Source organism: Pantoea sp. CTOTU50773 (assembly GCF_032082325.1).
GTDB classification, from domain to species: Bacteria; Pseudomonadota; Gammaproteobacteria; order Enterobacterales; family Enterobacteriaceae; genus Pantoea; species Pantoea communis.
On record NZ_DAMDQC010000005.1, the window covers coordinates 1 to 57,671 of the forward strand.

Annotated in this window: 47 protein-coding genes (1 of these 47 running past the window's edge); 17 read left to right on the forward strand and 30 right to left on the reverse strand. The window is 56.7% G+C overall.

All coding sequences use genetic code 11. The features are described from left to right. Positions 1-120: 120 nt before the first annotated feature. Entirely contained in the window at positions 121-1,476 is a 1,356-nt protein-coding gene (locus RT340_RS01410) for a formimidoylglutamate deiminase (protein WP_211728140.1), read from the forward strand. After that, entirely contained in the window at positions 1,473-2,012 is a 540-nt protein-coding gene (locus tag RT340_RS01415; RefSeq protein ID WP_211728139.1) for a HutD family protein, read from the forward strand. Before RT340_RS01410 ends, RT340_RS01415 begins: the two co-directional genes overlap by 4 nt. On the opposite strand, the gene hutC is transcribed toward RT340_RS01415, so the two are convergent. Beyond that, positions 1,996-2,751 (reverse strand): histidine utilization repressor, encoded by a 756-nt coding sequence (gene hutC / locus RT340_RS01420; RefSeq protein ID WP_034820947.1) that lies wholly within the window; start codon positions 2,749-2,751, stop codon positions 1,996-1,998. The genes RT340_RS01415 and hutC overlap by 17 nt on opposite strands. 319 nt (positions 2,752-3,070) lie before the next feature. On the opposite strand from hutC, the gene hutH reads away from it, so the two are divergent. From hutH to RT340_RS01435, 3 genes are all read left to right on the forward strand, one after another. After that, positions 3,071-4,624 carry a histidine ammonia-lyase gene (gene hutH, locus RT340_RS01425; RefSeq protein ID WP_160834672.1) on the forward strand — a complete coding sequence of 518 codons (1,554 nt, stop codon included), beginning with the start codon at positions 3,071-3,073 and terminating at the stop codon, positions 4,622-4,624. Between the two features lie 10 nt (positions 4,625-4,634). Further along, on the forward strand, positions 4,635-6,320 hold the full coding sequence (gene hutU, locus RT340_RS01430) for a urocanate hydratase (protein WP_038647984.1): 1,686 nt from the start codon (positions 4,635-4,637) through the stop codon (positions 6,318-6,320). A gap of 329 nt (positions 6,321-6,649) precedes the next feature. Next, positions 6,650-7,807, forward strand: a complete 1,158-nt coding sequence (locus tag RT340_RS01435) for a M20 aminoacylase family protein (RefSeq protein WP_211728138.1) — start codon at positions 6,650-6,652, stop codon at positions 7,805-7,807. A 289-nt stretch (positions 7,808-8,096) separates the two neighbouring features. Here RT340_RS01435 and ybiB read toward each other — a convergent pair whose 3' ends face one another. The 3 genes from ybiB to RT340_RS01450 all read right to left on the reverse strand — a co-directional run bounded on the left by ybiB (position 8,097) and on the right by RT340_RS01450 (position 12,266). After that, on the reverse strand, positions 8,097-9,065 hold the full coding sequence (gene ybiB, locus RT340_RS01440) for a DNA-binding protein YbiB (protein WP_313373653.1): 969 nt from the start codon (positions 9,063-9,065) through the stop codon (positions 8,097-8,099). Positions 9,066-9,137: 72 nt separating this feature from the next. Next, positions 9,138-11,315, reverse strand: coding sequence for an ATP-dependent DNA helicase DinG (gene dinG / locus RT340_RS01445; RefSeq protein WP_313373655.1), 2,178 nt, complete (start codon positions 11,313-11,315; stop codon positions 9,138-9,140). A 54-nt stretch (positions 11,316-11,369) separates the two neighbouring features. Continuing rightward, the gene (locus tag RT340_RS01450; RefSeq protein WP_160834675.1) at positions 11,370-12,266 is read right to left on the reverse strand and encodes a LysR family transcriptional regulator; all 897 of its coding nucleotides are present in this window, start codon (positions 12,264-12,266) and stop codon (positions 11,370-11,372) included. Positions 12,267-12,390: 124 nt separating this feature from the next. Between RT340_RS01450 and speB the strand changes: the two genes are divergently transcribed. Beyond that, a complete protein-coding gene (gene speB, locus RT340_RS01455) occupies positions 12,391-13,350 on the forward strand; it encodes an agmatinase (protein ID WP_097117310.1) in 960 nt (319 codons plus the stop codon). Next, on the forward strand, positions 13,347-14,432 hold the full coding sequence (locus tag RT340_RS01460; protein WP_313373659.1) for an iron-containing alcohol dehydrogenase family protein: 1,086 nt from the start codon (positions 13,347-13,349) through the stop codon (positions 14,430-14,432). The genes speB and RT340_RS01460 overlap by 4 nt, the downstream gene beginning before the upstream one ends. Positions 14,433-15,333: 901 nt before the next feature. Here RT340_RS01460 and RT340_RS01465 read toward each other — a convergent pair. The 7 genes from RT340_RS01465 to argH are packed head-to-tail and all read right to left on the reverse strand — an operon-like array spanning position 15,334 to position 22,352. Next, a complete protein-coding gene (locus RT340_RS01465) occupies positions 15,334-16,695 on the reverse strand; it encodes an MmgE/PrpD family protein (protein WP_313373661.1) in 1,362 nt (453 codons plus the stop codon). Beyond that, positions 16,679-17,566, reverse strand: coding sequence for a polysaccharide deacetylase (locus tag RT340_RS01470; protein WP_313373663.1), 888 nt, complete (start codon positions 17,564-17,566; stop codon positions 16,679-16,681). Before RT340_RS01470 ends, RT340_RS01465 begins: the two co-directional genes overlap by 17 nt. Beyond that, positions 17,559-18,404, reverse strand: coding sequence for a polysaccharide deacetylase (locus RT340_RS01475; RefSeq protein WP_313373665.1), 846 nt, complete (start codon positions 18,402-18,404; stop codon positions 17,559-17,561). Before RT340_RS01475 ends, RT340_RS01470 begins: the two co-directional genes overlap by 8 nt. A 12-nt stretch (positions 18,405-18,416) precedes the next feature. Next, a complete protein-coding gene (locus tag RT340_RS01480; RefSeq protein ID WP_160832549.1) occupies positions 18,417-19,238 on the reverse strand; it encodes an ABC transporter substrate-binding protein in 822 nt (273 codons plus the stop codon). 19 nt (positions 19,239-19,257) lie between these two features. After that, positions 19,258-20,022, reverse strand: coding sequence for an amino acid ABC transporter ATP-binding protein (locus RT340_RS01485; protein ID WP_034820986.1), 765 nt, complete (start codon positions 20,020-20,022; stop codon positions 19,258-19,260). A 13-nt stretch (positions 20,023-20,035) separates the two neighbouring features. Then, positions 20,036-20,914: an amino acid ABC transporter permease gene (locus RT340_RS01490; protein ID WP_097117320.1), complete on the reverse strand. Its 879-nt coding sequence runs from the start codon at positions 20,912-20,914 to the stop codon at positions 20,036-20,038. Positions 20,915-20,924: 10 nt separating this feature from the next. Continuing rightward, positions 20,925-22,352, reverse strand: a complete 1,428-nt coding sequence (gene argH / locus RT340_RS01495; RefSeq protein WP_211728134.1) for an argininosuccinate lyase — start codon at positions 22,350-22,352, stop codon at positions 20,925-20,927. 157 nt (positions 22,353-22,509) lie between these two features. On the opposite strand from argH, the gene RT340_RS01500 reads away from it, so the two are divergent. Continuing rightward, positions 22,510-23,481: a LysR family transcriptional regulator gene (locus RT340_RS01500; protein ID WP_038648010.1), complete on the forward strand. Its 972-nt coding sequence runs from the start codon at positions 22,510-22,512 to the stop codon at positions 23,479-23,481. Positions 23,482-23,491: 10 nt separating this feature from the next. On the opposite strand, the gene RT340_RS01505 is transcribed toward RT340_RS01500, so the two are convergent. Both RT340_RS01505 and RT340_RS01510 read right to left on the reverse strand, forming a co-directional pair. Then, positions 23,492-24,010 carry a GNAT family N-acetyltransferase gene (locus RT340_RS01505; RefSeq protein ID WP_283216644.1) on the reverse strand — a complete coding sequence of 173 codons (519 nt, stop codon included), beginning with the start codon at positions 24,008-24,010 and terminating at the stop codon, positions 23,492-23,494. Continuing rightward, entirely contained in the window at positions 24,007-24,570 is a 564-nt protein-coding gene (locus RT340_RS01510) for a helix-turn-helix domain-containing protein (RefSeq protein WP_058961578.1), read from the reverse strand. The genes RT340_RS01505 and RT340_RS01510 overlap by 4 nt, the downstream gene beginning before the upstream one ends. Positions 24,571-24,721: 151 nt before the next feature. On the opposite strand from RT340_RS01510, the gene RT340_RS01515 reads away from it, so the two are divergent. After that, on the forward strand, positions 24,722-25,456 hold the full coding sequence (locus tag RT340_RS01515) for a MerR family transcriptional regulator (protein ID WP_313373706.1): 735 nt from the start codon (positions 24,722-24,724) through the stop codon (positions 25,454-25,456). A gap of 170 nt (positions 25,457-25,626) precedes the next feature. Here the strand turns inward: RT340_RS01515 and RT340_RS01525 are convergent, their stop codons facing one another. Genes RT340_RS01525 through RT340_RS01540 form a run of 4 tightly spaced genes read right to left on the reverse strand, consistent with a single transcriptional unit; the run spans position 25,627 to position 29,364 of the window. Further along, on the reverse strand, positions 25,627-26,358 hold the full coding sequence (locus tag RT340_RS01525; protein ID WP_160832554.1) for an ABC transporter permease: 732 nt from the start codon (positions 26,356-26,358) through the stop codon (positions 25,627-25,629). Further along, complete coding sequence (locus RT340_RS01530) at positions 26,358-27,293, reverse strand: ABC transporter ATP-binding protein (protein WP_211728131.1); 936 nt, start codon at positions 27,291-27,293, stop codon at positions 26,358-26,360. The genes RT340_RS01525 and RT340_RS01530 overlap by 1 nt, the downstream gene beginning before the upstream one ends. Further along, a complete protein-coding gene (locus RT340_RS01535; RefSeq protein WP_211728130.1) occupies positions 27,286-28,452 on the reverse strand; it encodes an ABC transporter permease in 1,167 nt (388 codons plus the stop codon). Before RT340_RS01535 ends, RT340_RS01530 begins: the two co-directional genes overlap by 8 nt. A 3-nt stretch (positions 28,453-28,455) precedes the next feature. Continuing rightward, positions 28,456-29,364 carry an ABC transporter substrate-binding protein gene (locus RT340_RS01540; protein WP_211728129.1) on the reverse strand — a complete coding sequence of 303 codons (909 nt, stop codon included), beginning with the start codon at positions 29,362-29,364 and terminating at the stop codon, positions 28,456-28,458. Between the two features lie 217 nt (positions 29,365-29,581). Between RT340_RS01540 and RT340_RS01545 the strand changes: the two genes are divergently transcribed. Beyond that, positions 29,582-31,048: an MFS transporter gene (locus RT340_RS01545; protein WP_097117335.1), complete on the forward strand. Its 1,467-nt coding sequence runs from the start codon at positions 29,582-29,584 to the stop codon at positions 31,046-31,048. Between the two features lie 29 nt (positions 31,049-31,077). On the opposite strand, the gene idi is transcribed toward RT340_RS01545, so the two are convergent. The 4 genes from idi to RT340_RS01565 all read right to left on the reverse strand — a co-directional run bounded on the left by idi (position 31,078) and on the right by RT340_RS01565 (position 35,867). After that, entirely contained in the window at positions 31,078-31,611 is a 534-nt protein-coding gene (idi, locus tag RT340_RS01550) for an isopentenyl-diphosphate Delta-isomerase (protein ID WP_097117336.1), read from the reverse strand. A gap of 344 nt (positions 31,612-31,955) precedes the next feature. Further along, the gene (locus RT340_RS01555; protein WP_166933113.1) at positions 31,956-33,518 is read right to left on the reverse strand and encodes an MFS transporter; all 1,563 of its coding nucleotides are present in this window, start codon (positions 33,516-33,518) and stop codon (positions 31,956-31,958) included. A 104-nt stretch (positions 33,519-33,622) separates the two neighbouring features. Next, complete coding sequence (locus RT340_RS01560; protein WP_211728128.1) at positions 33,623-34,687, reverse strand: Gfo/Idh/MocA family protein; 1,065 nt, start codon at positions 34,685-34,687, stop codon at positions 33,623-33,625. A gap of 10 nt (positions 34,688-34,697) precedes the next feature. Further along, positions 34,698-35,867, reverse strand: coding sequence for a Gfo/Idh/MocA family protein (locus RT340_RS01565; protein ID WP_160832559.1), 1,170 nt, complete (start codon positions 35,865-35,867; stop codon positions 34,698-34,700). Positions 35,868-36,063: 196 nt separating this feature from the next. Here RT340_RS01565 and RT340_RS01570 point away from each other — a divergent pair, with 196 nt between their 5' ends. Next, entirely contained in the window at positions 36,064-37,131 is a 1,068-nt protein-coding gene (locus RT340_RS01570; protein WP_097117345.1) for a LacI family DNA-binding transcriptional regulator, read from the forward strand. 398 nt (positions 37,132-37,529) lie between these two features. Here the strand turns inward: RT340_RS01570 and RT340_RS01575 are convergent, their stop codons facing one another. Then, a complete protein-coding gene (locus RT340_RS01575) occupies positions 37,530-39,425 on the reverse strand; it encodes a methyl-accepting chemotaxis protein (RefSeq protein ID WP_097117347.1) in 1,896 nt (631 codons plus the stop codon). 175 nt (positions 39,426-39,600) lie between these two features. After that, positions 39,601-40,710 (reverse strand): suppressor of fused domain protein, encoded by a 1,110-nt coding sequence (locus tag RT340_RS01580; RefSeq protein ID WP_166933106.1) that lies wholly within the window; start codon positions 40,708-40,710, stop codon positions 39,601-39,603. Between the two features lie 114 nt (positions 40,711-40,824). On the opposite strand from RT340_RS01580, the gene RT340_RS01585 reads away from it, so the two are divergent. After that, positions 40,825-41,229 carry a hypothetical protein gene (locus tag RT340_RS01585; protein WP_249221618.1) on the forward strand — a complete coding sequence of 135 codons (405 nt, stop codon included), beginning with the start codon at positions 40,825-40,827 and terminating at the stop codon, positions 41,227-41,229. A 2-nt stretch (positions 41,230-41,231) separates the two neighbouring features. Here the strand turns inward: RT340_RS01585 and RT340_RS01590 are convergent, their stop codons facing one another. Together RT340_RS01590 and bglX are read right to left on the reverse strand one after the other, a co-directional pair. After that, on the reverse strand, positions 41,232-42,095 hold the full coding sequence (locus RT340_RS01590) for an oxygenase MpaB family protein (protein WP_211728127.1): 864 nt from the start codon (positions 42,093-42,095) through the stop codon (positions 41,232-41,234). 122 nt (positions 42,096-42,217) lie between these two features. Then, positions 42,218-44,515 (reverse strand): beta-glucosidase BglX, encoded by a 2,298-nt coding sequence (gene bglX, locus RT340_RS01595; protein ID WP_313373690.1) that lies wholly within the window; start codon positions 44,513-44,515, stop codon positions 42,218-42,220. A gap of 155 nt (positions 44,516-44,670) precedes the next feature. Here bglX and dld point away from each other — a divergent pair, with 155 nt between their 5' ends. Continuing rightward, positions 44,671-46,380, forward strand: a complete 1,710-nt coding sequence (gene dld, locus RT340_RS01600; RefSeq protein ID WP_211728125.1) for a D-lactate dehydrogenase — start codon at positions 44,671-44,673, stop codon at positions 46,378-46,380. A 35-nt stretch (positions 46,381-46,415) separates the two neighbouring features. Here the strand turns inward: dld and RT340_RS01605 are convergent, their stop codons facing one another. From RT340_RS01605 to RT340_RS01615, 3 genes are all read right to left on the reverse strand, one after another. Continuing rightward, positions 46,416-48,860, reverse strand: a complete 2,445-nt coding sequence (locus RT340_RS01605; RefSeq protein ID WP_211728124.1) for a DUF3772 domain-containing protein — start codon at positions 48,858-48,860, stop codon at positions 46,416-46,418. 226 nt (positions 48,861-49,086) lie between these two features. Next, complete coding sequence (gene pbpG / locus RT340_RS01610; protein WP_034821245.1) at positions 49,087-50,016, reverse strand: D-alanyl-D-alanine endopeptidase; 930 nt, start codon at positions 50,014-50,016, stop codon at positions 49,087-49,089. 189 nt (positions 50,017-50,205) lie between these two features. Then, positions 50,206-50,793, reverse strand: coding sequence for a Yip1 family protein (locus RT340_RS01615; RefSeq protein WP_211728123.1), 588 nt, complete (start codon positions 50,791-50,793; stop codon positions 50,206-50,208). A gap of 168 nt (positions 50,794-50,961) precedes the next feature. Between RT340_RS01615 and RT340_RS01620 the strand changes: the two genes are divergently transcribed. Next, positions 50,962-51,537: a DedA family protein gene (locus tag RT340_RS01620; RefSeq protein WP_034821056.1), complete on the forward strand. Its 576-nt coding sequence runs from the start codon at positions 50,962-50,964 to the stop codon at positions 51,535-51,537. Here RT340_RS01620 and RT340_RS01625 read toward each other — a convergent pair. Beyond that, positions 51,534-52,313 carry an SDR family oxidoreductase gene (locus tag RT340_RS01625; RefSeq protein WP_211728122.1) on the reverse strand — a complete coding sequence of 260 codons (780 nt, stop codon included), beginning with the start codon at positions 52,311-52,313 and terminating at the stop codon, positions 51,534-51,536. The genes RT340_RS01620 and RT340_RS01625 overlap by 4 nt on opposite strands. A 118-nt stretch (positions 52,314-52,431) precedes the next feature. On the opposite strand from RT340_RS01625, the gene RT340_RS01630 reads away from it, so the two are divergent. Beyond that, positions 52,432-54,246, forward strand: coding sequence for a glycoside hydrolase family 15 protein (locus RT340_RS01630; protein ID WP_313373695.1), 1,815 nt, complete (start codon positions 52,432-52,434; stop codon positions 54,244-54,246). 198 nt (positions 54,247-54,444) lie between these two features. Then, entirely contained in the window at positions 54,445-55,527 is a 1,083-nt protein-coding gene (locus RT340_RS01635; protein WP_058961597.1) for a L,D-transpeptidase family protein, read from the forward strand. Positions 55,528-55,697: 170 nt separating this feature from the next. Here the strand turns inward: RT340_RS01635 and RT340_RS01640 are convergent, their stop codons facing one another. Beyond that, on the reverse strand, positions 55,698-56,723 hold the full coding sequence (locus RT340_RS01640; RefSeq protein ID WP_211728120.1) for a transporter: 1,026 nt from the start codon (positions 56,721-56,723) through the stop codon (positions 55,698-55,700). A gap of 165 nt (positions 56,724-56,888) precedes the next feature. Here RT340_RS01640 and RT340_RS01645 point away from each other — a divergent pair, with 165 nt between their 5' ends. Then, positions 56,889-57,671: the 5' end (the start) of an inorganic phosphate transporter gene (locus tag RT340_RS01645; protein ID WP_211728119.1), read on the forward strand. It continues 834 nt past the right edge of the window; 783 of the gene's 1,617 nt are visible here — the first part of the coding sequence; the start codon lies at positions 56,889-56,891; its stop codon lies beyond the right edge, outside the window.

A 57,671-nucleotide genomic window follows, 5' to 3' on the forward strand; every position in this document is an offset into this window, starting at 1 on the left:
AGCCACAGGCTGTCGATCTGCTTCGCTTCTGCCATCCCACTCCCCTTCACGTCTGACGTTTTACAGTGCGTCTCAAAGTATGTATATGTATATACAACTTTCCGCCCTTAAGGATCAACCATGGCCGTTTTTTTTGCCCCACGCGCGCTGCTGGCCGACGGCTGGCATGAAGACGTATTGATTACCACTGACGCATCCGGACAGATTGCTGAACTTACCCCCAGCAGCACACCAGGCAGCGCCACTCGCCTTGCTGGCCCGGTGATCCCCGCTATCGCTAACCTGCATTCGCACGCCTTCCAGCGTGCCATGGCCGGGCTGGCGGAAGTGGCGGGCGATCCGCAGGACAGTTTCTGGACCTGGCGCGATCTGATGTACCGCATGGTGCAGCGCCTGTCGCCGGAGCAGGTCGGCGATATCGCCACCCATCTCTATATCGATATGCTGAAAGGCGGCTATAGCCAGGTGGCGGAATTCCACTACTTGCACCACGATGCGCAGGGCAAACCCTATGCCGATGACGCGATGCTGCTCAACCTGATTGCCGCCGCCGAGACGGCCGGGATCGGTCAGACGCTGCTGCCGGTGCTCTATAGCTACAGCGGATTTGGATCGCAACCGGCCAGCGACGGCCAGCGCCGTTTTATCCAGCAAACGGAGGCTTATCTGCAGCAACAGCAACGCGTTGCGCAATGGAGCGCCAATAAGCCGCTGCTTAATCATGGCATCTGTTTCCACTCGCTGCGCGCGGTGAGTGAAGCTCAGATGCGTGAAGTGCTGGCCGCTGGCGCTGCTGATGTGCCGGTACATATTCATGTGGCCGAGCAGGAAAAAGAGGTCAATGACAGCCTGGCGTGGAGCGGCGAGCGTCCGGTTGCCTGGCTGTATAATCGCTTCGAAGTAGATCAGCGCTGGTGCCTGATTCATGCCACCCATCTGGACGACAGCGAAATCCACCGCATGGCGGCCAGCGGTGCGATTGCCGGACTCTGTCCGACCACCGAAGCCAATCTCGGCGACGGCATCTTCCCGGCGGTAGAATATATTGCCCAGGGTGGACGCTGGGGCATTGGCTCGGACAGCCATGTATCGCTCAGCGCGCAGGAAGAGCTGCGTTGGCTGGAGTACGGTCAGCGCCTGCGCGATCGTCGTCGCAACCGAATCACCCTGCCCCATCAGCCTTCTGTGGGCGATCTGTTGTGGCAGCAGGCGGCACAAGGCGGTGCGCAGGCGTGCGCGATCAACACCGGTGAACTGGCGGTGGGTAAACGCGCCGACTGGCTGGTACTGGAAAACGATGCCTTCCTGAGCAGCGTGAGTTCCGCTTCGCTACTCAATCGCTGGCTGTTTGGTGGTACGCAAAGCCAGATCCGCGATGTGTTTGTCGCCGGTAATCAGGTGATCAGCGAAGGCCATCATCCCGCCGAAGAGGCCTCAGCCGCGCGCTTCGCCCAGGCCATGAGTGCACTGCAATGAGAACGTATTTCGACTACAGCCAGCTGTCCGTCAGCCGCTGGCGCAACGGCGGCGGTGAAACGCGTGAAATCATCAGCTTCCCGCCCGGTGAGACCCAATTTGGCTGGCGCGCCAGTATTGCCACCATCGATGCCGACGGGCCTTTTTCGCCATTCCCCGGTATCGATCGTGTGATTACGCTGCTGAGTGGCGATAGCGTGGTGCTGCGCAGCGAAAGCGTCGAGCACGCGTTGTTGCCGCATCAGCCGTGGGCATTTCCCGGGGAATGGTCGATTGAGGCACAGATCAGCGGCAGCTGTCAGGATTTCAATATCATGACACGCCGCGACAGTTGGCAGGCACAGGTGGAGGTTGTGCAACACGCCGCTACCAGCCAACACGGTGTCGCGTGGGTATTATCCGGCGAATGGCAGAGTACGGACGTCAAACGCATCACGGTTAATCAGGGAATGTGGTGGCTGGATAAAGAGACGCAGCTGGCACCGCGAACCTCGGATGCCAGCCTGCTATTTGTGGCGCTTAGCCGTGTCCTCTGAAACGACCGAGTAACTTATAGCGCGAGCCTGGATAGAGCAGGCGCGCGTAAGTCACAATCTTGTTGTCGCTCCAGGTCTGACGACGAATCAACAAGCAGGGTTCGTGCTCATCCAGCGCCAGATGTTTACGCTGGCGCAAATCGGGCAGTACCGCTTCCACAATATGCTCACCGGCGGTCAACGGCGCCACGCGCATCAAATAGGTGTAGGGCGTCAGTTGATGATAATCCTGACTAAGGTAATCCGGCGCCACCAGCGGGTTGACCAGACGATCTTCAAGTTGCACCGGCATATCGTTTTCGTAATGCACAATCAACGAATGATACAGCGTCTGCCCGGTGGATAAGCCCAACACAGCGGCCTGCTCCGGATCGGCCTTCATCTGCCCAATCGACAAAATTTTGCAGCTGTGGCGATGACCACGCTGGGCAATTTCATCGGCGATGTTATGCACTTCCAGCATCGCGGTGTAACCCTTCATCTCCGCGACAAAGGTGCCGACGCCTTGCATGCGTACCAAAAAACCTTCGCTGGTGAGTTCACGCAGCGCACGGTTAATGGTCATGCGGCTCACGCCCAGTTCGTTAACCAGTTCACTTTCGGACGGTACGCGTTGATTCGCTTTCCAGTGACCTTCCCGGATCTGGCTGACGATCGCCTGTTTCACGCGCTGATAAATCGGTGCTGGCTCATCGCCCATCGCTGCGGCCAGCTGCGCTATTGCCGTTTGCTCCGCCATATCCTGTTCCTTTTCCGAATAATGCCCAAAGTTTACTGTCTCAGCACGTAAATGTATATACATCCAATTGTGCAGACAGCCCGTTAACAGTGCAGCGTTCTCCCTGTTTCGGTGCAATGCAGCTGCGGCTGGATGACACATCCCGCATTGCGGCGCATTTCACAGAATCCAATCAATCTGGCACAGCACTTGCTACTTGTATAGACAAGATTAGACACTTATGCTTCACTCAGCTCATTCAATGGTGCTACCCCATGCCACATCGTAAACCCAGGGCTTACAGGTAGCACCCGATCACTTGTATAGACAGGAGTAGACTATGTCAGGTTCGGTTCAGGAAATTCGCCTCGTTCCCGGTGAAGTGGACCTCGCGACCTTGCGGGCGATTTATCAAAGCAAGGTGAAGCTCACGTTAGCGGATGACGCTCGTGCGGCCATCGATCGCGCGAATGAAACCGTCGATGCCATCGTGGCATCAGGCAAAGTGGTGTACGGCATCAATACCGGCTTCGGCAAACTGGCCCAGACACAGATTCCTGCTGAGCGTCTGGCAGAGTTGCAGCGCAATCTGGTGCTGTCGCACAGCGTGGGTTTGGGCAACTTACTGCCCGATAACGTCACGCGTTTAGTGGTCGCCACTAAAATTATCAGCCTGGCACGTGGTCACTCCGGCGTACGTATCCAGTTAATCGAAGCCCTGCTGGCGCTGTTTAATGCCGGTGTGATGCCGTGTATCCCGGAAAAAGGTTCGGTTGGCGCATCCGGCGATTTAGCACCGCTGGCCCATCTGTCACTGATGTTGCTGGGCGAGGGTCAGGTACGCGTTGACGGAGGACTGATTCCTGCCACCGAAGGGCTGGCACGCGTCGGCCTGCAGCCGATTGTGCTGGGACCGAAGGAGGGTCTGGCACTGCTGAATGGCACCCAGGTTTCCAACGCCCTGGCACTGCGTGGCCTGTTTGAAGCTGAGAACCTGTTCGCCGCAGGGCTGATGGCCGGCGCGCTGTCACTGGAAGCGATCAAAGGCTCGGTAAAACCTTTCGATGCACGTATTCATCAGGCGCGCGGTCAGCACGGGCAAATCGCGGTAGCCGCTGCCGTTTCTTCCTTACTGGAAGGCAGTGAAATCCTCAGCTCACATACCAATTGTGGTCGCGTGCAGGATCCCTACTCGATTCGCTGCGTTCCGCAGGTGATGGGCGCGTGTTTAGACAACCTCAGCCATGCGGCGCGTGTATTGCAAATCGAAGCCAACGCGGCCTCTGATAACCCGCTGGTGTTCAGTGAAAGCGGTGATGTGATTTCGGGCGGTAACTTCCACGCCGAACCTGTGGCATTTGCCGCCGATATCATCGCATTGGCGATTGCCGAAATCGGCGCCATTTCCGAGCGCCGTATGGCGCTGCTGCTGGATACTGGTCTCTCAGGCCTGCCGCCATTCCTGGTGCGCGATGGTGGTGTGAACTCTGGCTTTATGATTGCTCAGGTCACCGCTGCCGCACTGGCTTCTGAAAACAAATCGCTGGCGCATCCGGGTAGCGTGGATAGCCTGCCGACCTCTGCGAACCAGGAAGATCACGTGTCGATGGCCACCTACGCCGCGCGTCGCCTCGGTGATATGTGCTTCAACACCGCTGCCGTGGTCGGCATTGAAGCCATGGCTGCGGCGCAAGGTATCGACTTCCATCGTCCACTGCAAAGCTCGACTGCGCTGGAACAAGAGATGAGTCGCATCCGCGAGAACGTTGCCTTCCTTGATCAAGACCGTTTAATGGCGCCGGATATCGAATCCATGCGTCTGTGGGCCAGCAGTCACGCCTGGCCTGAATCTTTGACTGCGCTGCTGCCAAGCCAGCGTTCACCTTCCCTTTAAGGAATTGATGATGAGCGAAACTTTATCTCAGGCTGTTGCCCGTGAAATCCGTGCGCCGCGCGGTAACGAACTGCATTGTGCGAACTGGTTGATTGAAGCGGCTTACCGCATGATCCAGAACAACCTCGATCCTGATGTGGCCGAGCGCCCGGAAGATCTGGTGGTATACGGCGGCATCGGTAAAGCCGCGCGTAACTGGGAGTGCTTTGAGCAGATTCTGCGTTCACTGCGTGCGTTGCAGCCTGAAGAAACCCTGCTGATCCAGTCTGGTAAACCAGTGGGCGTGTTCCGTACTCATGCCGATGCACCTCGCGTGCTGCTGGCTAACTCTAACCTGGTGCCACACTGGGCTAACTGGGATCATTTCCACGAGCTGGATAAAGCCGGCCTGATGATGTACGGCCAGATGACCGCCGGTTCCTGGATCTACATCGGTGCACAGGGCATCGTGCAGGGCACCTTTGAGACCTTCGCCGAAGCCGGTCGCCAGCATTATGACAGCGATCTGAGCGGTCGCTGGATCCTGACAGCAGGCCTGGGCGGCATGGGCGGCGCACAACCGCTGGCGGGCGTACTGGCCGGTGCCAGCGTGCTGGCGATTGAATGCCAGGAATCCCGCATCGATTTCCGTCTGCGCACCCGTTACGTTGACCATAAAGCGTATACCTTAGACGAAGCGCTGGATCTGATTGAGAAAGCCACCAAAGCGAAGCAGGCAATTTCCGTTGGCCTGCTGGGCAACGCCGCGGAAATCGTGCCGGAGCTGGTGAAGCGCGCCAAAGCGGGTGGGATGAAGCCGGATATCGTCACCGATCAGACTTCTGCACACGATCCAATCAATGGCTATCTGCCAGTGGGTTGGGATCTGGATCGCTGGCAGGCCGAGCGCGTCAGCAATCCTAAAGCGGTTGAAAAAGCCGCTCGCGCGTCAATGGCGGTGCATGTGCAGGCCATGCTCGACTTCCATCATATGGGCGTGCCGACCGTGGATTACGGTAACAACATCCGTCAGGTAGCGTTGGATGAAGGGGTGAAAAACGCCTTTGATTTCCCAGGCTTCGTACCCGCCTATATTCGCCCGCTGTTCTGCGAAGGCAAAGGTCCGTTCCGCTGGGTGGCGCTGTCAGGCGATCCAGAGGATATCTACAAAACCGATGCCAAGCTGAAGGAGCTGTTCCCGGAGCACAAGAACCTGCACCGCTGGCTCGACATGGCGCAGGAACGTATTGCCTTCCAGGGACTGCCAGCGCGCATCTGCTGGCTGGGACTGGGCGAGCGCCATAAAGCCGCACTGGCATTCAACGAAATGGTGCGCAACGGTGAACTGAAAGCGCCTATCGTCATCGGCCGTGACCACCTGGACTGTGGTTCCGTCGCCTCACCAAACCGTGAAACTGAAGCGATGAAAGACGGTTCGGATGCTGTCTCCGACTGGCCGCTGCTGAATGCCCTGCTGAACACCGCAGGCGGCGCGACCTGGGTTAGCCTGCATCACGGCGGCGGCGTTGGCATGGGCTTCTCGCAGCACTCCGGCGTGGTGATTGTCTGCGACGGCACTGCCGAAGCCGACGCGCGTCTTGGCCGCGTATTGTGGAATGACCCGGCAACCGGTGTGATGCGTCACGCGGATGCGGGCTATGAACTGGCGCAGAGCTGCGCGAAAGAACATGGCTTGAACCTGCCGATGCAGAAGTAATTTGTCGTGATAACTGAAGTCGCCCTTAACCGGGCGACCTTAGTTCAGCCGCCAAATTTCCTCGTTACTCTCTACTCTCAACCCGCAACCCTCAACTCTCAACCCTCAAATCCTTAAATCCTTAAATCCTTAAATCCTTAAATCCTTAAATGCAACATGCTGCATGCTGCATGCTGCATGCTGCCGGGTATATTCCATTCCGCTATACCCTATAGCCGAATTATTCCTTTCCACGATAGACGCCGCCCTGCGCTTACCACTACAGTGGAGACATCACGTTACGTGTCAGAGAAATCGCAGCAACTGCTGCTGATGGAGAGCCTTACTTTATGAGCCTGCCTGCCGTCCTGCTGGAAAACGCCCTGAACTGGCGTCGTCAGTTACACCAACATCCTGAACTCGGTTACCAGGAGCAACAAACCAGTGAACTGGTTGCGAATGTGCTCGCTGAAGCAGGGTTACAGGTGTTCCGTAGCCTGGCAGGCACTGGCGTGATTGGCACACTGGAAAACGGCCCAGGCCCGGTGATTGGTTTACGCGCCGATATGGATGCATTGCCGATTACCGAAAAAGGCGCGCCGGAGTGGAAATCTACCCGCTCAGGCGTGATGCACGCCTGCGGTCACGACGGACACACGGCCATTCTGCTCGCGGCGGCCTGCCAACTGGCCGCGACGCGCAACTTCAAAGGCACGGTGCACTTCCTGTTTCAGCCCGCGGAAGAGAATCTTGGCGGTGCGCGGAAAATGGTGGAAGAAGGTTTGTTTACCCGTTTCCCAATGGATGCGGTGTACGCCATGCACAACTGGCCAGGTTTGCCGGTGGGTTCGCTGGCGGTGAATCCAGGTGCGATGATGGCCTCGCTCGATTCCTTTGAAATCAGCCTGAACGGCAAAAGCTGTCATGCGGCGATGCCGGAGAGCGGTGCCGACCCGATGGTGGTGGCAGCAGAGCTGATCATGGCGCTGCAAACCATTCCGTCACGCCGTTTGTCACCGCTGGCGTCAGCGGTGGTGAGCGTGACGCAGATCCACGGTGGTGAGGCGATCAATGTGATTCCCGAGCAGATTGTGCTGCGTGGTACGGTGCGATGTTTGCAGACTGACGTACGTGACCGCGTGCGCAGTCTGATTGAAGATTTTGTCACTACCCTGCCGCGCCCGTTTGGCGTCAGCGGCGAGATTCACTGGTATCCGGGTTATCCCGTCACCGCCAACCATGCCGGTCCAGCGGAACAGGTGCGCGAGGTTGCCCAGCGCGTGTTAGGTGAATCGCAGGTGCACTGGCAGGTGAATCCTTCCATGGCCTCGGAAGATTTCGCCTGTATGCTGGAATCTTGCCCGGGTGCTTACTTCTGGCTCGGTGCCGATGGCGCATCCCCCTCCGCCCCATTGCACAACGCGCATTATGATTTCAATGATGATCTGATACCGATTGGTATCCGCTTCTGGCAGCAACTAGTGGAGAACGTGCTGGTCAAAGCCTGACTGGCAGGATTCGCGGAACCCAGGAATATCAATCGAGGTGGCATGTTGGTTAAAGCCTGACTGGCGGATTTCTAAAACCAGCAATCTCAAGCGGCATTGTATCAGGCAGCAATAGATTCGACGGCGCGACTCAAGCTGAAGGGAATCGGTTACCTGCCCGCTATGCATCCACCCCGCAAACCCCCTCGATGCACGATTGCACGATTGCACGATTGCACGATTGATTTTATATCCTCTCTCGACTGTGCGTTTGACCCGCAACCCAAGGCTGCGGGTATTGATTTACCCGTCAGATCCCAGCTTGCTGCAATCGCGTTTCCGCCTCATCCAGCGTCGCTGACTCTCCGGTGGCCACTAAGCAGCACGCCAGCTGTAAACGCAGCGCCTGCGGCACGGCACGTTCGCCGGCCAGTACCTGTTTGATCCAGTCTGCGGTGTCTTGCGCATTTTTACTTTCTGGCAGTTCCACGCTGATTTCTGGCTGGCGCTCAACCCACACTTCCGCCTCTGCGCCCGCACCGCCAATGTAGTTAATCGCCGGACAGCGTTGTGGGTTGGCATACACTTCACCTTCGGTGCCATTCAGCAGGATGGCGGGTGCATCAATATCCTGGAAGAACTTGCCGACGCGCGGCACATATTCGGGATGGGAAACACTCGCCAGACGCAACGCGGCACGTTCGGTAAACGGTGTCGCCAGCTTCGCCAGCGTATGTGCGCTATTACGCACGCCCAAGCGCCAGCGCAGCGACAGCTGTTTTGACATCGGTGCACACAGGTGATCGATGGTGATAAACGCCAGCTCACCGCTCTCCAGTTTCGCTTGTGCCTGCTGCGCAGTGGTGGCCGGCGCAATATCCAGCGCTGCCAGTACCGCTTCGGTGGTGATGCGGGTTGGATCGTCACTCACACCGTGCAGCAACACCGGAAACCCGAGTTTGCTTAATAGTAAAGCTAACAGCGGCGTGAGATTGCCCTGACGACGTGCGCCGTTGTAGCTGGGGATCACAATTGGCATCGGGCGATTGGCGGGCGGCTGCAACTGCATCATTTGCTGCTGCATAGCGTGGTAAAAACCGCGCATCTCCTCTTCGCCTTCGCCCTTGATACGCAGGGCGATCAGCACACCGCCGAGCTCCAGTTCTGGCACTTCATCCGCCAGCATGGCGCTGTAAAGGGCAACGGCGGTGTCGAAATCGATATCGCGCGCGTGGTTCTTACCGCGCCCAATCTCTTTGATAATTTTATTCAGTTCCATCAGGGCATTCCTGCTTCCAGGGCGCGCCGATAACCGGCTGCCAAAAGGTCATTGATGTGCGTCTGGGCACACCTAAGATTTCTTACTTTTACGCTTCGCTGGTTTGACTGCGGTTTTAACCGCTACTTTTACCACTGGTTTTATGCTGGCTTCGGGCACCGCCGGTTGTTCAATCGGAAACACCGGTAAGGCGGCCAGCAGCCGACTGCCATAAGCTTTATTAAGCAGTCGCCGATCGTATATCACGATCTCCCCGAAGCAGTGATGGCTACGAATCAGACGGCCGACCTGCTGAATCAACGTAAACGAAGCGCTCGGTAGACTCTGCACTTCGAACGGGTAGCGTTTAAGGCTCTTCAACCACTCCCCTTCGGTCAAAATTACCGGACTGTCTACCGGGGGAAAAGCGATTTTATGGATGTGCACCTGCGTCAGCAGATCGCCCTTTAAATCCAGGCCTTCAGCAAAAGACTGCAGTCCAACCAGAATACTGGTTTGCCCCGCTTCGACTCGCTGGCGATGCAGCTCCACTAAGCGCGAACGAGGTTGATCGCCCTGCACCAACATCGATAAGCGTAATGCGCTGACATGGCTGACAAACTGCTGCATCGCGCGCCCGCTGGCAAACAGCACCAGCACGCCTTTGTGCTTCTCTTCTGCCATTTGTTGCAGGAAAAAGCCTGCCATCTCGGCAATGTGCTCCGCTTCATTAGCCATCAGCGGTTCATAGCGCATTTGCGGGATCACCAGCTTGCCCTGATCGACATGATTAAATGGCGAATCCAGCGCCACAAAGCGATCGCCCGCTTTCTCGTTTAGCCCTGACATCTCTTGCAGCCGATTGAAGCTGTTCAGTGAACGCAAGGTCGCCGAGGTCACCACCACATGCGGAATCTTGCGCCACAGCAGTTTCTCCAGCTGATCGCTGACGCGAATCCCGGCGCAGTGGAATAGCAGATGCGCCTGGCCGTCCCGAATTTCACGGGTAATCCATTTCGATACCGGCGCATTAGAGGCTTTCTCCATGGCCGCCAGTCGCCACAGTTTGCTGATCGATTCGAACCAACCAAACTGGCGGTTAAGCTGAATGATTGCCCGATGCAGACGCATGATGTCGGCTTTGCCGGTTTGCTCACCCAACTCATTGAGTAACCCTTCGCTCAACCCGCGCAATGCATCGCTCAGTTTGAACAGCCGTGCGCACATCGTCATCAGTTCTTCCGGCAACTCACCCAGCACAAAACGAAACTCGCCCGGCTGATTGTGCGCGGGTAACAGCGGATTGAGCGCGTCGCACAGGATTTGCAGCAGTTCACGCATCTCATCGCAATGGCCTTTTAACCGCTCAGGGTTGGTCAGCGGTGGCGGCGATTTCGGGCGGAACTGTGCCATGATGGTTTCCACCAGCCGCACAAACAGATCGAGCTGCAAACTGCTCCAGCCGGGAGTGATTTCCGCACTCATCTCCAGCGCGTCACGCGCCACTTCTGGCAGATGATGACCTTCGTCCAGCACCAGCATCAGGTGTTTGGCAGGCGGTAAGACGGATTCATTCTCCATCGCCGCCATCACCAGCGCATGGTTCGCCACCACCACATCCGCCTGTTCTATTTCACGACGTGCAACAAAGAACGGGCATTCACGATACCAGCGACAGTGATGCCCCAGGCAGTTGGCTTTATCGGTGGAAAGGCGCTGCCACAGGCTGTCATCAATTGAGACATCGGAGTGATCGCGCAGGCCGTCCCATTTGTAGCTGCTGAGTTGCTTTTCCAGTTTGGCACAGAACTTCTGCTCTTCTTTCGACCCGGTTAGCGCTTCTTCATCGAGATACAGCAGCAAATCGCCTTGCTGATCTTCCGTCGCAGCCAGCGCCGCGAGATTGCGCGGACAGACATAGCGGCCACGGCCAAATGCGGCAGTGAAGGTGAGATCGGGGATGATTTTTTTCAGCAGCGGCAGGTCTTTGCTGAAGATTTGATCCTGCAGCGCGACGTTGGCGGTGCTGATCACTAACCGTTTCTCCTCGGCGCGGCTTACCGCGATGCCGGGGATCAAATAAGACAAGGTTTTGCCCACGCCGGTGGGGGCCTCAATCGCCAGATGGCGGCCTTCATCACCGGCCAGGCTTTTCGCCACTTCAGCGATCATCTGACGCTGTGGCGCACGGGGGATAAAGTCAGGAACCTGCTGCTGCAGCGCCTTATACCATTGCGCAATCTGGCTTTTTATCGCTGCTGTCAGGGCCATGTTGATTACTGTTTGCTGAATTGGCCTGTATTTTTACACAGTATCGGCGCAGCGTCAGCTTTCACTGCTATTTTTTCGCGCTGGATTCAGAATTTCACGCATCGCGCGGATCAGCGTTTCGCGCGCGCGTCCACGGCGGAAGGCAAACGAAAACGGTGCGCGGAAGTGAAAATGCTGTGGCAACAAGCGGCATAGCGTGCCCTGCTGTTCTCCGCTTTGCGCGTAATGCTCCGGCAAATAGCCGATATATCTCCCGGAGAGGATCAGCGTCAACTGCGCCTCTATACTCTCCACTGAGGCGTTAGTCTGGCGGAAGCCGCGCTTGTTTAACTCCTGCTGATTCCAGTAACGCCGCGTCACCATGCCGGTTTGCTGCACGGTGCGCATATCCGGATCGCCCTGCGCCAGTGGATGGTGCGGACTGCAATACAACCAGTGTTGCTCCTCATAAAGCGGAATGGTGACCAGATTGCTGGCACGCAGTGGAAAGTGCCCGATTGCCAGATCAAGGCGGTCTTCCAGTAACTGCTGCTGCAGTTCATTGGGATCGCGCACGCTGAGATTAAAAAATACCGCCGGAAAACGCTGATTAAAGCGCGCAATCGCCGCCGGCAGATCCAGCGTGCTGTCAGTCACTGTCGCATCCACCACACCCAACGAAAAGGTGCCACCTTGCGCGCTTTTCAGCGTCTCGACCTGCTCCTGCCAACCCGCCAGCGTGGCCAGCATTTCCTGACTGTAGCGATGAAACTGCTCGCCTTTGCTGGTGAGGGTAAAGCCGCCACGTCCGCGCTGGCACAGAATAAACCCCAGCTGCGTTTCCAGCTCACTCATGTAAGCGCTGATGGCGGGGGTGGTCATATTCAGCGCCTGCTGTGCACGCGAGTAGCCCTGATTTTCCACCACGCTGGCAAACACCTGCAGCAGTTTGAGATTAGGTAATGTTTGCACCGCATTTCCTTCAGTGATTACTGACTAAAGTTAACCAATCTATGAAGTGATTATTTACTGTCAAGGATTTTTCCCGCGTCTCCCTCAGGCCATGATAAGACTCACTTAGCCGAAGGAGTTCGTGATGACCGATTTTCCTCAGCCGCAGGGTGGCAACGAGATGCCCCGTTTCGCTGGCCGTGGCACCATGATGCGTTTGCCCGCTGCCGAATCCCCTGCCGATCTTGATGTGGCGTTTGTAGGCATTCCGCTGGATATCGGTACGTCGCAGCGCAGCGGCACGCGCTACGGTCCACGTGCCATTCGCGCCGATTCGGTAATGATTCGCCCGTACAACATGGCGACCGGCGCGGCCCCTTTTGATTCGTTGCGCGTCGGCGATCTCGGCGATGTGCCGATCAATACCTACAGTCTGCTGAAGTCGGTCGACATCATCGAAAACTATTATACCGAGCTGAATAATTGGCCGATTATTCCGTTAACGCTCGGTGGCGATCACACGCTGACACTGCCGATTTTGCGCGCGCTGGCGAAGAAGCATGGGCCAATGGGCCTGATCCATATTGACGCGCATACCGATACCAACGATGAGATGTTTGGCGAGAAGATTGCCCACGGCACCACGTTCCGCCGCGCGGTGGAAGAAGGCCTGCTTGACTGCCAGCGCGTGGTGCAGATTGGTCAGCGTGCTCAAGGCTACGCCGCCGATGATTTCCAGTGGGGCGTCGATCAGGGCTTCCATCTGGTGCCTGCCGAACAGTGCTGGTATCGCTCCATGGCCCCATTAATGGCTGAGGTGCGTGCACGCATCGGCGACGGTCCGGTGTATCTCAGCTATGACATCGACAGTTTCGATCCTGCATGGGCACCCGGCACCGGTACACCGGAAGTGGGTGGTTTGACCTCGATGCAGGGGCTGGAGATTGTGCGCGGCTGTCGCGGACTCAATCTGGTCGGTGGCGATCTGGTCGAGGTGTCACCGCCGTACGATATCAGCGGCATGACCTCCCAGCTGGCGGCCAATATCCTTTATGAGATGCTGTGCGTATTGCCCGGCGTCCGTTACACAGAGAAGAAAGCATGACACAACAGAATTTGGTGTTTCCGGCGCGCGTGCTGCGCGGTGCGGGTGTGATCAATCAACTGGGCGAGATTTGTGCGGGGCTGGGCAAACGCGCCCTGCTGATCGGCGGCCACCAGGCACTGCAGTCAGTGGATGCGCAGGTGCGCGCTCAACTGCTGACAGCCAACGTGACGCTGCTGGCGCAGGAGTGGTCTGGTGGTGAGACTTCAATCAATCAGATTAACCGTCTGGCGGCGATCGCTACTGAACTGCAAGCTGACGTGATTATCGGTGTCGGCGGCGGTAAATCGCTGGATACCGTAAAAGCCGTGGGCGCGCAGTTGGGCTTGCCGTTTATCACCATCCCGACCATTGCCGCCACCTGTTCGGCAGTGACGCCATTGACCATTCGCTACGACGATAACGGCAATTTCTTCGATATTTTCCCGCTGCCACAGGCACCGGCGGCAGTGATCATCGACAGTGAGTTGCTGGCTAAAGCCCCTGCTCGCTGGCTGGCTGCTGGTCTGGGCGACACCCTGGCAAAATGGTATGAGTTCCGCGTGGTGAGCGTCCGCCATCCGGCGCGCGAAGGCAATGCATTGTCATCGCTGGCACATAGCCAGATTTGCTATGACGTGATCGCGGAACACGGCCCGGCAGCTTATGCAGCAGTGCTGCGCGGTGAGAGCAGTGCCTCTTTGGATCAGGTGCTGGATGCCATCTTTACCTGGGCGGGATTGACCTCGCTGATGAGCAACGGCGCCCACGCAGCGGCTTCACATGCGATTTATGAAGGTTTTACCTTCTGCGATAAGACGCGTGAGTTTGGTCATGGCCTGTTGGTGGGCTTTGGCAACTTGTGCCTGCTGGCGCTGGAAGATCGCAGCGATGAAGAGGTGCTGGATGAGATGCGTCTGGCACGTGAGTGCGGTGTGCCATTGACGCTGAGTGAGATTGCCGAGTTGGATGATGCCGAGCTGGCGCTGATTGTGCGTGAATCCGTGCACGCACCGGATATGGAGAATATGTCGGTCGAAGTGACCGAAGCCCGCCTGCTGGCGGCGATGCAGCGGATTGAAGGGTTGGCTGATCGGGTTTAAATCTGAGCTAAGTACTTGAGCAGGATGAGACGAGTACTTATGCGGAGTGAGAACGAAAAGTATAGGTGTGTTTAGTTTGGGGGCTGGAGGCTGGAGGCTGGAGGCTGGAGGCTGGAGGCTGGAGGCTGAGTCCTGTGCTGGGTGCGGGCCGTAACACCTCTGCTGCTGCCGGGCAGTCCTCGCGCCGCTGACGCGGTGCCCTCGGCTTACACGTCGTGCCGACGGAACGTTCGGGGATCGACCATCCCTGGCCGGCCCCGAACTGATCCACGCATCCCTGCGTGGATCTCCTGGCCCAACGTAAAAGCCTCAGCGCTGCGGATAGCCCTTGCAGCAGCAGAGGTGCTACGGCCTCAAATATTGTGCCCCTTCCAACAGCATTTACTTCAGCTCCTCAGCAGACTGTAAAATTTGCGTCATCCCTGTGTGGATTTCCTGCCCCACTATAGAAGCATCAGCGGTGCTGCGGCCTTACGCAATGTGCCCTTTTCACCAGCACGCACTTCAGCAGCAGTCTGGAAGATCTGGTTCAACATGCCCGCTATGGACTAAACCAGGCTGCCGTTAACAGTAAGCACGATGGTTAATGAGCAGGCTGGGGGCGCTTTGGCGCAGGCAATCCACAGCGCCGAGCAGAGTGAGTCTGCCAGGATAGCCCGCAGGACGCGGGCGAAAGGCGGGGCGGCACAGGGATGTGCCATCCCCCGCCGTTCCGTGAGGCAGACGAACGAAGTGAGGGGACCGCGTCAGCGGCGCGAGGACGCCAGCGCCAAAGCGCCCCCGGCCTGCGTCACCGCCTATTAGTAACAGCAGCGCCTGAAAATAAAATTGCGGAGATAAAAATTAACCTGCATACCCAAGGCACTGCGACAGGTTAGGTGCAAATTTTTACACCTACACCCTATGCACGAGCCAGCAGCGTCACCACTTCCTGCACATCCGCGACGTCATCCAGCTCCATGCAAATCGCTTCCAGCTGTTCAACCTGGTCAACGGGCAACACACGCCCCGCTAAGCTACGGTATTTAGCCAGCAGCGCTTCAAGGCTCAGCGGATTCGCGGGCGCACCAGACGGCACCGGCACATGCTGCTGCCACTGCTCGCCCTGTTGAGTTTCAACACGCACCCACGGCTCGTCGTCACGCCCCTGCTGCTCATCAATCATCAACTCAATCCGCGCCATAAAGGCTTCAACCTGAGGATGCAGACGTTTGGCATCATCGTAACTGGACAATTCAGCGGAGCCATACAGCGCACGCGCCGCCAGTGCATACGGCAGGCTCATTTGCGCACTTGCCAGGCTCTGCAACTCACGTCCGCCACACATCTCCAGCAGGAACGGATTCAGCCCTACCACGATACGTTCAATCTGCTCGACACGCACCGGGTGTTCTTTTAGCAGTAACCCCAGCGCATCAATCGCCGAATGCGTCCCACGACAAGCGGCATACGGCTTGATCGAGCAGCGCGCCAGCTTCCACACCACACCAAGGTCGGCGGTTAATGCAGCGGGTTGCTGTGTTTCAGCGGCCAGGGTTTGCAGGAATCCACCCCACTTCGCTTCAAATACCGCAGAGGGTCCGTTGATACCGCGCTGCGCCAACAAGGCCGCCTGCACGCCACCTTCAGCTGCACGTGCGGCATGCAGCTTTTTGGTGTGCGAGCCGTCGTGAATAAAGCCCCACAGCCCACCGCTAAAACTGGCGGCAATGCCCATGGCCGACGCGCACTGATCGCGATCCAGCAGCAGCAGTGAACACACCGCCGCTGCGGCACCAAACACGCCACAGCTGGCGGTGGAGTGCCAGCCTGCGCCGTTATGCGCAGAGTAGCCGCCGCAAGCTTCCAGCACCCGGCGTCCGACGTCATAACCGATCACCATGGCCACCAGCAGCGCCTGACCGTCAACCGGGTGCGTCGCCAAAGGCAGTGCCGCCAGAATGGCGGGAATAACCACCGCGCCAGAGTGATCGCAGCCGCCGGTATCATCCAACTCATACATATGTGCGGCCACGCCGTTGAGCCATGCCGCCTGGCGTGGACTCACCTGCTTTGCACTTCCCCACACTTGTGCCTGCTGATGCCCACCTTCTGCGAACGCCAATGACAAACATTCGCGCCAGATAGGACTGTCGCTGCCCGCCAGTGACGCCCCGAGCGTATCCAGCAGATGGCGCTTCGCCTGTTCGACCAGCGCGTCAGGCAGCTGTTCAAAACGGGTTTCGGCGATAAATGCCGCCAGTTGTTCAAGCGTCGAGGCCATGCGCCCCTCCCGTGATGCGGGTAAACACTTCTGCCGGATGGGAAAAATCATTGTCCGGCTGCGTTTGCCAATGCGCCGCCACCTGCTCCGCCGTGGCGATCCACACATTGTGCTGTTGCAGCGTCTCGATCAGTTCACGCAGCAAGCCGATGCGCCCGGCAGTGCCGATAATTTCCGGATGCAGGCGCAGCAGATAACACAGGCCAAAGCGGTGGAAGCCGTGGAAGTCTTGTGTCATGTTCGCCAGCGTTTCGGCATAAGGTGCAATCCGCGACTGCCCCGGTGGGATGGCCGGGCTCAGGTTAAAGGCAAAATAGGGTTCATCTTCCAGGGTGTAGTGCATCGGCAGTTCCACCAGCCGCGTGCCGGGATGGAAGTAGGGCAGATCGTCGCCGCGCCAGCTTGATGACCAGCGAATACCCTGCTCCACCAGCGCTTCCGCCAGGCCCGGTTTCCACTGTCCTGCTGGGGTGCGGAAACCCCGAATCGGTTTGCCAGTAAACTGTGCCAGCTGGTCGCAGCCGCGCGTCACGCTGGCGAGCTGCTGCTCCAGCGACAACGCCGAGAAGTCTTCATGGCGCTCGCCGCTGCAGGCAATTTCATGGCCGTTGGCCACGATGCGTTTAATCAGATCCGGCTGCTCTGTCGCCACAATTGCCGGTAAGCACCAGCTGGCTTGCAGTTGTTTTTCTGCCAGTAACGCCAGCAAGCGATCTACGCCGCGCAGGGTGCCATAGCGCCATACCGACAGGGTTTTATCGCGTCCGGCGACGGCAGGTGCCTGGGTCAAAATACCGTGGATATCATTGAAATCGATGGTCAGGATGGCGGCGGACTGGAAGCCCAGCGGCCAGCGGGAAGATTCAGTCATGCTGTTGCTCCTGCAGATACCACTGCGCCACCGCATCACAGCGCGCAAACCACACGTCATCACGCGCCGTCATATGTTCAAACAGCTGCTCCAGCAGCAGGATGCGGCCCGGCTGACCGGAAATTTTCGGGTGGAACAGCGTGGTCAGGCACAGGCCTTCATCCATTGCGCCGTCGAATTCGCGCTGCCAGTTATCACGGGTATGCGCATAGCTGGCAATACGATCGCCGCCTTTCGGGAAGTCAGGCTGGCGCGTATAGGCCAGCGAGGCGTAATCATCCATCTCCCACTTACCGGGGATCTCGACCAGCGGCGTGTGACCCGCCACCGGGATGCTGTAAGGACGATCGTCGCCGCGCATGCTGCTGGAATAAATCACCCCAGCATCACGCAGAATTTGTGGCGTTTCGGCATGCCAGTCACCTGACGGCGTGCGGAAACCGCAGGCGGTGATGCCCAAATGCTGTTTAAAGATTTCAGCGGATTTCGCCATCACGCCACGCTGTTCATCCGGCGAAATCGCCCAGAAAGATTCGTGACGATAGCCGTGATAGGCCACTTCGTGGCCTTGTTCGATAATCGCCTGACACTGCTGCGGCCACTGCTCCACGACCCACGCTGGTACAAAAAACGTGGCGGGAATCTGGAAAGCGCGCAGCAGGTCGAGCAATCGCCCGAGCGCACGGTACGGCCCATACGCACCAAAGGTGAAATATTCTGGCGTTGACCACAGGCTGCCATTCAACATGGCATCGCCGGTGGGACCATCAAGGTCAAACGCCAGCGCCATACAGCCGCGTTTCCCCTGCGGCCAGCGCACTGCGCCCGGTTGTTGCATCGCTACGCTCCTTTAGCCCTGGTTCACGGTCGCCTGAGTCACGCCATTGTCAGCCAGACCCCATTTCGCGAGGATCTTCTGGTAGCTGCCATCAGCAATCATCGCGTCAATCGCCGCTTGTACCGCAGTGGTCAGCTCGCTGGCATCTTTACCAATCGCCATGCCGGTGTACTGGAAGGAGAAGGCTTTATCGAGCGGCTTATATTTACCTTTTTCAAGATCCATGATGTACGGCAGCGTTTCACTCCCCTGCACCACACCATCCAGACGGTTCTGACGCAGCTGGGTGCGTGCATCCGCCGTACCTTCGGCGCCGACGACGATGATGGCTGGCTTACCGGCGGCTTCGCAGTGCGCTTTAGACCAGTTGGCAATCTCTACCGGGAAAGTGGTACGACGGCTGGTGCCAACCTTCTTACCACACAGATCCATGGCGCTATTGATGTCGCTGCGCGCTGCCTGAGTGTAGAACTGCGGACCGGTTTTAAAGTAATCGATAAAGTTAACCACCTTCTGGCGCTCTTTGGTGTCGGTCATGCCGGACATCACCAAATCAACACGCTTGGTCACCACCGCGTTCACCATCTGCTCAAAGGCGATCTCCTGCCAGTTGATCTTCACGCCCAGTTTCTCACCGATCGCCTGACCGAGATCGTAATCCACGCCGGTGAGTTGGTTGGTGGCCGGATCTTTAAAATCCATTGGCGGATAGTTCGGCATGATTGCCACAGTCAGGCCTTTCTCTTTGATGGCGGCTGGCACGGCGATATCCGCCCAGGCAGAAGATTGCAGTAACAGCGCGGCACTGATGGCACTCAATAACAGTTTTTTCATGTTTTTCACCCCGGTCACGTTAAAGAAGAATCGCGTTAATAAAGTTTTTCATCCGTGGGTTTTGCGGGTTCAGCAGAATGTCTTCTGGTGCGCCCTGCTCGATAATGCGTCCCTCGTCCATAAACACCACCTGGTTCGCCACTTCACGGGCAAAGCCCATCTCGTGAGTGACCACCAGCATGGTGGTGCCCTCTTTTGCTAACTGGCGCATCACCGCCAGCACTTCGCCGACCATCTCCGGATCCAGCGCCGAAGTGGGTTCGTCAAACAGCATCAGTTTCGGTTTCATCGCCAGCGCACGGGCAATCGCCACACGCTGCTGCTGCCCGCCAGACAGTGACTGCGGATAGTCGTGCGCTTTGTGCGCCAGACCGACGCGATCCAGCAGCGCCATCGCCTCTTCACTGGCTTCGCGTTTTGGACGCAGCAGGACGCGGCACGGCCCTTCGATAATGTTCTCCAGCGCGGTTTTGTGCGGGAACAAGTTAAAGCGCTGGAAAACCATGCCAGTTTGCAGACGCTGGCGAGCAATCTGCTTATCGCTCAGCGCATGCAGTTTGTTGCCCGCAATGCGATAGCCCGCTAATTCGTTGTCGACCCAAATGCCACCCTGATCGACCTTCTCCAGCTGATTAATGCAGCGCAGGAAGGTACTTTTACCGGAGCCGGATGGCCCGAGAATGCACATCACCTCGCCGTAATTCACTTCGAGGCTGACATCCTTCAGCGCATGGAACTGGTCGAAATATTTGTTCACCTTGACGGCGCGCACGATGTTTCTCATCTCTCTCTCCCAATTACTGACGCTGGCGGTGGCCGCGTGAGAAGAAGCGCTCAAGGCGACTCTGACCAAACGACAGCACGGTGACGATGATCAGGTACCAGATGCCCGCCACGAACAGCAGTTCCATCACGCGCGCATTGGCGAAGTAGATGGTTTGCGTGTTGTAGAGCAGTTCGGAGTACTGAATCATGCTGGCCAGACTGGTGGTTTTGATCATGCTGATGAATTCGTTACCCACCGGCGGCAAAATCACGCGCATCGCCTGCGGCAAAATGATGCGCTGCAGCGCTTGCAGACGCGGCATGCCAATCGCCTTCGCCGCTTCGTACTGTCCGGTATCCACCGACAGCAAACCGGCGCGCACCACTTCGGAGGTATAAGCCCCCTGGTTGATGCTCAGACCCAGCAGTGCCGCGAGGAACGGGGTCATGATGGTGACGGTTTGCACGCTGAACATGCCGGGAATACTGATGGTGGGAAACACCAGCGCGAGGTTGAACCACAGCAGCAGTTGCAGAATCAGCGGCGTGCCACGGAAGATCCAGGCGTAACCCACGGCGATGTAGTGCAGCACCGGATTGGGCGACATATACATAATCGCGGTGATCACGCCGAACAGGATGCCGAGTCCCATTGCCAGCACCGACATAATCAGCGTGTTCACCACGCCGTTAAGGATTGCCTGGGCAGTAAAGAACTGGCCGACAAACGACCATTCAATGTTGCCGTGGGCGAAGGCATTCACCAGCAACGCAAGCAGCACCAGGATCACCGCTGAAGCCGTGATGCGGCCGTAATAGCGACGTGGCACCACCTGATAGCGATCCAGATCGTAATGCATCTGCTCGCGGCTATTTTTCAAGCCGGGTTCAACCGGAGTGGATTGGGACATAGACGTCTCCTCAGGCGCGCGGGCCAGCGTAATCTTCAGTCCAGCGCTGCTGGTCCTGCATCAGGATTTGCAAACGCGCGAGCTGTTCGCGCACGCGTGCCGGTGCAGTGCCGCCATAGCCACTGCGGGCAGCCAGTGCCGCTTCCAGCGTCAGGGCACTGCGCACTTCTGGCGTTAAGCGTGCATCGACAGCTTGCAACTGCGCATCGCTCAGGTCGGATAGGCCGCAATCTTCGCGTTCACACAGTTGCACCAGCTGACCGGTGATTTCATGGGCTTCACGGAACGGCACGCCGCGCATCGCCAGCCAGTCGGCCACTTCGGTGGCCAGAGTGAAACCGTCCGGTGCCTGTTCGCGCATGACGTCGGTGTTGAATTTCAGCGTCGACATCATGCCGGCCATGGCAGGCAGCACCAGCAACAGGGTATCCACGGCATCAATCACGTTGCGTTTGTCATCGCTCAGGTCGCGGTTGTAGGAGAGCGGCATGGCTTTCATGGTGGTGAGCAGTGCCATCAGGTTGCCGACCAGACGACCAGAACGACCACGTGTCAGTTCGGCAATGTCCGGGTTTTTCTTCTGCGGCATGATTGAGCTGCCGGTAGCATAGCTGTCATGCAACTCCACCCAGCGGAACTGGCGCGAAGCCCACATGCACACTTCTTCGCACAGGCGCGACAGGTTGATACCGATCATGCTGGTGACGAACAGGAATTCTGCGGCGTAATCGCGGCTGGCCACCGCATCAATCGAGTTTTCGCAGGGTGCGAGGTAAGCCAGATCTTCAGCGGCTTTTTCCGGCTGGCGCGCAATCGCCGATCCGGCCATCGCTGCGGCACCGAGTGGGCAGCGTGCACTGCGGCGATCCCAGTCCTGCATGCGCTCAATGTCACGGGCAAAAGATTGTGCATGAGCCAGCAGTTGATGACCGAACACAATCGGCTGTGCTTGCTGTAAATGGGTAAAGCCTGGCGCCACGCTTTCGGTGTGCTGTGCGGCTTGCTCGACCAGAGATTGCTGCAGAGCCAGTAAAGCACTCACGACTTTGCGGCCGTTGTCACGCAGGTAGAGGCGCAAATCGTTGACGGTCTGATCGTTACGCGAACGGCCGGCGCGCAGTTTGCCGCCCAATGGTCCTAAGCGCTCGGTCAGTGCGCGTTCAATAAAGGTATGAACATCTTCGTCAGCCGCAATCGGATGCAGATTACCCGCACGATAATCGGCATCCAGCGCATCAATCGCCGCCAGCATGGTATGGAGTTCTTCGCTGCTCAGCAGATCGCCGCGAGCCAGCTCACGGGCATGTGCCCGGCAGCCTGCTAAATCGTAAGGTGCCAGGGCAAAGTAATAATCCGGGCTGCGCGACAGCGCGGTTAAACTGGCCGCCGGTGCCGCTTTAAAGCGCGCACCCCATAACAGTTCGGCATTATCAGACATGCTATTTCCCCTTGCAGATACTCGTCAGCGATATGAAAAAGATATGAATGAACCAGAGGTGATAATAAAAACTTATTTCACACTCACACTGGTAAATACGTCATATTTCAGGTTCACTGTACTTTCACCGCAATTATTCCGGAGTTGAATAGCAAAGATGGAAAGTAAAGTTTCCCAGTCTGGAAACAATGCAAATAATCGCGGCGATAATGCGGTTCTGGCACTGAGTAATATCGATTTAAAATTGCTTCGCGTATTTAAATGCGTGGTGGAAGCCGGGGGATTAACCGCTGCCAGCAACGAACTGAATATTGGTTTAGCCGCCATCAGTAAGCAGGTTTCCGATCTGGAGATTCGTCTCGGCATGACGTTATGCAGCCGGGGGCGCGAAGGCTTTGAACTGACGCAGTACGGCATTAATGTCTATCAGGCCACACTGGAGCTGTTCGTCTCCCTGAATCTGTTCCGCGAACGTCTGCACAACAGCCGTAATGAACTGCTGGGCGACATCGCGATTTGCGTGGTAGATAACACCATTTCTGATCCGCACTCCCCGGTCACCGCGGCGGTGCAACAGTTGCACCAGAAAGCACCAAAGGTGCAGATTCGCTTACAGACTGCGCAATTAGATGATATTGAACGCGGGATGAGTGAAGGCCGTTTTCATTGTGGTATTGCGCCGGTTTATGAAATGAAAAGTGATTTTGATTACTTCCCGCTTTATAAAGAATATTCGAAATTATATTGCTCCATGTCACATCCTTTATATTCTGGATCTTGTGATAAGAATATATCGGTGGAAATATTACGTGAGCAGAAAATCATTAATCATTTATATGTGACGCCGCGCGATGACCGCCGCCTCATTCCATTACAGGACAGCGGTGCGCAGGCGGTGCAAGTGGAATCCGTCGCCATGCTGATTTTAACCGGGCACTTTATTGGTTATTTACCCGAGCACTATGCCGCGCCCTTTATTGCGCGGGGGCAGCTGTGTGAATTGGGTGATGAATCGGTACGTCGGGAAAATCCGTTCTGCCTGATGATGAAAAAAGGCCGGAAAATTAATCCGATTATCCGGCTGTTCATGCAATCACTGGGCCTGGCCGAGGCCGAAGAGGCGCACTAAGTTGGTGCGATCACCCCACCACTTTATACATCACCGTGGTGGCATCTAACGCCCCTTCCGTCGATTCGGCGTACAACGGAATGGAACCCGCAATTTGCCAGTCCATCGATAAGTAAAGCTGCGTAGCCACATCGCCGCTGCGCGTATCCAACACCAGCAGCGTTTTGCCCTGCTCAACCGCTAATTGCTCAGCCTGCTGCATCATACGACGTGCAATTCCCTGGCGACGAGCAGCGGGATGTACCAGCAATTTACTGATCTCCGCGCGATGACGCCCATTCGGCATGGCGCTAAACCCGACCATTACCGTCGCAACAATCACACCCTGCTGCCGCGCCACCAGCAGCTGATTATCGCCGCTTGCCAGGCTGTAGATTTTATCCTGCCAGAAGCGTTCCATCGCTGCGCGATCGTCGGCATCAATAAAACCGACGCTGGCCCCGTCAGCCACGCACCCCTGCAGCACCTCGGTCAACGCGGCTAGCAGGGGCTGTGCCTGAGTGGCACTTAACTGTTCAATTTCAATCATGGTTTGCACACCACCAGAATGTAACGCGCGCCGCCTTCAGGATGCGCCTGGAATGATGATTTGCCGGTGAGATGAAAACGCAGGCAATCCCCCGCCTGCAATGTCCAGCGTTGATCGTCCATGGTGAACGTCAGCTCGCCAGATTGCAGCCAGATATGCTGCTCCAGCCCCTGTACCGGCGGTGCGTCATAATCGATACGCGCACCGGGTTGCAACACGCTCTCAACCAGTTCGGCCTTGAAATGGCTGGCGGGCGGCGAGACACTGCGACGCAGATAACCGCTGGCATCGTCGCGCCAAACGCTCTGATCGCTCGCTTTCAGCAGCAGCGCGGCCTCCTCTTCCACTTCACTCAACAGGCGCGACATGGTCAAGCCGTAGGCGACACATAGTCGGTTAAGCAAAGCGGCTGTGGGGCTGGTCTCCGCCCGTTCAATGCGCGACAATGAAGCCCGGCTGATGCCGGTAGCCATCGCCAGTTCGTCCAGTGACCAGCCACGTTGCACACGCAATTCGGCTAATCGTGCGGCCAGTCGATCTTCGGTATCCGGTACAGACATGTCCACCTCTCATATTTGGGAAATAATTCTCACATATGAAATAAAGCCTTAATTTGCTTAAAACGTCAAGTTGTACAAATATAAAAGAGTTGTACAACCCAAACGAGGCGGTTAAGGTGTTGTAATGCAGGTCAGAATTTTCGAGGACGCCATGGCCTTATACAGTATCGGCGATGTTGCCGAACGCTGTGGAATCAACCCGGTAACGCTACGCGCCTGGCAGCGCCGTTACGGTTTACTAAAACCCCAGCGTACAGAAGGCGGTCATCGCCAGTTTGATGATGAAGATGTTCAGCGCATTGAGGAGATCAAGCGCTGGATAGAAAGCGGTGTGCCTGTTGGCAAGGTGAAAGCCTTGCTGGAAGGCCAAACCGTTAATGTGCACGATGGCTGGACCGCGCTGCAGGAAGAGCTGATGAGCGTGCTGCGTCACGTTCGTCCGGCTAAATTGCGCACCAAAATTGCCACCATAGGCCGCGAACATCCGGTAGATGCGTTAATCGATCACGTGTTTGTGCCCGTGCGTCAGCGCCTGGGACTGGATCAACACACCGCCCGTACCATGTGCAGCCTGCTGGATGGCGCGCTAATAGATTACGTGGCGTTTTGTCTGGCGGGCGGCCGTAAAAAAGCCGGCAAAGATGCATTGATGATTGGCTGGGGCGTGGAAGATCGCACTCGCCTGTGGCTGGAAGCCTGGCGCTTGTCGCAGCAGGGCTGGCGCATGGATGTCTTAGCCGAGCCGCTGGATATGCCGCGTCCTGAGCTGGTCCCTGGTCAGAATCTGTTTATCTGGACCGGTAAGAAACCGACGCGTCGGCAACTGGAGCAGTTTGAACACTGGCAGGCACAAGGGTTTGCCACTCATATTCACGATCCCGCCTGACAAAAATCGCACACACGGCCTTTGCCTCGCCGGGTGTGCGCGTTATCATGCCGCACTCCATGACTCTTCTCAGGTTTCTCTTATGAACTGGAATAAAATTCTCATTGGCTCCCTGTTTGCCGTGATGGCCATTGGTGGCATGGGTGGCATGATGCTGGTGGGCTACAGCCTTATCCTTCCCAGCCACTGAGTTGACGTTGCACGCGTTCTAACACGCGGTCGCAAATCAGTGCCAGCAGCGCGACCAGCAGCGCCCCCTGAATCACATAAGCGGTGTTAAAGCCGCTCAGTCCGATAATCACCGGCGAGCCCAGGCTTTCTGCGCCCACTGTCGACGCGATGGTCGCGGTGCCGATGCTGATCATCACCGAGGTACGCACGCCTGCCATGATCACCGGTGCGGCTAGCGCCAGCTCAATCTGCCATAAGCGCCGCCATGGCCCCATGCCCAGCCCCACGGCAATTTCCCGGTTGCTGTCCGGCACGCTGTCTAAACCTGCCAGCGTTCCCTGCAAAATAGGCAACAACCCGTAAAGAAACAGCGCCATGATGGCCGGTGTCGCGCCAAAGCCCATCACCGGCACGGCTATCGCCAGCACCGCTACCGGCGGAAAGGTCTGCCCCGCTGCCGCCAGCGTCTCCAGTAACGGCCTGAACGCCCGCCCGGCGCGTCGCGTCGCAAAAACACCACTGCCTACGCCAAAAAAAATCGCCAGTGCGCTGCCGCTGATCACCAATGACAGATGTGCGAGGGCCAGCCGCCAGAAGCTCTCTTGCTGATACAACGGACGTTCCAGCTGCGGGAACCAGTGGGCAAACAGCGGTGCACTATGCGGCAACCCCCACAGCAGCAGCAGAAACACCGCCAGCAGCCAGTACAGTGGATCGCGCCAGACACGCATCAGATCCCCTCCCGCTGGCGCAGCAGATCGCTGAAGTGCAGGACACCCAACGGCTGTTGATGTTGATCGATCACCGGCAGTTTGTCGGTGCGCCGAGCGATAAACTGTGACAGCGCCTCGCGCAGCGTCAGGTGCGCGGCTATTGGCTCACCGTCCAGCCACTCGCCGCGCCGCGCGGCGCTGCCAGCACGTCCCAATGCCAGCAGTCGCACGCCAAGCTCGCTGCGGCCAAAGAATTCGCGGGCGAAATCCGTGGCAGGCTGCGTCAGCAACTCAATCGGCTTGCCTTGCTGCACGATTTCACCGCCGTCCATCAACACCAGTTGATCCGCCAGCGTCAGCGCTTCGTCGATGTCGTGCGTCACCAGCACCACCGTGCGTCCTGACAGCTTCTGAATACGCAGCATCTCCTGTTGCAGTGCCTGGCGGTTCACCGGATCGAGCGCGCCAAAGGGCTCATCCATCAGCAACAATTCGGGATCGGCGGCCAGCGCGCGCGCCACGCCAACCCGCTGCTGCTGACCGCCGGAAAGTTGATGGGGAAAACGCGTCGCCAGATGCGTATCCAGATTGAGCAGCGTCAGCAGCTCCTCTACGCGCTGTTGAATTTTTGCCTGCGGCCAGCCGAGCAGTGACGGCACGGTAGCGATATTCTTTGCCACGTTCCAGTGCGGGAACAGGCCAATCGACTGGATGGCATAGCCAATACGCCGCCGCAGCGCACGTGCATCCATGCGTTCAATCGGTTCACCGGCAAAGCGGATTTCGCCGCTGTCATGCTCAACCAGCCGGTTGATCATTTTCAGCGTGGTGGATTTGCCCGAGCCGGAGGTGCCGATCAGCACGGTGAAACTGCCCTTCTCAATATGCAAAGTGAGATCGCGCACCGCTGCTTTGCCCGCAAACATTTTGCTTACCTGGTGAAACTCAATCATCGGTTCTCTCCAGCAGTGCCGACAGTAAACGCAATGCGGCATCAAACACCACCGCCAGCGCCACCACCGGAATCACGCCCAGCAACACCAAATCCAGTGCGCTGCTGAGTAATCCCTGAAATACAATGGCGCCAAAGCCACCGGCACCAATCAGCGCCGCGACCACCGCCAGTCCAATGGTTTGCACCACCACCACACGCAAGCCCGAAAGCCACACCGGCAGCGCCAGCGGGAGTTCGGCGTGCCAGAACTGTTGCAGTGCACTCATGCCCATACCGCGTGCGGTTTCGCGCACCTCCTGCGGCACCTGCTGCAATCCGGCCACCACGCTGCGCACCAGCGGCAGCAGCGCATACAACACCAGTGCGATTAGCGCGGGCGCCAGACCAATGCCGCTGATGCCCCAACTCGCCAGCACCGGGAAGTGAGCCACCAGCCCCGCCAGCGGCGCAATCAGCAGGCCAAACAGCGCCACGGAAGGCACAGTCTGGATCAGGTTGAGTACGCTGAAAGCGGCATTTTGCCAGCGCGGTCGTCGGGCAATCGCTAATCCCAGCGGTAAACCTATCAACAACGTGGGGAGTAATGTGCCGCCCAGCAACAGCAGATGCTGGCTGAAGGCCGCATCAAACACCGCCGTACGGTTGGCATACTCTTTCATCAGGGAGAGGTGGTCGAGGTGACCGCTAAGCAGCAATATCAGTGGAACAATCCAGATTTGCAGATTCAGCAGAATTCGCCACGGCGTGCTGGCCGTGAGCTGGCGGATAGCCTCAGCGGCCAGCAATAAAGCCAGCGCCGCCGCACACCATAAACCGCTGCCAAAGGCCGTGCGTGCCAGCGGGCTGCCGCTGTTAGCCAGCTGCGCTGCCGTCTGCCCGCCAATAAAGATCAGCAGCGCAAACAGAATCTCAGCGTCCAGCAATGCCATCACCAGATTGCGACGCCGTGGCTTCCACCACAACCCTTGCCATAGCCAGAGTAACGGCAGCAGCAACAGCCAGGATTGCGTGACCTGCCACAGCATTAGCGGCTGGCCTGACACCAGGCGGTTGGCGGCGAAACTGAGTAACGGCAAGGTAGCCAGAGCCAGCGTGATCAGCAGCGTTAACACCAGCAGCACCGGCTGCTGGCGCGGTCTTGATAACAGTAACAGCACCGCTTACAGCAACTTATTCTGCTGTAGCCACTGTTTCGCCACCTGGCTGGCATCCTGACCATCAACCGCAATCTGTGCATTGAGTTGTTGCAGGGTTTTCTCATCCAGCTTACTGAACACCGGCTGCAACCAGTTACCGATCTCCGGATACTGTTTCAGCACGCTTTCCCGAATCACTGGCGCAGGGGCATAAATTGGCTGCACGCCTTTGGGATCGGTCAGCGTTTGCAAACCGAGCGCCGCCACCGGGCCATCGGTGCCATAGGCCATGGCTGCGTTGACGCCAGAGGTTTGCTGTGCCGCCGCTTTGATGGTTACCGCCGTATCACCGCCCGCCAGCGACAGCAGCTGAGACTGTTCCAGCTTGAAGTTGTAGGCTTTTTCAAAAGCGGGTAGCGCATCACTGCGTTCGATAAATTCCGCCGACGCCGCCAGTTTAAAGGTGCCGCCTTTTTTCAGGTAGGCGCTGAGATCGTCGAGGGAGTTGAGACTATTTTTCTGTGCCACATCGCCGCGCACCGCGATGGTCCAGGTATTGTTGGCGGGCGCAGGGGTTAACCACACCAGATGATTTTTATCCGCATCGAGCTTTTTCACCTTCTCATAGCCCTGCTGCGCATTTTTCCAGGCAGCATCTTTCTCATCACTGAAGAAGAAGGCGCCGTTGCCGGTGTATTCCGGGTAGATATCCAGTTCACCTGCGGTGATGGCTCCGCGCACGACCTGCGTGGTGCCGAGCTGGATCTTGTTAACGGTTTTCACCCCATGTTTATCCAGCACCTGCAGGATGATATTCCCCAGCAGCGAACCTTCGGTATCAATCTTTGAACCGACCTTAACCGGATCGGCCGCATTTGCAGCGCCCACACTCATCGCTAATGCGATCATCCCCAATAAACCCTGCTTAATCATGCCGCTGTCCTCTGCTTATATTTCAGTCTGTGACTATCAAGCGTAGCCTGGCGAAACAGGATGGGGGCGGTCAAGCGCCCCAGTTCGAGCTTTTTCTGCTATTTAACGCACATTGCTTATAACCCATTCGCAGGACATATAACCAAATGGAATTTTTAATGCGTAGGTACAGGCTTATTCTCATAGTCCCACTCTTTACAATAAAATACATAACATCATGTCCGACTTAGCTTCTCCGGCGCACGTGGCGCTGGCAGGGAATACGCCGACTGGCGAAACCAAATGGATTCGCAGCGCGGCTGACGTATCGAATCTCGTGAACAACAGCAACGAGTCTCGCAGCAATGCGCGCATCGTGGTGGCCATCGCCCTCGGCGGTGTGTTCCTCGATGCCTACGACCTTGGCGCACTGGCCTTTGGTATCAAAGATGTCACGCGCGAATTTAACCTGACGCCGACCGGCACCGGGATGGTGGCCTCCGCGATTACCTTCGGCGCGATTGTGGGTGCGCTGATTGGCGGTTATCTCACCGATAAAATTGGCCGCTACCGCGTGTTTATGGCGGATATGTTCTTCTTTGTGGTTGCAGCGCTGGCCTGCGCCTTTGCCCCGAACGAATACGTGTTGGGCGGTGCACGCTTTGTGATGGGATTGGGCGTGGGCATCGATCTTCCTGTCGCCATGGCGTTTCTTGCCGAGTTTTCTAAACTGCGCGGGCAAGGGAATAAGGCCGCCAGCGTGGCAATGTGGTGTCCCACCTGGTATGCGGCAATCAGTATTTCCTATCTGCTGGTGCTGCTGCTGTATGCGGTGCTGCCGGAAAGTCACACCGACTGGTTGTGGCGACTGATCCTCGGCTTCGGCGCGGTACCTGCGCTGCTGATTATTGCCATTCGCAGCCGTTATATGAGTGAGTCTCCAGTGTGGGCGGCCAATCAGGGCAACCTGCACGGCGCCGCGCAGATCCTGCAGCGCTCCTACAACATCAATGCCCATGTCGCGGAAGATGCCGAACTGACGCAGGCCAAGCCGGTGCGCAAAGCCAGCTGGCGTAACTATGGCGCGCTGCTACAGGGGGTTTATCGTCGTCGTACTATTCTGGCGACCGTCACCTCCATCGCCTCTTCGTTCGCCTACAACGCGGTGGCCTTTGGCCTGCCGGTGATCATCTCCAGCTTCTTTGCGCAATCGATGCTGACCACTATTTTGGTGTCGCTGGCGTTGAATCTGCTGTTCGCTTTCGTGGGTGGCTTGCTGGCCGTGCGTCTGGTGCCGCGTCTCGGCGCGTGGAAGATGTCGGTGGCGGGTTACAGCTGTCAGTGCATTGCCCTTCTGGGGTTAGCGCTGATTGGTCGCCCGGAAGGCGGTGAACAAGCGGCACTGGCGATTGCGATGCTGGCGCTGTTCCTGTTTGGTCAGGGGTTCGGTCCGGGCTCACACACCATGACCTTTGCCTCGCTGAGCTACCCTGCTTCACTGCGCGGCGTGGGGGTTGGTTTTAACCAGACGCTGATGCGCGGCAGTTCAACCGTGTCGCTGTTCCTGTTCCCACTACTGGTGGCGGCATTCGGCACCGGCGTGTTCTGGGTGATTTTCCTCGCCCCGCTGATTGGCTTGCTGGCGCTGCTGGCGATCCGCTGGGAGCCCTCAGGCTACGATGTGGATGCGGAAGACTTCACTTGAGACAATAACGCCCCGTTAAGGGGCGTTTTTTATGCGGTCAGGCGGAAATCGCCAAACGTATGGGGAATGCGCGGGAAGGTGTGCAGGAACCAGGGCGTAAATTGTTCGGGTTGATCCAGCATCTCCTGCTGAATCTGCTCAATCGAGCGATAACACCAGGCATCCGCTTCTTCCGGATTCAGGTTGGGTTCAATATCACTGGTGGCGAAGAATACATGACCATACTCGTGCTCGGTCAGACCGTTGCTTAATGGCAGGTTGTAGCTCAGTTCGAACACTGGCGTCAGCGCTACTTGCATCCCCATCTCTTCACGCAAGCGACGTTCAGCGGCATCCCGGGTCGATTCCTGCGGATAAGGGTGGCCGCAGCAGGTGTTGCTCCACAAGCCGCCACAATGATATTTACCGTTTGCACGACGTTGCAGCAGCAGTTCATGGCGCGAATTGAACACGTAGACCGTCACCGCACGATGCAGCAATCCTTTCTCATGTACTTCCAGCTTTTCCATCTTGCCGGTGGGACGATCGAGGTGGTCGACGAGAATAACTTCAATGGCGGGCATGACAACTCCTTCAGATAATTCTCAGCTATTGTACACAACCTCAAAGACTGAAACTGAGGAAATCGCGCACATTCCGTGCGCTTAAGTAGAGAAATTTAAGCTTAGCAGTCATCAGACAAAGCGGTAACGACTCAGGATGTAGAATTCAAATCGGCCAACCATGGGCGCTATAAAGTCGTCATCGTTATCAGCCAGGATGCGGAGGCGTGCACAGTCCCGGGCCGCCTTGAGTCTGTCGTCGCCACGCTCTGACCGCTCAATTCCGCCTATGCGCACAGATAAGGCGGCCCCCTCTTAAAGGGCAGCCTGATTTGACTGAGTGATTACCTGACAGGCATTCGCGCTTAAAGCCGCCCCTTCAGTTTTAGCTCGGATTCGATTGTCGTATCTCGGGCAGTTGTATGCCGGCTTGCGCCCCACACTTCATCATATTCATAGCCAGTGAGATCTTTAATCACCACACGCGTTTCAGCATCGCAACCTCTTGCCGTGCCACCCAGTTTGCGGCGCGCCACCTCTTTGATTAGCAACTTATGGCTACGCTGCGTCAGTTTGAATTTAAAGGTCAGCCAGAAGCTCGCCGCCAGCAGTGCCGTGGTGACAAACACCATCAACCCGACAATCGCATGGATGGCGCTCTCCGGTTGCGCACCGTTGCCTTTCACAAAACCACTCTCCTGCAGCACGATGCCAATCATGAAAATGGCGATGGCCACCGAACTTTTACGCGTCAACACCATGACACCAGCAAATATCCCTTCACGCCGCTTACAGGTCACCATCTCATCAATATCGGGAATAAAGCTGTAGATGTTCCACGGAATGTAAAACAGCCCGGCGCGCACGATGCCCAAAAACAGAAAGACTGCGCTGAACAGCAGCGTGGGCACCTGCCATTGCCACAGATAAACCGCAAACAGGAACAGGAAGATAGCGACGATACTCAGGTAGGACATACGCAGCGCGTTGGAGGGCGTCATATTAAAGCGGCCAAGCAGCATCATGAAAATGAAAGTGCCGGGAATCGACATAAACATCATGTTACTTAGCAGCAGTGAAGCCAGTGAGGCATCCTGCTTCAGGCCGTAGATCACGAAATAGGTGAACACCGCCAGAAAGGCATCCATCGCGGTGAAGGAGCAGATATAAATCAGCAGATGCTGACGAAAGGCTTTGATTTTGAATGACGATGCCAAATCGACAAACAGATACTTTAGGTGGGCCTTCAGGCTCCCCTGGCGCGCCGAATGTTGCGCCACATCCTCTTCCGGCTGAATATCTTTGGCCTCCCAGGTGGTCAACCAGGTAATAAACACCGCCACGCAGTAAATCACCGAGAAGATGACGCCGGTCAGCGTATAGGTAATGGCGTTGTCTTTGCCGGTATAGGTCATGATGATGCCCGGCACTGAGACGGCAAGGAAACTGCCAAGCGCTGAGAACATCAGGCGCACGCCCGAAAGACGCGTGCGCTCGCTAAAGCGATTGGTCATCTCCGAGGACAAGGTTTCCCACGGCACCAGCACCATTGCCGACAGCAGTTCGATGGTGAGATAAGTGCCGAGATAGTACCAGTAGCCCATATCCGTCACCCACAGCGCGCCATACAGCAGCATTAAGGGAGAGGAGATCAGCAGGAAGAAACGGCGGCGGCCAAATTTTCGCCCCAGCCAGGTATTGCCGAAGTTGTCAGTAATGTAGCCCATGATCGGACTTAATATCGCATCGATGACGCGGGCGATGGCAAATATCGAGCCCGCTTCAAACACCGATAATCCGCAGTAGGTGGTATAGAAAAACAGCAACCAGGTGCCAATCACCGCAAAGGCACCGCCGCCAAAGAGATCCGTCAGGCCGTAGCCGATCGCGACGCCATAACCGACGCGACGTTCTGTAGGTTTAACCATCGATCCGATTCCTGTTCTGGTAGGGTATGTAATAGCGGCAAGGTGCTATGCCCTGCCGCCGTTGTTATCAACAGAATTGGAAATCAACTTATAGGGCCGGGATGCTATCCCGCATTGGCTAGCATCTGCGCTTTGACACAGAGTTCCGCCGCCTTAAAGGCATGGGCTTGCGTCATGGCGTGCTCTGAACGATGGAGGCAGTCGTTAATCAGCTGTCCAAAGAACGGGAAGCCCACTTCACCGGAAACGGCATAGCGGAACTCTCCTTCTTTGTTCACCAGATACACCACGTCCTGCTCACCGCGTGTGAGATCGGTGTATTTGCGGATCTCGATATAACCGTCCGTGCCGAGCAACGTCATGCGCCCATCACCCCAGGTGGATAAGCCATCCGGCGTAAACCAGTCGCAGCGGAAGTAGCCGGTGGCGCCGTTCTCACCCGCCAGCATCGCATCGCCAAAGTCTTCAAATTGCGGATGTTGAGGATGGCGGAAATTCCGCACCTGGCTTGCCACCACCGTGGCTTCGCTGTTGCCGGTGTAGTAGAGGAATTGCTCAATTTGATGGCTCCCGATGTCACACAAAATGCCGCCGAAATAGCGACGCTGATAGAACCAGTCGGGCCGTCCGGTGCCTTCACGATGTGGGCCAGTACCCAAAGTTTGCACCACCTGGCCGATAGCCCCTTTCTCTACCAGCTGTCCGGCAAACACCGCGCTCTCTACATGCAGACGTTCGCTGTAATACACCGCATATTTGCGCCCGGTTTTGGCGCACATTGCTTTGGCATCTTCCAGCTGTTCGAGGCTGGTAAGCGGGGCTTTATCCGTGAAGTAATCCTTGCCCGCCGCCATCACTTTCAGCCCCAGCGCACAGCGTTCCGAGGGAATCGCCGCACCTGCCACCAGTTGTACCTGCGTATCGGCCAGAATGGTCTCCAGCGAATCGGCGATCTGCACCTGCGGGAACTGCTGCACAAACTTATCGACTTTGGCGGCATCGGGATCGTATACCCACTTCAGCGTGGCTCCGGCCTCGGTCAGGCCATTGCACATGCCGTAAATGTGGCCGTGATCCAGTCCTGCCGCCGCAATGATAAATTCCCCCGGCTGCACCACCGGTTGTGGTTTGCCTTTCGGCGCGTAGTTCATGCCATCCTGTTTGTTCATGGTTGTTTCCTCACGCAAAGTTTTTACCCAATGGGATGTCATCAACATCGGCGAAGTTGTCTACCGAAGCCTGTTTTTCATAGAAGTGCGGCGCATAAGCGATCAGCCCGCCAGTGCGATAAAAAGCATCCTCTTTGGGGATCGGTAACGAGACGGTGCTTTTGGTGATGGCCGACTTGTAGATGGCGGTAATCAGTTCCAGCGAGCGTTTGCCCTGCTCACCATCAATCAGCGGTGCACGCTGCTGTTCGATCGCTGAGAAGAAGTCATCGACCTGTCCGGCGTGCAGTGTCCAGGTGAGCGGTGCGGTGCTGGCATGCAGGCGATCCAGCTCCTGCTCCAGCGCCAGATTGTTCTCTTTTTCCGGGAAGCCATTCTCTGCCGCCTGCATGGCGACCGCTTTCCACGGCGCTGAGAGACGTGCTTTCTCACCCTGCAGCACGATTTTCTGATCTTCACCGTGATGCACCACAGAAGCGGTCAACTGCGCCAGCGTGCCGTTGGGATAGCGGAAAATCGCGGCGCTGAGATCTTCCACTTCGGCATTGTCGTGCGCCACGTTGCCGATCATCGCCACCACTTCACTGGGCGCACCGAGCATCCATTGCATGGCATCGATGTGGTGGACCGCATGGTTAAGCGTGCAGCCGCCGCCCTCTTTTTCCCAGGTGCCGCGCCACCACAGGTCGTAGTACGAATGGCCACGCCACCAGAATGAATCGATTTGCGCGTGGCAAATTTTGCCCGCCAGGCCCGAATCCACTGCCGCTTTCAACTGCCAGAACGCGTCGGTGAAGCGGTTCTGCGCCACCACTGACAAAATTTTGCCACTGGCTTTTTGCGCAGCAATCATCGCATCGCACTCTTCCAGCGAGGCCGCCATAGGCTTTTCGCACAGCACATGCTTGCCCGCCTGCAGGGCCGCAATGGTGTTTTCCGCATGCACATAAGGCGGCGTACAGACGTCGACCACGTCGATATCTGCGCCCTCGGCCAGCATCTCGCGGTGATCCTGGTAAACCCGCACATCGTGCAGGCCGTAGCGCTGCAATTTCTCCCGCGCTTTTTCGGGATACACGTCCGCTACCGCGACAATTCTGCCGCGCTCAGGAAACTGCAGAAACGCCTGGATATGTGAATTGGCAATATTGCCCATGCCCACTATCGCAATTTTTAACATGGAGATTCTCCGCCGATAACCGCTGTTGAGGTGTCTGCGAGGAACATAAAAAAGCGCTGCGGGTCGGACAATCTGTTTTTGTGAGAATTCTCGCAGAGCGATACAGGAGTTTGTGAACCAAATGTAAAACCGTCTTAATATCAGTCCACTGCGTCTGCAAAAATTTGCAAAAATTGATTGGGATGGGGATCACACTATGGCTGGCAAGCTCAGAATGGACGAAATTTCAGCAATCACCGGCTACTCAGTGAGTACGGTTTCACGCGTGTTGAGCGGGAAATCCTACACCAGCGAAAAAGCGCGTGAGGCGATTGTCGACTGCGCGCGCAGGCTAGGTGTATTGCAGGAAATGGTGAGTGGTCGCCTGCTGATCAATGACATTGTGGTGTTTGCCCCAGGGCGCACTTTCACCCCACGCGGCGATCACTTTTACCATGAAGTGACACGCGGGATTGCTGAGGCCTGCGCGTCGCATGATGTGCATATCAGCTATTGCCCACTGGAGGAACAGCGCGCCGATGTGAAGCTGTTTCTGGAAAAAGCCGCAGCAAAAAACATCAGCGCCATCATCATTATCGGCACCGACGATCAAGCGATCTTCAGTCTGGCGGCGTCACTCGGTAAACCCTGTGTGCTGATTAACTCTCGTGATAAAGATATGCGGCTGGATGCGGTGTCACCCGATCATCGGGCGATTGGTTTCAGCGCTATGCAGCATCTGTTTGAGCAAGGGCACCGCCGGGTGTTGACCGTGACCTGCCTGCGACGTGAGACGCTGTTTTTGCGTCTGGAAGGGATCAAAGACGCCTACCGCCATTTTCATATGCCGTTTAATGCCCAGCAGGATTTGATCGTCATCGAAGCCTACTCCTCGCAGGACACCGAGATCGCACTGAATCACTGGCTGGATACGCACCCACGCGATCAGTGGCCAGATGTGATTCTGCCCGGCGGCAAAGGCATTATTACCGGCGTGCAGAATGCACTGCTGTCACGCGGCTTGCGCATTCCCGAAGATATTTCGCTGATGACGACAGATTTAGCCAGCCGGCTGGAAGGATCGCCGGAGATGCCCATCACCGGCTTTGCGGTGCCCTGTCGCGAGCTGGGTTATGAAGCGATCCAACTGATCCAGAACCGCCTCAATCGTCCGCAGTCGTCGATTTACAATCTGTTGTTGCAGGGGAAACTGGTGGATCGCGGCACGGTGGCGAATGCCACCCGCCATGCGGCACGAGAAGAGATCCGCAACGCGTTTCCGTGAGATGCCCTAAAGCAGAAACGCACGTCATCAGCGCATCGTGCCTGTGCACCCAAGCCCAACATCAAAACCTCTGCGCTGATGCTAAACCTTTTGAATTACCAATCCGTTCAAGCCTGAAGCACGGAGCCTTTTCTAACAAACCACACCTAAGCTCAGAAGCAGGCTGGTGCCGCTCAGGGGCAGGCAATCCGCAGCGCCGAACAGAGTGAGTCTGCCAGGAGAGACCGCATGGATGCGGCCGAAAGGCTGGGCTGGAACAGGGATGTTCCATCCCAGCCGGTCCGTAAGGCGGACGAATGACGTGAGGGTACCGCGTCAGCGGCGCGAAGACCGCCGGCCCCTGAGCGGCACCAGATTGCGTTATCACCTGTCGTTCAGCGGCCTGCCCTGAACCAGCCTTACAACTTAAAGCTCTGCACCACCAGCTCCAGCTGCACGCTCTGCTCTTCCATGGCGCGTGCGGCAGCCGACACCTGCTCGACCAGCGCGGCATTCTGCTGGGTGCTGCCATCCAGCTGCGTGATTGCCAGATTAACCTGCTCGATGCCCATGCTTTGCTCGCGACTGGCAGACATGATTTCACTCATCAGGGTGGTCACGCTGCTCACGCCCTGCATCAGCTCATCCATGGTTTGACCGGCTTGTTCCACCAGCTGGCTGCCGGTATCGATATTGGCCACCGACTCCTCAATCAGCTTCTTGATCTCACGCGCCGAGTTAGCGGAGCGCTGCGCCAGATTACGCACTTCTGACGCCACCACAGCAAATCCACGCCCCTGCTCACCCGCTCGGGCCGCTTCCACCGCCGCGTTAAGTGCGAGGATATTGGTCTGGAAGGCGATGCTGTCAATCACGCTGATGATATCCACCACTTTACGGGATGAGTGATTAATCGCACCCATGGTGGTGACCACCTGACGCACCACGTCCGTTCCGCGCGCCGCCACCTGCGAGGCACCGTCCGCCAATTGATTGGCGTGGGTAGCATTGTCGGCGTTCTGACGTACCGTGCCGGTCAGCTCTTCCATTGACGCGGCGGTTTCGACAATCGAACTCGCCTGCGATTCAGTACGCGCAGACAGATCGGCATTGCCGCTGGCAATTTCACGCGAGGCAGAGGTAATCGCCAGTGCGCTGTCGCCCACCTGACGCATCAGCCCCTGCAGATACTCAATAAACTGGTTAAAACTTTGCGCCACCGCGTTAAATTCCGGGCTGTTGCTGGCAGGCAGACGCTGAGTTAAATCCGCGCCGCCAGTCGACAGCGCTTCGATATTGCGGTTCAGCAGGCTAAGACGTTTCATCATGGCGCGCACGAAGCCGAGCAGCACCAGCAGCAGGATCACCGCCAGCGGGATCTGCACCAGGCCCAGGCGAGTCAGCATGCTGTGGGTTTGCGCATCCAGCAAACTGGACGGCACATCGCTGGCGAGATACCACGGGCTACCGGCGATCGCCTGCAGAAACAGCGTGTGCTCGCCATCTTCGCCTTTAAAGGTGGTTTGCGTAGGCTGATGACCTGCCTGGCTCAGCAGACCTTTCAGCGCGCCCGCCATCGGCAGCTGCGTATCCGCGAGATTTTCCAGCTTCGGTGCACCTTCCAGCAGTGCGGCGTTGCCCACCACTTTGCCATCCGCTTCAACGATCAATACACGTCCGTGAATGGCGTCGCCCATCTGTTTCGCCAGTTGGTTGAAGAAACCGAGCGTTACGTCGATGGTTGATACCCCCCACACCGTGCCATCACGATAAATCGCCATCGCACAGTTGGTACGCGGCTGCGGGCTGGCCGCATCCTGATAGGCTTTAGCCCAGGCACATTGCCCTTTGGCCGCGGCCATACCGTCTTTGTACCACGGCTGCTCCCAGTATTTGTCCGCTGCGTCGGAGTTCCAGTAAGTGTTGACCTGTAACTGGTTGCTGGCGTTACGGGCGAAGAACGAACTGTCTTTTTCCTTCGCCGGATCGCGGCGATTAGGCAGCGGCCAGATACCGCCGCCAAATACGTTGCTGTCCTGATACTGGTTCACCAGCGCAGGCAGCAAGTTGTCGATGGCCGCGCTATCCATCACGCCTGCGGCTTCGGTAATGGCACGTTGCTGCGCCTGCACGCGGTTCATCTGTTCGACAATACGTCCCGCCAGGCCATCCACCTCATAGCGCACTAATCGGCTTTCGTTTTGACTCAACTGCGGTGCCACAAACTGATTGATCACCACCACGGTAACCAGCATCAGTACCACGAAAAATGCGACCAACGTCGCGGTAAAACGAGATTGTGTAGTTTTTAACATCAGTGTGCCCTTACCCTGGTTGGCGAGTTGCCTGATCGAGGTTAACGGCGTGTTACAGAGGAACTTGAGGTGAGCAAGATCACAAAAATGCAAATAGTTGATTTAGGTGATCATTAGGAGGGTGACTAACGTCGCGCTTACTCATCAGAGTGCGGGCAACCGCCCGCAGAGAGGGCTATTGCGGCGGGTCCACCACTTCCTGACGTGGCCGAAATATATGGTCATTACCTTCTGCCTGCAAACGCTGCAGCAGCTGTTGTCCACCGCGGTCATCGGCCTGAGCAAACTGACGTTCCGCTTCGGTGATCGGTGTCGCCCACAGCAGATTCGGACGATCGCCATCGCGCTTGGGCAGTCGGAACTGGGCAACTTCCGGTGCTAAGCCATTGGCCAGCAGGAAACTCTCGAAGCCCACTGGTGCCACTTCCGATGCCAGCGTGTGCCCTTCGCCAATCCACGTCAGCCGCGCCCACGGCAAGTGCGCGAATTCTGCCAGCGCGCTGGCCATCTGCACCGCATTGGCTTCGGTCATCACTTCACCGTCTACTGCCATCGCCAGCTCAACACGGCGGTACTGCGGGGCCAGCTCATCAAACAGGTAATCCACCTGCGGCATGGGCCGAATCCCCATACCCAGCGTGAGAAAAACCCACACGCCATTGTGCCAGTGCTGAGAGATGGCCATTGGCGGCCAGCTCCCTTGATCGATAGCGTAATACTTTACCGACTCACCAAACTGCGCCTGGTAGCACTGCATCAGCTCATGCTGCACAACATCCCATAAATGGCCGTCATGCCAGTCACGCCAGAAGTGGCGCTGCTGCTCGGCGCGTGCATAGTAATCATTGGTGGAAGCGGATCCGAGCGGTGCGGTCAGGCGATTCTCTTTGATGCAGCCAGCAGAGAAACTCACCTGCTTATCCTGATACAGACTCCAGCCGGGGATCACCGCCAGCAGTTGGCCGTAATACCACAGGGCTGCACCGTCATCACTCGGTTCCCACAAAATCTGTAGACCGGCAGGGTCGAGCATCGGCTCGGCTTCTAAGGTGCGGCAATACTCTGCGCTGAGCAGAGGCGCAATGCCCTGCTCCATCGCTTCACGATCTTCACGCGCCGGTGCAGGCAACAGATTGCGCAGCCAGCAGCCGCGCACCGCATACTGACTGCGAAACAGATCGTTGGGCCAGATGTAAAAGTAGGCCGTGCGCGCATCCTGTTCGACGATGGCGGTCAGTGTGTTTTGCTGATTTGGCACCTCAGCAATCAGAGGTTGGTGTGTCATAACGCCTCGACAAAGCCTTGAGGGATCCATTTTCCCAGAGAATAGAGCAGGATCGGCACTCGCACCATGTGACACAAGGGTAAAACTCTCAAAGTGCAGTCAGGAAGCGTGAGAATGACTGATGAATGCCAGCACAACGCCCTGACAAACTTCAAATTAATTCGCGATTCATTTGCCGCCTCGCATGCTATTGTCTGCACATTCCTCCTTGCGGAGCTGCTCAGCATGGTGCTGCAAAACCTCGATTTGAACCTGCGCGATGTCGTGATTTTCGCGATTTTAGTGTGGCTGTTTCTTCGCTATACATGGGTGATGTCAGCGCTCACGTTTATGCTCGGTGGTGCGGTGCTATTGGTGTTGTTACCCATCGACATTTACTACAGCTTGCTGCCATTAGCGCTGCTGGGAGTGGGATTAGGGATGCTGCTTCATCATTATCAGCAGCGCCAGCTCACCCTTAAACGTGAAGCCCGCACACCGCGCACCTACACCAAAAAGCAGGACGAGCTGCATTTGTAACGTTAGCGTCCCATACGTTGCATGGCGCGGGAATAAGCCCCGCGCTGAATCGACCAGCGCAGCAAACCGGCAATCACCGCGATCTCTTTATCCACGCGCCACTGTGTCAACGGGCTAATCGGCTGCTGAATTTGCTGTTGCGCCCAGTCCGGTAACAACCCCATCCCGGCTTTTAGCATCACCCGCATCGCCGGTTTCGCCTGCCAGCTTGGGGCCGGTGCATTAATTAATAGCTGCATCACTTCCAGCGTGCGTTCATCGCAAATCAGTTCCGGGCGCATCGCCTGCAGATAAGCGTCCACCGCCTGCACCGTTTTCGGCACCTTTTCCGCCCCTAAGGCTTCGGCGATGAGCGCCGCTTCATCGTAATAGCGATCCTGCTCGGCCAGTGAGAGCTGCGGATTTTTGTAGCGCAGATGCGCGGCGAGGAAGCGGCTGGTTTCGGCGACGTGTACCCAGGTGAGCAGATGCGGATCGCTGGCAGCATAGGGTTGCCCGGCGTTATCAATACCGGTGACGCGCAGATGGATGCGTTTAACGCGCTCGATCAGGATATTGGCGTCCACCGTGTTACCAAAAGTGGTGACGGCGATAAACTGGCTGGTGCGCCGCAGACGGCCCAGCATGTCCTGACGAAAGTTAGAGTGATCCCACACCCCCGCCAGCGCGGCCGGATGCAGCATTTGCAACATCAAGGCGCTGATGCCACCACATAACATCGAAGGAAAGTCGCCGTGCACGCGCCAGATCACATGGTCAGGACCAAACAAACCCGGATCGCCCAGCGGCTGCGAAATATCGAATTCGTTGAGTGCGAGGCCGTTAAGACGAAAGACTTGCTGCTGGATACGATTGCGGAGGTTCATGACGTTTGTCGGTTATGCCCGTTGGCAGAATAAGCTCGGGCCTATCATATACTGCCAGGGGTAACGGTGCGATTCATCCTGCGACAAACCGCACCGTTCCACAAAGTGGCGACAACTAACGCTTACAGATAATCAAACTGCCCGTCTTGGGTGCGTACCGAATCGAGGCCAATCATCACGTTGAATTTGCCCGGCTCGGCGACATGCTGCATTTTTTGATTCCAGAATTTCAGTGCATCCACATCAATCTTAAAGCTTACGGTCTGTGACTCGCCCGCTTTCAGCATGATGCGTTTGAAGCCACGAAGCTCCTGCACTGGGCGGCTGATGCTGGCCACCGGATCGTTGAGATACATCTGTACCACCGTGGCACCATCACGTTTGCCGGTGTTGGTGACGGTAACGCTCGCGTCAACTGTGCCGGTGCGCGGCATGGTTTTCGCAGACATCTTCACTGGTGACACCGTAAAGGTGGTGTAGCTCAGGCCGTAACCAAACGGATAGAGTGGACCGTTCACCGCATCGTAGTAGTGCGAGGTGTACTTGTTCGGCTTGGCGAAGTTATACGGACGCCCGGTTGGCAAGTGATTGTAGTAAATCGGCAGCTGTCCTACGGAACGCGGGAAGGACATCGGCAGCTTGCCCGATGGGTTGTAGTCGCCAAACAACACGTCCGCAATCGCATTCCCCCCTTCGGTGCCGCTGAACCAGGTTTCGAGCATCGCATCAGCCATATGATCTTCGTTGACGACTGTCAGCGGACGACCGTTCATCAACACAATCACCAACGGCTTACCGGTCGCTTTCAGCGCCGCCAGCAGTTTTTGCTGGCTTGGCGGAATCACCAGGTCACTGCGACTGGAGGCCTCATGCGCCATCCCCTGCGCTTCACCCACAGCGGCGACCACGACATCCGCTTTCTTCGCCTGGGCAACGGCTTCATCAATCAATTCCTGCGGCGAGCGTTTATCCACGCTAACCGCCTGTTCGTAAAGGTTGAGGAAGTCCTGAATACCTTTGTTATCGGTGATGTTGGCCCCTTTGGCATACAGCACGGTGCCTTTGCCCGCCATCGCATTGCGTACACCCTGCAGCAGCGGAATCGACTGTCTCGCCACGCCCGCGGCTGACCAGCTGCCCATAATGTCACGCTGGCTGTCAGCCAATGGCCCCACCAGCGCCACGGTGGCGTCTTTTTTCAGCGGTAAGGTTTCATGCCAGTTTTTCAGCAGCACGATGCTCTTACGCGCCACTTCACGTGCTTCTGCACGATGCAGACGGCTCTCGGCATTGGTGTCCTGCGGATCGCTGCCTTTCGGCCCTAAATGGCTGTAGGGATCGTTAAACAAGCCCATATCATATTTGACGTTCAGCACGTGACGCGCGGCATCGTCGATCTCCGCCATGGTAACGGCGCCACTCTTTACCAGCCCAGGCAAGTATTTGCTGTAGTACTCATCGCTCATACTCATATCGATGCCGGACTTCAGCGCAATACGCACCGCATCCTGCGGATCGCTAGCCACGCCGTGCTTCAGCAACTCTTTGATCGCGCCATGATCGCTGATAGTGATGCCTTTAAATTTCCACTCACCGCGCAGCAGGTCTTTCAGCAACCGGCCATCCGCCGTCGCTGGCGTGCCGTTGAGGGAGTTGAGCGCTACCATCACGCCGCCACTCCCCGCATCCAGCGAAGCTTTGTACGGTGGCAGATAATCCTGGAACAGGCGCTGTGGGCTCATATCCACAGTGTTGTAATCACGTCCGCCCTCCACTGCGCCATAGGCAGCGAAGTGCTTCACGCTGGTCATGATCGAATAACGGTCGGCGGCGCTTTTGCCCTGCATGGATTTCACCATCGCGCTGCCCATTTGCGAGGACAGGAAAGTGTCTTCTCCGAAGCCTTCAGACACGCGTCCCCAGCGCGGCTCGCGCGTGACATCCACCATCGGCGCCCAGGTCATATTGAGACCATCGTCGGCGGCTTCATAAGCGGAGATGCGGCCGACTTCACCGATCGCATCCAGATCCCAGCTGGCCGCGAGGCCGAGCGGTATCGGGAAAATAGTACGCTGACCGTGCACTACGTCGTAAGCGAAGAACAATGGAATTTTCAGGCGGCTGAGTTGCATCACCTGATCCTGCATCGCGCGAATATCCGGACGCGTGACGGTATTGAAGATTGCGCCAACCTGACCGTGCTGGATCATGTCGCGCACTGCCTCCTTCGGCGTGTCTGGCCCCACGCTGATCAAGCGCATCTGCCCGATTTTTTCATCAAGGGTCATTTTGCCGAGCAGCTGGTTAACAAAGGCGTCACGCGCCTGTTCAGTCATCGGATGGGGGCCAAACAGGTCATCTGCGAAGGCAGGCTGCATGGCAAGGGAAACAGCGAGGCTAACAGAGCAAATCCATTTCATCAGGTCGGGTTCTCTTAAGTGACTGCGCAATATCGAAATAACCGGGCCAGTGTGCCACAAGTTCAGGATAGCAGGTAGCCACCGATGTCACACCGCGACCATGCCGTTGACGCGTGCTAAAGTAGATGCGCAACGTTAACGACATGGACAGGTTCATGAATAACAACACCTCACACCCTATACTGCTGGCTGAACTGCGCCGCCTCGTCGGCCCTTCACACCTGTTAACTGAGGCGGAACAAACCGCACGCTATCGTAAGGGTTTCCGCTCCGGTGAAGGCGATGCGCTGGCGGTGGTGTTCCCCGGCTCCTTGCTGGAACTGTGGCGGATATTGCAGGCGCTGGTGCAGGCCGATGCGGTGATTTTGATGCAGGCCGCCAACACCGGCCTGACCGAAGGCTCCACGCCTAACGGCAATGATTATGATCGCCCGGTGGTGATCATCAGTACTTTGCGCCTCGATAAATTGCAGCTGATTGATGGCGGCAATCAGATTCTGGCCTTCCCTGGCAGCACCCTTTATCAGCTGGAAAAAGCCCTTAAGCCGCTGGGACGTGAACCACACTCGGTGATCGGCTCCTCTTGTATCGGCGCATCAGTGATGGGCGGGATTTGTAATAACTCCGGCGGTTCACTGATCAAACGCGGCCCGGCCTACAGCGAAATGGCGCTTTATGCGCAGATTGATGCCGACGGCAAACTGAAGCTGGTCAATCATCTCGGCATGGATCTCGGCCACTCGCCGGAAGAGATGCTCGGTCGACTGGATGACGATCGCTGGCAGCAAAGTGACGTGCGCTGGGATGAACGTCATGCTTCAGATCATGAATATGCAGAACGCGTGCGCGATATCCATGCGGATACACCCGCTCGCTTCAACGCGGATGAGCGCCGCCTGTTCGAGGCTTCGGGTTGCGCGGGCAAACTGGCGGTATTCGCCGTGCGTCTTGATACCTTCCCCAGCGAACCGAAGCAGCAGGTGTTTTATATCGGTACTAACGATCCAGCGGTATTGGGCGATCTGCGCCGCCATATCCTGGCCGAGTTTAAAAACTTACCGGTAGCGGGCGAATACATGCACCGCGACATTTTCGATATCGCCGAAGTGTACGGCAAAGACACTTTTGTGATGATCGATAAGCTCGGCACCGACAAAATGCCACTGTTCTTCACGCTGAAAGGTCGGGTGGATGCCTGGCTGGGTAAGCTGAGTTTTGTGAAACCGCACTTCACCGATCGCGTATTGCAGCGCATCAGCGGTTGGTTGCCTGCCCATCTGCCGAAACGTATGAAGCAGTATCGCGATAAGTTTGAGCATCACCTGATGCTGAAAATGTCCGGTGAAGGCGTAGCGGAAGCGCAGGAGTATTTGCACGAATACTTCCGCGAAGGCGGTGGCGAGTTCTTTGCCTGTGACGGCAAGGAAGGCGCACATGCTTTCCTGCATCGCTTCGCCGCTGCCGGTGCCGCAGTGCGCTACCACGCGGTGCATGCGGATGAAGTGGAAGATATTCTGGCGCTGGATATCGCGCTGCGTCGTAACGATCAGGATTGGTTTGAGCGCTTACCGGCGGAGTTTGATAACGATCTTAGTCATCGCCTTTATTACGGCCACTTCTTCTGTCATGTCTTCCACCAGGATTACATCGTGAAGAAAGGCGTGGATGCGCATGCGTTGAAGGAGAAGATGCTGGCGATCCTCAGCGAACGCGGTGCCGAGTATCCGGCTGAGCATAACGTCGGGCATCTGTATCAGGCAAAACCGCAGTTGCAGGCGTTTTATCGTCAGCTGGATCCGACCAATACCTTTAATCCGGGGATTGGCAAAACCAGCAAACAGAAAGGTTGGGCGGTTAAGGCTTGATAAATTAATGGGCGGCCCGAGAGCCGCCCACTGGATTATGGCAGTTGCTCGCCCTCTTCCTGCGTGGCCGCTGGCACGGCTCGACGTTCAATGATCATCGTCTGCGGTGTGGACAGCACAATGCCCTCTTTGCGCAGGCGCGTCAGAATATCGAACAGCAGGTCACTCTTAGCGCTGGAGATCTGACGCTGGCCCGCCACGTTGCCGGTGACGCTCAACACGATGCCCGCAGAGGTCAAATCCTTGAATGAGACGGATGGCTCAGGCGTTTCCAGAATGCGCTCGTTCTCCTGGTAAACCTCCAGCAGAATCTCACGCACGCGCACCGGATCAATATCCAGCGGGAAGGTCAACATAATGGTCACAACACCCTGTGCATTGCCCATAGTGGCGTTACGCACGTTCTGTGAGATGAACTGTGAGTTCGGCACAATCACCGTGGATTTATCACTCAGCTGAATCTCGGTGGCACGCACATTGATACGGCGAATATCCCCTTCAATGCCGCTAATACTCACCAGATCGCCCACTTTTACCGGGCGCTCGGTTAACAGAATCAAACCGGAGATAAAGTTCTTCACGATCTCTTGTAAGCCGAAACCGATACCGACCGACAAGGCACTGACGATCCACGCCAGTTTGTTCCACTGCAGGCCCATGATCGACAGCGTCAGCAGAATGATCAGCACATAGCCGATATTGCTGAACAGCGTCACCAGCGACACGCGCATGCCCACGTCCATGGTGGTTTTGGGCAGGAAATCTTTATCCAGCCAGCGACGCACCGAACGTAGCACGTAGATGCCCACCACCAGACACAGAATGGCATTCACCATATGCGCCGGCACGATGTTCAACGACTCCAGCCCTTTGCCGCCCCAGAACTCAATCACTTTCTGAATCAGCTCGATCGGCGTTGAAGAGGCGAAGGTGCCGTTTAGCAGCGCCAGCACCACAATACCGATCAGTGCGGTTTTACCAACTGCGCCCAGCAGCGTAGCCGCCTGCTGCAGATAACGCTCATCAATGTTTAATGAGGTCTGCAGACGTTTGCCGGTGGCATTGTTGGTGGAGAATAGGCTTTCACAGCCGTCATTGATCAAATGGCTGAGGAAGTAGAACGAGCCAAACAGAATGCCGCACCAAATCACCTCATAACCGAGGAAGCGGGCCAGCGTGACATAACCGATGATCAGTGAAATCAATATCGCGAGCGCGGTGAGCGTCAGCGCCAGCTGAACCAGTCCAACAATGGTCGGGCGCGCTTCTGGCGCATTGCCCTCTTGCACCATACGGCGGCGTACGCGGTTGGTACGCATGCTTATCGCCATACCGGTGGTGCCAATCAGCAGCGCCGTCAGACCGTTCGCGAAAATAGTGGTGTTCAGGCTGGTGCCAACGCTGTAGTTAAAGGCTTCCGCTGTCTGGAAAATAAACACCAATCCAGCCGTAATCGGCGGGAACGGCTTCAGCGCCTGTGCGACTTCATTGGAGATGCCGGGCAATCGCCAGCTCGGACGACGCGTGGACAGGAAGGCTCGCCCTAATCCGGCGATCAAACCGCAATAGACACTGAGTTGTACCAGACGCTCAACAAAATCCTGCACGTCAGTCGAGACTTCATCACGGCGGGTAAACGCCAGCGCGATAAAGTTGAAGGTCAGCACCACGGCCGCCAGGGTGGTCAAGGCAATTGCCGCGGCCAGGAAGCTGCGACGCAAGCGCCCCTCTGGCAGTTTATTGATGCTCACCCAGGCCAAAAACTCTTCGCAGTAGCGACGGCCCAGGGTCATCACCAGCATTGCCGCAATCAACCAACCCATGGTGCCGAAACGCCAACCGGGTTCCCAGGAGAGCGCAGCGGTGTTCTGCAGTTCAGCGATAAAGTCGCTGATCTTCTCACCGTCCAGATCCTGACGGCTGACCATTGGCGCCCAAAAACGCGGCCCCAAAATGCTGCCTGAGTTGAGCGCCAGCTGGCTTTTCAACTGATCACGGCGCAGGTTGACGATCTGTGAGGAGAGCACCAGCGCGCCATTTTTAATGCCGTCGGCCTGCTTGATTTGGTCATCCAGCTTGCTTTTCTGGCTCTCCAGCGAAGCGCGTTTACGCGTCACTTCCGGCGTCTCTTTCACACCGCTGTCCGGCTTCGGTGCCGGACCGAGCACCGCTAACTGTGCATCCAGCTGCTGCCCCTGCTGGATCAGCGACTGGCTGAGGGTTTCTGCATTACCCGAAAGCTCCAGCGCCATCTCATTGAGCTGGTTGAGCTGGCTCTCATTGGTATCGCTTGACACCTGGCCTTTAATCTTGTCGAGGATTTTCTGCATTTTCGGCAGCTCAACCGCAGGATTGACCTTGGGTGCGGCGTCCTCTTGCTGAGCTGCGGCGGCAGTATTGTCATCCGCGTAGCTCAGTGCCGGGCTTAACAGCACCAGCAGCAGTATAAATGGGGTAAATAGCGAACGAAGCTTGTACATATGAGTAAGATTCCAGCGCAATGACAGCCGATAAATGCCAGTTAACTTTAGATGGCGGCCAGTGTAGAGCGTAGCCGAAGCGGAAACTATAGGAATGAAGCGCGAAAACATTGGTGCTGACGATTAGGGATTTTTTTGGTCATTCGGGAGGACTTATCCCGCCAATCGGAAGCACTCACAGACGCACAATCCATTGTGCATCTGTGAAGGGAAACAGACGTCGTGATTACTCGTTGCTGGCCGTTTGCGACGATTTCTGCTTCTTGTAGGCCAGCGCCGCTGCCGGAACCGGCGCCGCTTTGCCGGTTTCCAGCCAGTCGCGCAGACGGTTGGCATCGGCAAAGTGGGTGTACTTGCCAAACGCATCCAGCACCACCAGCGCCACCGGACGGTTATTGATCACCGTGCGCATCACCAGGCAGTGGCCGGCTTCATCGGTATAACCGGTTTTAGTCAATGCGATACGCCAGTCGTTTTTGTACACCAGGTGATTGGTATTACGGAACGGCAGCGCATAGTTCGGATGCTTAAACACCGCCGTATCTTCTTTGGTGGTGCTCAGTTCACCAATCAACGGATATTGACGCGTGGCTTTTGCCAGCTTGATCAAGTCTTCCGCATTGGAGACGTTGTGAATCGACAAACCTGTCGGTTCAACATAGTGGGTATGCGTCATGCCCAGCGCACGCGCTTTGGCATTCATCGCGCGGATAAAGGCGTCATAGCCACCTGGATAGTGATGCGCCAGGCTGGCGGCAGCACGGTTTTCCGATGACATCAGCGCCAGCAGCAGCATATTGCGGCGGCTGATTTCACTGTTCAATTTGACGCGCGAGAACACACCGCGCATCTCTGGCGTGTGGCTGATATCCACCGACAGCATCTCGTCCATCGGCAGTTTCGCATCCAGCACCACCATTGCAGTCATCAGCTTGGTGAGTGACGCGATAGGCCGCACACGATCCGGATGGCTGGAGAACAGCACTTTATTGGTTTCAAGATCGACAATCATGGCACTGCCGGAGGCGATTTGCGGTTGGGCAATCGGCGCCAGATTAGACAGCGCAGCAGGCGCGGCCAGTGCCGGAGTGACAGCTGCCGGTGCGGCGACAAACAGCGCCAGCGACAGCAAGGAAATACGCATTTTTACAGACATCGTGTCAAAAAAATCCGGTAAGGAGTTTTGCGCCGTGTTTAAGACACAGGCCGCGCGCATCAAACCAGACGGGATGCGGGCTGGCAGCAGCATAATACGCGCTTATCTGCGAAATTTCTTAGGTAGATTGTTTCTGAGCGTTAAAAAACGGGAGACCTAATGGCCTCCCGTTCACGGTATCATTGCAGGTTAGAACAATCGTGGTCCGTAACCCCACAACACCACGGTCAGTGCCAGCAGCACTTCAAACACCAGCACACCAATCGCCAGTGTCGATCCTGAGAAGCGCATGCTCTCTTCACGATCAATATTGAGGAACACCGGAATGCCGACGTACAGCAGATAACCGGTATAGAGTAACGCCACTGCGCCGATCAACACGCACAGCCACACCAGCGGATAAAGTGCCACCAGCCCACTAATAAATAACGGGGTAGCGACATAGCCAGCAAACACGGTACAGCGCTGAATGCTGGGACGCTGCGGATAATCGCGCGCCATCCAATGAATGACGCGGCCCATCACCGCCACGCCGCCTAAGATAATCAGATAGAAAAGAATGCCGAGACCGATACCGGTCAGCAGGTTGAGTTGCACGAACTGCCCTTCGCCCAGATTCCAGCCCAGTTGTGTGGTACCGATAAAGGCACAGATCACCGGGATCGCTGCCATCATCAAAACATGGTGGGTGTAGTGGTGCGAAACGCTCTCGTTTTCTTGCTTGATATCGCGCATTTCCTGGTTAGGATGCGCCAGAAGACCCCAGACATGATTCATAAAATCACTCCTCTGATGCGACGGGCTGCCACTTCAGCGATCAGGCTGTCTCACTCAGGCAGCTTCCCTTCAAGTATAATCGGCGCGGCTGTTTTTGCGGACAGCGGCACAAAAAAAGCCGCTGGCGTATAAACTGTTACCTGAATCACTCGCGACAGGGAGGAAAATTTGCATCTCGATATCAATGGATTAATTACGCAGTACGGCTATCTGGCGTTGCTGATTGGCTGTATCGCGGAAGGGGAAACTTTTACCCTGCTGGGCGGCGTGGCGGCGCATGAAGGCCTGCTGCACTTCACCGGCGTGGTGCTGGCCGCGATGGTGGGAGGAATTATCGGCGATCAGCTGCTGTTCTGGCTGGGCCGTCGCTACGGTACGCGCATTCTGCGCCGTTTCCGTAAACATGAAGATACCATTCGTAAAGCCAATCGCCTGATTCAGAAGCGCCCGAGTCTGTTTGTGATTGGCGTGCGCTTTATGTATGGCTTCCGCATTATTGGCCCGATCATCATCGGTACCAGCCGGTTAAAACCGCTGCGCTTCTTTGTGCTCAACGTGATAGGCGCCGCGCTCTGGTCGCTGATCTTTGTCACCCTGGGTTACTTCGCCGGGGAGATCATTACTCCGTGGCTGCATAAACTCGACCAGCATCTTAAACATTTGCTGTGGCTGGTGGCGGCGATTGTGTTCGGCATCGCGCTGCGTTACGTGATTCGCCGCTGGAACCGCCGCCGGGCGGATTAGTGGTGATAACCTTTAAACTGCGGGTTGGCCAGCATAAAGCCACCGTCAACAATAAACGATTGTCCGGTGGTATAGGTCGCCCATTCCGAACACAACCACGCGACTAAACTTGCCACTTCACGCGTATTGCCGGGCCGTCCAATCGGAATTTCCGGCATACGTGTGCTGTGCGCCTGATCGTCAGTCAGATGGTTCATTGCAGTGGCAATCGCGCCCGGTGCAACCGCATTCACCAGAATGTGATGGGGCAACAAACTCAACGCCATCGATTTGGTCAGACCGCCGAGCGCATGTTTCGCCGCGGTGTAAGCGGTGGCATCCGGCAACGGAGTGTGTTCATGCACTGAAGTGATGTTAATGATGCGCCCGCCATCGCCCTGATCGACCATATGGCGGGCGGCGATCTGTCCGCAGATAAATGAACCATCCACATCGACGCTGAACGTTTTCCGCCAATCTTCAAAGGTGACGTCGAGAAAATCGGCTTTCATCATCACGCCCGCATTGTTGACCAATACGTCAATGCGACCCAGTGAATTGATGAGCTGCGCCAGTTGCTTGCCCCCTTCTTGCGGGTCGGAAAGATCCAGCTGCCGCACCTGTGCGGTTTGCCCTTTGCTTTCGACCAGTCGCGCTGTTTCCTGCGCCCCCGCTTCATCTGAGCGCCAGGTGATCCCTAACGTGTAGCCCGCTTCAGCCAGCATGACGGCACAGCTGCGGCCAATGCCGGAATCGGATGCGGTAACCACGGCCACTTTCTGTTTCCCCAGTGCCATAACATTCTCCTGCGTGATGGGTGTCCTCACAGTATAGAAGTTATCGTTCTGTGCCTCGGATCAGCCGAAAAAACCCTTTCGTCTATAGTTAACAATCAGATGCAGTCAAGGAGGCAGGATGAGCAAAATTAAACGCAGAATTGATGATCACGGCGTGATTGGGGATTTACGGACCTGTGCATTGATCGCCAATGAGGGCACCATTGATTATCTCTGCTGGCCCGAGTTAGACAGCCCATCCGTGTTTGCTGCGTTGCTGGATGGCGATGATGCCGGTCTGTTCTCACTGGCACCCGACTGGAAAAATGCGCGCCAGCAGCAGCTCTATCTGCCGGACACCAATATTTTACAGACGCGCTGGTTGGGCGATGCGGGCGTGGCGGAGATCACCGATTACATGCCGATCTGCGACCAGCCCAATAAAGTGCCGCGATTGGTACGTCGGGTCAAAATGGTGCGCGGCTCGGCCACCTTCAATTTGCTGTGCGCCCCGCGCCATGATTATGCCCGTGCTGAAACCCATACCGAACTGCGCCCCGGTGGCGTGGCCTTTCTTGCTGAAGGCCAGCCCGCGTTACGGCTGAGTGGTACGGTGGTGATGACGCGTGAAAACCACAGTGCAGTTGCCGAATTTACCCTCAAAGCCGGGGAATCTGCTGAGTTTGTATTTGGCAGTGATGACGATCCCTTCGTGGCGGAGATTGCCACTGAACAGTGCTTCAGCGACACACTGGCCTACTGGCGGCGCTGGAGCAGCCACAGTACGTATCGCGGACGCTGGCAGGAGATGGTGACGCGATCCGCACTGGCACTCAAACTACTTACCTCGAAACAGCACGGTTCGATTGCGGCTGCAGCGACCTTTGGTTTGCCGGAAGAGTTAGGCGGCGAGCGCAACTGGGATTATCGCGCCTCGTGGATTCGGGATGCCTCCTTCAGCATGTATGCGCTGATGCGGCTGGGTTATGTGGAAGAAGCGCGAGACTTTACCCATTGGGTGGGGCGTTGCGTCGAGCACAGCCATGACGACACGCCGCACCTGCAGGTGATGTATCGCCTGGACAGCGGCACCGAACTGCATGAAACCGAGTTGCTCAATCTTTCCGGCTATGCCAACTCGCGCCCGGTACGCATCGGCAATGATGCGTGGCAGCAGACCCAGCTGGATATTTACGGCGAACTGATGGATGCCATTTACCTTGCCAATAAATACGGTGAAGCCATTTCACAACGTGGCTGGCGGCATGTGTCCGACATGATTGATTATGTCTGCGGCAACTGGAACCAGCCCGATGCCGGTATCTGGGAGATGCGCGGTGAGCCGGAGCACTTTCTGCATTCGCGCCTGATGTGCTGGGTGGCGTTGGATCGCGCCCTGCGTCCCGGTCTGAAGCGTTCGTTGCCAATGCCGTATGAGCGCTGGGATTGTGTGCGCAGTGAAATTCGCGACGACATCTGGCAAAACTTCTGGAACCCGGAACTGGGCCATTTCACCGCCACACGCGGCGGCAAGTTCCTGGACGCATCCATGCTGTTGATGCCGCTGGTGCGCTTTGTCAGCTCCACCGATCCTGACTGGATCGCCACCCTTGACGCGATTAAAACCCACCTGGTGAGCGACGGTTTAGTGCGCCGCTATAACATTAGCGAAACGCCTGCCGATGCCTTAACCGGGGGTGAAGGTTCCTTTGCCGCCTGTTCCTTCTGGTATGTGGAGTGTCTGGCGCGGGCCGGGCGCGTGCATGAGGCGCATTTTGAGTTTGAAAAGCTGCTGAGCTATGCCAATCCCCTGGGATTGTACGCCGAGGAATTTACTACGCATGGCGAAGCGCTGGGGAATATGCCGCAGGCGCTGTCGCATTTGGCGTTAATCAGTGCCGCTTTTTTCCTCAATCGTAAATTGAGTAATGAAGTGACGCTGTGGCAGCCTTAAGAGAATTCACATTTTGGGCGGTACGGCAACGAGATGGGTCGGGAAATGCCCACTAATTAAGTAAAGTATCATCAGCCATTGAAAATCCTGATTCCCATCACTGCGCCTATGCACATATAATGCGCACCGGGTCATTGAGACCAAGATGGATTCGACACACTGACAAGCCTGAAACACGGCTATAACGACTTGAAAAACATGAAAAAGAGCATTCGCGCGTTCGCTTCACTTGCTTTAGTACTGGCGGCGTTCAGCCAGTCGGCATTCGCAGTAGTGTATCCGCTGCCAGCGGCTAACAGCCGTTTGATCGGCGAAAACCTTGAAATCACCGTGCCTGATGACAGCCGACTTCCGCTGGAAGCCTTCGCTGCTCAGTACCAGATGGGCCTCAGCAACATGCTGGAAGCCAATCCGGGCGTTGATGTTTATCTGCCAAAAGCGGGCACCAAAATGGTGATCCCTCAGCAGTTGATCCTGCCTGACGCCCCGCGTGAAGGCATCGTGATCAACAGCGCGGAAATGCGTCTGTACTACTACCCGAAAGGCACCAAGACCGTGGTTGTGCTGCCAATCGGTATCGGCGAACTGGGCAAAGACACGCCAGTGAACTGGACTACGACGGTTCAGCGTAAAAAAGCCGGTCCAACCTGGACGCCGACCAAAGCGATGCACGCAGAATACGCATCACGTGGCGAAAGCATTCCAGCGGTATTCCCGGCAGGTCCGGATAACCCGATGGGCCTGTATGCGCTGTATATCGGCCGCCTGTACGCAGTTCACGGTACTAACGCCAACTTCGGTATCGGTTTACGCGTGAGCCACGGCTGTGTGCGTCTGCGTGCTGACGACATCAAATGGCTGTTCGACAACGTGCCGGTTGGTACTCGCGTACAGTTTATCGATCAGCCGGTGAAAGCCACCGTTGAGCCAGATGGTTCTCGCTATGTAGAAGTGCACAACCCACTCTCTACTACCGAAGAGCAGTTCAACTCACGTGAAGTGGTGCCGATTACACTGACCGCTGCTGTGACCAAAGTGATTGCCGATGGCAGCACTAACCAGGATGCAGTGAACAACGCTATCCAGGCGCGTAACGGTATGCCAGTTAAGATCAATGGCCCGCAGGGTGAAGTGATGCCTGCGCCGGTGCCGGTACAGGAATCTTCTGACGCTACGCCGAAAGAAGAGCCGATGACTCCGCAAGGTGCCAGCGGCGTTGCACCGCAGAGTGATGTGGCTCCGGCTGCTCAGCCTGCTCCAGCGACCGGCAACAGCCTGTAATCGCTGACTCGCCATGCAGTAAAAAACCAGTCCATTGCGGCTGGTTTTTTTATGGGCGCAAAAACGTATTACCCGACTCGACTGGCCACAAGATTGTGACTTATGTGGTCGTTCTGATCTGTTACCTGTGTGCCCGGTAGTCCCTTGATGCGCGCCTGGATGCCTGGGCATCATTCCCGCCGCCGTCTCAGCGCCAGCCAGCCCGCCACCAGGGTAAACACCAGCACCACAATCACCAACAGTAAGAAACCGTGCGGATTATTTGCCAGCGGAATCCCGCCCACGTTCATACCGAAAAAGCCGGCAATGATGTTAATCGGCAGCGCCAGCACGGTGATCACCGTCAGTAAAAACAGCGTGCGGTTACTCTGCTCCATCAAACTGGCGGCAATCTCTTCCTGCAACAAGCGAATGCGTTCCATCAGTCCCGCCAGGTCATTCAATGCCACGCTGAACTCTTCCGTAAAGATGCGCAATTCACTGAGCGGTTCGCGCTTAAGCCACTTTGGTGGCCGATTTAACAAACGAAATAGCGCGGCGGGTTCCGGTGCCAGCAAACGCTGCACACGCAGTAGCATACGGCGCAAATGGCCCAACTCACTGCGGTTGGTTTTAATCGCTGCACTGAGCAAACGCTCTTCAATGGCATCCACCGCCTGACTGGAGCGACGCACCACTTGCTCCAATTGCGCTTCCTGCTCACCCAGCAACCACAACAGCATCGCATCCGGCTCGGCGAACGGGAGACGATCAATTTGCTGATGCATGCGTTCAATCATTCCCACCGGGCGATAACGCGCGGTGACAATGGTGTGCGCACAGCACCAAATCCACAACGTCGCGTTCTGTGTGCTGCGCTCTTCTTTGCTGAACGTCACATCATTGAGCACCGCCAGCAGCGCATCGTTTTGATGGGCCAAACGTGTGCGCGGTGAAGCAGAATGGATCTCGTCGAAAAAATCATCATCTACACTAAAGTGGTCCTGAACCCAGCGTTCGGCACGCGCATGATTCAGGTTGATGTGTAGCCAAAGAAAATAGGATTCCGGCAAATCTTGCTGTGCAAGCTGTGCAGCTTCACGGGCATTGAGCCGCTGTGGCGCCGCTTCCGGCGTGAACAGATAGCCATGAATAAGACCGGCCACTTCATTATTGAAGTCCGGCAATGAGGCAAGCGGCAAGACAGGCTGGAGCATGGCAGCGTGATGATCCCGAAGCGGTCAGATCCACATACTGCGACAGCCGTGTTACAGCAAGATGACAGAGCGTGATCGCGATCATCATTCTGTCATACAAACCACGTATCACACTGCGGGTAACGGGTGCCATTCGAGCACCGTCAATCCACACCGGGGTGTGTTATGGCTGAAAACAGTTTACCTGCATCTACATCAACATCATCGTCCCACAACGGACGCCCGAATCTTAACCAGGGCAACGGAAAAATCTCACGCATCATCTTTCTGATCCTGCTGTGCGGCGGCCTGCTGTTCACCGCCATCAATCTGTTCAACGACGTGGAAGAGACCGGCGCGCCGGTCACCAGCTATACGCCGTTCCTGCTGCTGGGCGTGGCTTTAGTGATTGCGCTCGGCTTTGAGTTTGTTAACGGCTTCCACGATACCGCTAATGCTGTCGCCACTGTGATTTATACCCATTCGCTGTCTCCGGGTGTGGCCGTGGTGTGGTCGGGCTTCTGCAACTTCCTCGGCGTATTGCTCTCCAGCGGCGTGGTGGCGTTTGGCATTATCTCGCTGCTGCCGGTGGAGCTGATTCTGCAGGCAGGCAGCGGCAACGGCTTTGCCATGGTGTATGCGCTGTTGTTCTCGGCCATCATCTGGAACCTCGGCACCTGGTATTTCGGCCTGCCTGCGTCCTCTTCGCATACGCTAATCGGTTCGATCATCGGCGTGGGCGTGGCGAATGCCCTGCTGCATGGTCGCAGCGGCACCAGCGGTGTGGATTGGGATCAGGCGATCAAAGTGGGTTACGCCCTGCTGCTGTCACCGATTGTCGGCTTTATCTGTGCTGCGCTGCTGTTGCTGGCGATGAAAGCCTTTATCCGCAACCGTCAGCTGTATGAAGCACCAAAAGGCAATCAGCCCCCACCGGCGTGGATTCGCGGCCTGCTGATTCTGACCTGT

What these genes read in the sequence shown, in the direction of transcription:
- idi (WP_097117336.1), bottom strand. Translation starts at nt 31,611, where the DNA reads ATGCCCGCCATTGAAGTTATTCTCGTCGACCACCTCGATCGTCCCACC.
- RT340_RS01540 (WP_211728129.1), bottom strand. Translation starts at nt 29,364, where the DNA reads ATGATTAAGCAGGGTTTATTGGGGATGATCGCATTAGCGATGAGTGTG.
- RT340_RS01410 (WP_211728140.1), top strand. Translation starts at nt 121, where the DNA reads ATGGCCGTTTTTTTTGCCCCACGCGCGCTGCTGGCCGACGGCTGGCAT.
- RT340_RS01635 (WP_058961597.1), top strand. Translation starts at nt 54,445, where the DNA reads ATGAAAAAGAGCATTCGCGCGTTCGCTTCACTTGCTTTAGTACTGGCG.
- RT340_RS01500 (WP_038648010.1), top strand. Translation starts at nt 22,510, where the DNA reads ATGGAAAGTAAAGTTTCCCAGTCTGGAAACAATGCAAATAATCGCGGC.
- RT340_RS01580 (WP_166933106.1), bottom strand. Translation starts at nt 40,710, where the DNA reads ATGACACACCAACCTCTGATTGCTGAGGTGCCAAATCAGCAAAACACA.
- RT340_RS01530 (WP_211728131.1), bottom strand. Translation starts at nt 27,293, where the DNA reads ATGATTGAGTTTCACCAGGTAAGCAAAATGTTTGCGGGCAAAGCAGCG.
- RT340_RS01515 (WP_313373706.1), top strand. Translation starts at nt 24,722, where the DNA reads ATGGCCTTATACAGTATCGGCGATGTTGCCGAACGCTGTGGAATCAAC.
- bglX (WP_313373690.1), bottom strand. Translation starts at nt 44,515, where the DNA reads ATGAAATGGATTTGCTCTGTTAGCCTCGCTGTTTCCCTTGCCATGCAG.
- RT340_RS01510 (WP_058961578.1), bottom strand. Translation starts at nt 24,570, where the DNA reads ATGTCTGTACCGGATACCGAAGATCGACTGGCCGCACGATTAGCCGAA.
- pbpG (WP_034821245.1), bottom strand. Translation starts at nt 50,016, where the DNA reads ATGTCTGTAAAAATGCGTATTTCCTTGCTGTCGCTGGCGCTGTTTGTC.
- RT340_RS01480 (WP_160832549.1), bottom strand. Translation starts at nt 19,238, where the DNA reads ATGAAAAAACTGTTATTGAGTGCCATCAGTGCCGCGCTGTTACTGCAA.
- ybiB (WP_313373653.1), bottom strand. Translation starts at nt 9,065, where the DNA reads ATGGAACTGAATAAAATTATCAAAGAGATTGGGCGCGGTAAGAACCAC.
- RT340_RS01640 (WP_211728120.1), bottom strand. Translation starts at nt 56,723, where the DNA reads ATGCTCCAGCCTGTCTTGCCGCTTGCCTCATTGCCGGACTTCAATAAT.
- RT340_RS01630 (WP_313373695.1), top strand. Translation starts at nt 52,432, where the DNA reads ATGAGCAAAATTAAACGCAGAATTGATGATCACGGCGTGATTGGGGAT.
- dld (WP_211728125.1), top strand. Translation starts at nt 44,671, where the DNA reads ATGAATAACAACACCTCACACCCTATACTGCTGGCTGAACTGCGCCGC.
- RT340_RS01605 (WP_211728124.1), bottom strand. Translation starts at nt 48,860, where the DNA reads ATGTACAAGCTTCGTTCGCTATTTACCCCATTTATACTGCTGCTGGTG.
- RT340_RS01590 (WP_211728127.1), bottom strand. Translation starts at nt 42,095, where the DNA reads ATGAACCTCCGCAATCGTATCCAGCAGCAAGTCTTTCGTCTTAACGGC.
- RT340_RS01570 (WP_097117345.1), top strand. Translation starts at nt 36,064, where the DNA reads ATGGCTGGCAAGCTCAGAATGGACGAAATTTCAGCAATCACCGGCTAC.
- RT340_RS01575 (WP_097117347.1), bottom strand. Translation starts at nt 39,425, where the DNA reads ATGTTAAAAACTACACAATCTCGTTTTACCGCGACGTTGGTCGCATTT.
- RT340_RS01485 (WP_034820986.1), bottom strand. Translation starts at nt 20,022, where the DNA reads ATGAGAAACATCGTGCGCGCCGTCAAGGTGAACAAATATTTCGACCAG.
- RT340_RS01490 (WP_097117320.1), bottom strand. Translation starts at nt 20,914, where the DNA reads ATGTCCCAATCCACTCCGGTTGAACCCGGCTTGAAAAATAGCCGCGAG.
- RT340_RS01560 (WP_211728128.1), bottom strand. Translation starts at nt 34,687, where the DNA reads ATGAACAAACAGGATGGCATGAACTACGCGCCGAAAGGCAAACCACAA.
- hutH (WP_160834672.1), top strand. Translation starts at nt 3,071, where the DNA reads ATGTCAGGTTCGGTTCAGGAAATTCGCCTCGTTCCCGGTGAAGTGGAC.
- dinG (WP_313373655.1), bottom strand. Translation starts at nt 11,315, where the DNA reads ATGGCCCTGACAGCAGCGATAAAAAGCCAGATTGCGCAATGGTATAAG.
- hutU (WP_038647984.1), top strand. Translation starts at nt 4,635, where the DNA reads ATGAGCGAAACTTTATCTCAGGCTGTTGCCCGTGAAATCCGTGCGCCG.
- RT340_RS01545 (WP_097117335.1), top strand. Translation starts at nt 29,582, where the DNA reads ATGTCCGACTTAGCTTCTCCGGCGCACGTGGCGCTGGCAGGGAATACG.
- hutC (WP_034820947.1), bottom strand. Translation starts at nt 2,751, where the DNA reads ATGGCGGAGCAAACGGCAATAGCGCAGCTGGCCGCAGCGATGGGCGAT.
- RT340_RS01470 (WP_313373663.1), bottom strand. Translation starts at nt 17,566, where the DNA reads ATGACTGAATCTTCCCGCTGGCCGCTGGGCTTCCAGTCCGCCGCCATC.
- RT340_RS01615 (WP_211728123.1), bottom strand. Translation starts at nt 50,793, where the DNA reads ATGAATCATGTCTGGGGTCTTCTGGCGCATCCTAACCAGGAAATGCGC.
- RT340_RS01460 (WP_313373659.1), top strand. Translation starts at nt 13,347, where the DNA reads ATGACACAACAGAATTTGGTGTTTCCGGCGCGCGTGCTGCGCGGTGCG.
- RT340_RS01555 (WP_166933113.1), bottom strand. Translation starts at nt 33,518, where the DNA reads ATGGTTAAACCTACAGAACGTCGCGTCGGTTATGGCGTCGCGATCGGC.
- speB (WP_097117310.1), top strand. Translation starts at nt 12,391, where the DNA reads ATGACCGATTTTCCTCAGCCGCAGGGTGGCAACGAGATGCCCCGTTTC.
- argH (WP_211728134.1), bottom strand. Translation starts at nt 22,352, where the DNA reads ATGTCTGATAATGCCGAACTGTTATGGGGTGCGCGCTTTAAAGCGGCA.
- RT340_RS01505 (WP_283216644.1), bottom strand. Translation starts at nt 24,010, where the DNA reads ATGATTGAAATTGAACAGTTAAGTGCCACTCAGGCACAGCCCCTGCTA.
- RT340_RS01475 (WP_313373665.1), bottom strand. Translation starts at nt 18,404, where the DNA reads ATGCAACAACCGGGCGCAGTGCGCTGGCCGCAGGGGAAACGCGGCTGT.
- RT340_RS01525 (WP_160832554.1), bottom strand. Translation starts at nt 26,358, where the DNA reads ATGCGTGTCTGGCGCGATCCACTGTACTGGCTGCTGGCGGTGTTTCTG.
- RT340_RS01415 (WP_211728139.1), top strand. Translation starts at nt 1,473, where the DNA reads ATGAGAACGTATTTCGACTACAGCCAGCTGTCCGTCAGCCGCTGGCGC.
- RT340_RS01565 (WP_160832559.1), bottom strand. Translation starts at nt 35,867, where the DNA reads ATGTTAAAAATTGCGATAGTGGGCATGGGCAATATTGCCAATTCACAT.
- RT340_RS01625 (WP_211728122.1), bottom strand. Translation starts at nt 52,313, where the DNA reads ATGGCACTGGGGAAACAGAAAGTGGCCGTGGTTACCGCATCCGATTCC.
- RT340_RS01585 (WP_249221618.1), top strand. Translation starts at nt 40,825, where the DNA reads ATGACTGATGAATGCCAGCACAACGCCCTGACAAACTTCAAATTAATT.
- RT340_RS01435 (WP_211728138.1), top strand. Translation starts at nt 6,650, where the DNA reads ATGAGCCTGCCTGCCGTCCTGCTGGAAAACGCCCTGAACTGGCGTCGT.
- RT340_RS01465 (WP_313373661.1), bottom strand. Translation starts at nt 16,695, where the DNA reads ATGGCCTCGACGCTTGAACAACTGGCGGCATTTATCGCCGAAACCCGT.